This window comes from Pseudomonas sp. GW821-FHT12A04, from assembly GCF_058807755.1.
This window is the reverse complement of sequence record NZ_JBXAQZ010000016.1, coordinates 57,672-113,940: the sequence shown is the minus strand read 5'-3', so window position 1 is coordinate 113,940 and position 56,269 is coordinate 57,672. Positions and strand designations below refer to the sequence as shown.

Annotated in this window: 56 protein-coding genes and 3 pseudogenes (2 of these 59 only partly in view); 32 read left to right on the top strand and 27 right to left on the bottom strand. The window is 55.7% G+C overall.

Annotated elements, in window-relative coordinates:
- The 12 genes from traD to AC1RS8_RS23855 form a co-directional block, all read right to left on the bottom strand.
- Positions 1-1,144, bottom strand: the 5' portion of a protein-coding gene (gene traD / locus AC1RS8_RS23910) for a type IV conjugative transfer system coupling protein TraD (protein ID WP_493163774.1). The gene continues 983 nt to the left of window position 1, outside the view; 1,144 of the gene's 2,127 nt are visible here — the first part of the coding sequence; its start codon is at positions 1,142-1,144; its stop codon lies beyond the left edge, outside the window.
- A 9-nt stretch (positions 1,145-1,153) separates the two neighbouring features.
- Positions 1,154-1,573 (bottom strand): integrating conjugative element protein, encoded by a 420-nt coding sequence (locus AC1RS8_RS23905; protein ID WP_493163772.1) that lies wholly within the window; start codon positions 1,571-1,573, stop codon positions 1,154-1,156.
- Positions 1,570-2,124 (bottom strand): lysozyme family protein, encoded by a 555-nt coding sequence (locus tag AC1RS8_RS23900; protein WP_493163770.1) that lies wholly within the window; start codon positions 2,122-2,124, stop codon positions 1,570-1,572. Before AC1RS8_RS23900 ends, AC1RS8_RS23905 begins: the two co-directional genes overlap by 4 nt.
- On the bottom strand, positions 2,106-2,825 hold the full coding sequence (locus tag AC1RS8_RS23895; protein ID WP_493163768.1) for a TIGR03759 family integrating conjugative element protein: 720 nt from the start codon (positions 2,823-2,825) through the stop codon (positions 2,106-2,108). The genes AC1RS8_RS23900 and AC1RS8_RS23895 overlap by 19 nt, the downstream gene beginning before the upstream one ends.
- 10 nt (positions 2,826-2,835) lie before the next feature.
- Positions 2,836-3,504, bottom strand: a complete 669-nt coding sequence (locus AC1RS8_RS23890; RefSeq protein ID WP_493163766.1) for a hypothetical protein — start codon at positions 3,502-3,504, stop codon at positions 2,836-2,838.
- Positions 3,501-4,010 carry a PFGI-1 class ICE element type IV pilus protein PilL2 gene (gene pilL2, locus AC1RS8_RS23885; RefSeq protein ID WP_150752595.1) on the bottom strand — a complete coding sequence of 170 codons (510 nt, stop codon included), beginning with the start codon at positions 4,008-4,010 and terminating at the stop codon, positions 3,501-3,503. Before pilL2 ends, AC1RS8_RS23890 begins: the two co-directional genes overlap by 4 nt.
- Before the next feature lie 478 nt (positions 4,011-4,488).
- Positions 4,489-4,650, bottom strand: a complete 162-nt coding sequence (locus AC1RS8_RS23880; RefSeq protein WP_493163763.1) for a hypothetical protein — start codon at positions 4,648-4,650, stop codon at positions 4,489-4,491.
- A gap of 270 nt (positions 4,651-4,920) precedes the next feature.
- Positions 4,921-5,415 carry a JAB domain-containing protein gene (locus tag AC1RS8_RS23875; RefSeq protein WP_493163761.1) on the bottom strand — a complete coding sequence of 165 codons (495 nt, stop codon included), beginning with the start codon at positions 5,413-5,415 and terminating at the stop codon, positions 4,921-4,923.
- Between the two features lie 66 nt (positions 5,416-5,481).
- Entirely contained in the window at positions 5,482-5,739 is a 258-nt protein-coding gene (locus AC1RS8_RS23870; protein ID WP_493163759.1) for a hypothetical protein, read from the bottom strand.
- Positions 5,740-5,804: 65 nt separating this feature from the next.
- Positions 5,805-6,332, bottom strand: a complete 528-nt coding sequence (locus AC1RS8_RS23865) for an STY4534 family ICE replication protein (RefSeq protein WP_493163757.1) — start codon at positions 6,330-6,332, stop codon at positions 5,805-5,807.
- Between the two features lie 755 nt (positions 6,333-7,087).
- Positions 7,088-9,064 carry a DNA topoisomerase III gene (locus tag AC1RS8_RS23860; RefSeq protein WP_493163755.1) on the bottom strand — a complete coding sequence of 659 codons (1,977 nt, stop codon included), beginning with the start codon at positions 9,062-9,064 and terminating at the stop codon, positions 7,088-7,090.
- A 109-nt stretch (positions 9,065-9,173) separates the two neighbouring features.
- Complete coding sequence (locus AC1RS8_RS23855; protein WP_493163753.1) at positions 9,174-9,524, bottom strand: helix-turn-helix domain-containing protein; 351 nt, start codon at positions 9,522-9,524, stop codon at positions 9,174-9,176.
- Positions 9,525-9,665: 141 nt separating this feature from the next.
- Between AC1RS8_RS23855 and AC1RS8_RS23850 the strand changes: the two genes are divergently transcribed.
- A complete protein-coding gene (locus AC1RS8_RS23850; RefSeq protein ID WP_493163751.1) occupies positions 9,666-9,893 on the top strand; it encodes a hypothetical protein in 228 nt (75 codons plus the stop codon).
- Between the two features lie 92 nt (positions 9,894-9,985).
- Here AC1RS8_RS23850 and AC1RS8_RS23845 read toward each other — a convergent pair whose 3' ends face one another.
- The 10 genes and pseudogenes from AC1RS8_RS23845 to AC1RS8_RS23800 all read right to left on the bottom strand — a co-directional run.
- On the bottom strand, positions 9,986-10,414 hold the full coding sequence (locus AC1RS8_RS23845; RefSeq protein WP_069557627.1) for a single-stranded DNA-binding protein: 429 nt from the start codon (positions 10,412-10,414) through the stop codon (positions 9,986-9,988).
- A gap of 5 nt (positions 10,415-10,419) precedes the next feature.
- Positions 10,420-10,920: a DUF3158 family protein gene (locus AC1RS8_RS23840; RefSeq protein ID WP_248687276.1), complete on the bottom strand. Its 501-nt coding sequence runs from the start codon at positions 10,918-10,920 to the stop codon at positions 10,420-10,422.
- A complete protein-coding gene (locus tag AC1RS8_RS23835; RefSeq protein WP_493163749.1) occupies positions 10,917-11,672 on the bottom strand; it encodes a PFL_4669 family integrating conjugative element protein in 756 nt (251 codons plus the stop codon). The genes AC1RS8_RS23840 and AC1RS8_RS23835 overlap by 4 nt, the downstream gene beginning before the upstream one ends.
- Positions 11,673-11,822: 150 nt before the next feature.
- The gene (locus tag AC1RS8_RS23830; protein WP_493163747.1) at positions 11,823-13,028 is read right to left on the bottom strand and encodes an STY4528 family pathogenicity island replication protein; all 1,206 of its coding nucleotides are present in this window, start codon (positions 13,026-13,028) and stop codon (positions 11,823-11,825) included.
- A complete protein-coding gene (locus AC1RS8_RS23825; RefSeq protein WP_248687273.1) occupies positions 13,022-13,573 on the bottom strand; it encodes a DUF2857 domain-containing protein in 552 nt (183 codons plus the stop codon). Before AC1RS8_RS23825 ends, AC1RS8_RS23830 begins: the two co-directional genes overlap by 7 nt.
- Positions 13,574-13,589: 16 nt before the next feature.
- A complete protein-coding gene (locus AC1RS8_RS23820; RefSeq protein WP_493163744.1) occupies positions 13,590-15,128 on the bottom strand; it encodes a ParB family protein in 1,539 nt (512 codons plus the stop codon).
- 12 nt (positions 15,129-15,140) lie between these two features.
- A complete protein-coding gene (locus tag AC1RS8_RS23815; RefSeq protein ID WP_493163742.1) occupies positions 15,141-16,022 on the bottom strand; it encodes a ParA family protein in 882 nt (293 codons plus the stop codon).
- 4 nt (positions 16,023-16,026) lie between these two features.
- Positions 16,027-16,242: an AlpA family transcriptional regulator gene (locus AC1RS8_RS23810; protein ID WP_248687270.1), complete on the bottom strand. Its 216-nt coding sequence runs from the start codon at positions 16,240-16,242 to the stop codon at positions 16,027-16,029.
- Between the two features lie 113 nt (positions 16,243-16,355).
- Positions 16,356-17,093, bottom strand: a complete 738-nt coding sequence (locus AC1RS8_RS23805) for a hypothetical protein (protein WP_493163740.1) — start codon at positions 17,091-17,093, stop codon at positions 16,356-16,358.
- An 897-nt stretch (positions 17,094-17,990) separates the two neighbouring features.
- Positions 17,991-18,760: pseudogene (locus tag AC1RS8_RS23800) on the bottom strand (transposase); the annotation flags it as partial.
- 119 nt (positions 18,761-18,879) lie between these two features.
- Here AC1RS8_RS23800 and AC1RS8_RS23795 point away from each other — a divergent pair.
- From AC1RS8_RS23795 to AC1RS8_RS23745, 11 genes and pseudogenes are all read left to right on the top strand, one after another.
- Positions 18,880-19,860: a LysR substrate-binding domain-containing protein gene (locus AC1RS8_RS23795; protein ID WP_201783881.1), complete on the top strand. Its 981-nt coding sequence runs from the start codon at positions 18,880-18,882 to the stop codon at positions 19,858-19,860.
- A 681-nt stretch (positions 19,861-20,541) separates the two neighbouring features.
- Positions 20,542-21,918 carry an aspartate aminotransferase family protein gene (locus AC1RS8_RS23790; protein ID WP_458372956.1) on the top strand — a complete coding sequence of 459 codons (1,377 nt, stop codon included), beginning with the start codon at positions 20,542-20,544 and terminating at the stop codon, positions 21,916-21,918.
- Between the two features lie 492 nt (positions 21,919-22,410).
- Positions 22,411-23,238 (top strand): helix-turn-helix domain-containing protein, encoded by an 828-nt coding sequence (locus AC1RS8_RS23785; RefSeq protein ID WP_056723403.1) that lies wholly within the window; start codon positions 22,411-22,413, stop codon positions 23,236-23,238.
- A 222-nt stretch (positions 23,239-23,460) separates the two neighbouring features.
- The gene (locus tag AC1RS8_RS23780) at positions 23,461-25,005 is read left to right on the top strand and encodes an ABC transporter substrate-binding protein (protein WP_458372708.1); all 1,545 of its coding nucleotides are present in this window, start codon (positions 23,461-23,463) and stop codon (positions 25,003-25,005) included.
- 178 nt (positions 25,006-25,183) lie between these two features.
- Positions 25,184-26,200 carry an ABC transporter permease gene (locus AC1RS8_RS23775; protein WP_095152373.1) on the top strand — a complete coding sequence of 339 codons (1,017 nt, stop codon included), beginning with the start codon at positions 25,184-25,186 and terminating at the stop codon, positions 26,198-26,200.
- Positions 26,197-27,081, top strand: coding sequence for an ABC transporter permease (locus AC1RS8_RS23770; RefSeq protein ID WP_095152372.1), 885 nt, complete (start codon positions 26,197-26,199; stop codon positions 27,079-27,081). Before AC1RS8_RS23775 ends, AC1RS8_RS23770 begins: the two co-directional genes overlap by 4 nt.
- Positions 27,081-28,112, top strand: coding sequence for an ABC transporter ATP-binding protein (locus AC1RS8_RS23765; protein ID WP_095152371.1), 1,032 nt, complete (start codon positions 27,081-27,083; stop codon positions 28,110-28,112). The genes AC1RS8_RS23770 and AC1RS8_RS23765 overlap by 1 nt, the downstream gene beginning before the upstream one ends.
- 24 nt (positions 28,113-28,136) lie before the next feature.
- A complete protein-coding gene (locus AC1RS8_RS23760; protein ID WP_095152370.1) occupies positions 28,137-29,093 on the top strand; it encodes an ABC transporter ATP-binding protein in 957 nt (318 codons plus the stop codon).
- Between the two features lie 6 nt (positions 29,094-29,099).
- Positions 29,100-30,338 (top strand): serine hydrolase domain-containing protein, encoded by a 1,239-nt coding sequence (locus AC1RS8_RS23755; protein ID WP_095152369.1) that lies wholly within the window; start codon positions 29,100-29,102, stop codon positions 30,336-30,338.
- A gap of 247 nt (positions 30,339-30,585) precedes the next feature.
- A complete protein-coding gene (locus AC1RS8_RS23750; protein WP_095152368.1) occupies positions 30,586-31,767 on the top strand; it encodes a hypothetical protein in 1,182 nt (393 codons plus the stop codon).
- 232 nt (positions 31,768-31,999) lie between these two features.
- A pseudogene (locus AC1RS8_RS23745) lies at positions 32,000-32,107 on the top strand (LysR family transcriptional regulator); the annotation flags it as partial.
- A gap of 53 nt (positions 32,108-32,160) precedes the next feature.
- Here AC1RS8_RS23745 and AC1RS8_RS23740 read toward each other — a convergent pair.
- A complete protein-coding gene (locus AC1RS8_RS23740) occupies positions 32,161-32,796 on the bottom strand; it encodes a LysE family translocator (RefSeq protein ID WP_095153005.1) in 636 nt (211 codons plus the stop codon).
- Between the two features lie 136 nt (positions 32,797-32,932).
- Positions 32,933-33,550, bottom strand: coding sequence for a helix-turn-helix domain-containing protein (locus tag AC1RS8_RS23735; RefSeq protein WP_090454468.1), 618 nt, complete (start codon positions 33,548-33,550; stop codon positions 32,933-32,935).
- A 45-nt stretch (positions 33,551-33,595) separates the two neighbouring features.
- Here AC1RS8_RS23735 and AC1RS8_RS23730 point away from each other — a divergent pair, with 45 nt between their 5' ends.
- The 3 genes from AC1RS8_RS23730 to AC1RS8_RS23720 all read left to right on the top strand — a co-directional run bounded on the left by AC1RS8_RS23730 (position 33,596) and on the right by AC1RS8_RS23720 (position 36,219).
- Positions 33,596-34,291 (top strand): B3/B4 domain-containing protein, encoded by a 696-nt coding sequence (locus AC1RS8_RS23730; protein WP_095153004.1) that lies wholly within the window; start codon positions 33,596-33,598, stop codon positions 34,289-34,291.
- A 244-nt stretch (positions 34,292-34,535) separates the two neighbouring features.
- Positions 34,536-35,429, top strand: a complete 894-nt coding sequence (locus tag AC1RS8_RS23725; RefSeq protein WP_095153003.1) for a dihydrodipicolinate synthase family protein — start codon at positions 34,536-34,538, stop codon at positions 35,427-35,429.
- A 151-nt stretch (positions 35,430-35,580) separates the two neighbouring features.
- Positions 35,581-36,219, top strand: coding sequence for an FMN-binding negative transcriptional regulator (locus tag AC1RS8_RS23720; RefSeq protein WP_090454472.1), 639 nt, complete (start codon positions 35,581-35,583; stop codon positions 36,217-36,219).
- A gap of 358 nt (positions 36,220-36,577) precedes the next feature.
- Here the strand turns inward: AC1RS8_RS23720 and AC1RS8_RS23715 are convergent, their stop codons facing one another.
- Complete coding sequence (locus AC1RS8_RS23715; RefSeq protein ID WP_095153002.1) at positions 36,578-37,060, bottom strand: DinB family protein; 483 nt, start codon at positions 37,058-37,060, stop codon at positions 36,578-36,580.
- Positions 37,061-37,441: 381 nt separating this feature from the next.
- Between AC1RS8_RS23715 and thrC the strand changes: the two genes are divergently transcribed.
- From thrC to AC1RS8_RS23635, 16 genes and pseudogenes are all read left to right on the top strand, one after another.
- A complete protein-coding gene (thrC, locus tag AC1RS8_RS23710) occupies positions 37,442-38,845 on the top strand; it encodes a threonine synthase (protein ID WP_095153011.1) in 1,404 nt (467 codons plus the stop codon).
- 14 nt (positions 38,846-38,859) lie between these two features.
- The gene (locus AC1RS8_RS23705) at positions 38,860-39,297 is read left to right on the top strand and encodes an Lrp/AsnC family transcriptional regulator (protein ID WP_218497838.1); all 438 of its coding nucleotides are present in this window, start codon (positions 38,860-38,862) and stop codon (positions 39,295-39,297) included.
- Between the two features lie 131 nt (positions 39,298-39,428).
- Positions 39,429-40,478 (top strand): homoserine dehydrogenase, encoded by a 1,050-nt coding sequence (locus AC1RS8_RS23700; RefSeq protein WP_458372954.1) that lies wholly within the window; start codon positions 39,429-39,431, stop codon positions 40,476-40,478.
- 2 nt (positions 40,479-40,480) lie between these two features.
- Positions 40,481-41,899 carry an aldehyde dehydrogenase family protein gene (locus tag AC1RS8_RS23695; protein WP_458372953.1) on the top strand — a complete coding sequence of 473 codons (1,419 nt, stop codon included), beginning with the start codon at positions 40,481-40,483 and terminating at the stop codon, positions 41,897-41,899.
- Positions 41,900-41,998: 99 nt separating this feature from the next.
- The gene (locus tag AC1RS8_RS23690) at positions 41,999-43,537 is read left to right on the top strand and encodes an amino acid permease (protein WP_218497840.1); all 1,539 of its coding nucleotides are present in this window, start codon (positions 41,999-42,001) and stop codon (positions 43,535-43,537) included.
- Between the two features lie 34 nt (positions 43,538-43,571).
- The gene (locus tag AC1RS8_RS23685) at positions 43,572-44,774 is read left to right on the top strand and encodes a trans-sulfuration enzyme family protein (protein WP_024777145.1); all 1,203 of its coding nucleotides are present in this window, start codon (positions 43,572-43,574) and stop codon (positions 44,772-44,774) included.
- Between the two features lie 208 nt (positions 44,775-44,982).
- Positions 44,983-45,300 (top strand): DMT family transporter, encoded by a 318-nt coding sequence (locus AC1RS8_RS23680; RefSeq protein WP_223531874.1) that lies wholly within the window; start codon positions 44,983-44,985, stop codon positions 45,298-45,300.
- A 444-nt stretch (positions 45,301-45,744) separates the two neighbouring features.
- Positions 45,745-46,527, top strand: a complete 783-nt coding sequence (locus tag AC1RS8_RS23675; protein WP_218497842.1) for a transporter substrate-binding domain-containing protein — start codon at positions 45,745-45,747, stop codon at positions 46,525-46,527.
- A 57-nt stretch (positions 46,528-46,584) separates the two neighbouring features.
- Positions 46,585-47,313 (top strand): ABC transporter permease, encoded by a 729-nt coding sequence (locus tag AC1RS8_RS23670; protein ID WP_064676932.1) that lies wholly within the window; start codon positions 46,585-46,587, stop codon positions 47,311-47,313.
- Entirely contained in the window at positions 47,310-48,020 is a 711-nt protein-coding gene (locus AC1RS8_RS23665; RefSeq protein ID WP_458372952.1) for an ABC transporter permease, read from the top strand. The genes AC1RS8_RS23670 and AC1RS8_RS23665 overlap by 4 nt, the downstream gene beginning before the upstream one ends.
- Positions 48,021-48,123: 103 nt before the next feature.
- Entirely contained in the window at positions 48,124-48,885 is a 762-nt protein-coding gene (locus tag AC1RS8_RS23660) for an ABC transporter ATP-binding protein (RefSeq protein ID WP_024777150.1), read from the top strand.
- Positions 48,886-48,897: 12 nt separating this feature from the next.
- On the top strand, positions 48,898-49,395 hold the full coding sequence (locus tag AC1RS8_RS23655; RefSeq protein ID WP_458372951.1) for an Lrp/AsnC family transcriptional regulator: 498 nt from the start codon (positions 48,898-48,900) through the stop codon (positions 49,393-49,395).
- A 115-nt stretch (positions 49,396-49,510) separates the two neighbouring features.
- Positions 49,511-50,542, top strand: a pseudogene (locus AC1RS8_RS23650) (HAMP domain-containing protein); the annotation flags it as partial.
- Positions 50,543-50,614: 72 nt separating this feature from the next.
- Complete coding sequence (locus tag AC1RS8_RS23645; protein ID WP_411740885.1) at positions 50,615-51,400, top strand: methyl-accepting chemotaxis protein; 786 nt, start codon at positions 50,615-50,617, stop codon at positions 51,398-51,400.
- Positions 51,401-51,738: 338 nt separating this feature from the next.
- Positions 51,739-51,957: a sigma factor gene (locus AC1RS8_RS23640; RefSeq protein ID WP_218497847.1), complete on the top strand. Its 219-nt coding sequence runs from the start codon at positions 51,739-51,741 to the stop codon at positions 51,955-51,957.
- Positions 51,958-52,070: 113 nt separating this feature from the next.
- Positions 52,071-53,249, top strand: coding sequence for a M20 aminoacylase family protein (locus AC1RS8_RS23635; protein ID WP_218497848.1), 1,179 nt, complete (start codon positions 52,071-52,073; stop codon positions 53,247-53,249).
- Positions 53,250-53,473: 224 nt separating this feature from the next.
- Here the strand turns inward: AC1RS8_RS23635 and AC1RS8_RS23630 are convergent, their stop codons facing one another.
- On the bottom strand, positions 53,474-54,367 hold the full coding sequence (locus AC1RS8_RS23630) for a LysR family transcriptional regulator (protein ID WP_218497849.1): 894 nt from the start codon (positions 54,365-54,367) through the stop codon (positions 53,474-53,476).
- Positions 54,368-54,477: 110 nt separating this feature from the next.
- Here AC1RS8_RS23630 and AC1RS8_RS23625 point away from each other — a divergent pair, with 110 nt between their 5' ends.
- A complete protein-coding gene (locus AC1RS8_RS23625) occupies positions 54,478-54,900 on the top strand; it encodes a DoxX family protein (protein ID WP_458372950.1) in 423 nt (140 codons plus the stop codon).
- A gap of 168 nt (positions 54,901-55,068) precedes the next feature.
- On the opposite strand, the gene alr is transcribed toward AC1RS8_RS23625, so the two are convergent.
- Positions 55,069-56,269: the 3' portion of an alanine racemase gene (alr, locus tag AC1RS8_RS23620; RefSeq protein ID WP_223531880.1), read on the bottom strand. 29 nt of this gene lie beyond the right edge of the window; only the last 1,201 of its 1,230 coding nucleotides appear in the window; its start codon lies off the right edge, out of view — the gene reads right to left on this strand; its stop codon occupies positions 55,069-55,071.

Here is a 56,269-nt window from a genome sequence, read left to right as displayed (position 1 = left end):
TTGCAGCCAGGTACTGCTCGATGGCGACCACGCGCTTTTCCCGGCCGATCATATGCCGCGGCACATTCTTCTCGTTGAGGCGACCCTCGATTTGCACGATCGCTTCCCAGGCCTGCGCGTCGTGGTGGGCGAAAAAATGTTGGGCGTATTCGATGAACAGTGCGTCGATGTTCACCACATGGCGCTGGATCTGCAGGTAGTCCGGACGCCGGCCCAGTTCGATCAGAGCCCGGGCAATGATGTTCACAAAACGCCAAGCGAACTCGCGAAACGCTGCGGAGTTGCCTTCGCCGCTTAACTGTCCGGCGATACGGGTAGCAACTTCCGAGATGCGACCGAAGCGGCCGATGGCGTTGTAGCGTGCGGAGATTTCCGGCCACCCGAGGTGAAAGACGTAGAATTCGTGCTCGCGGCCGGCGCGCAGTGCCTCCACGTACATGCGCTTAAGGAGGTCGGCGTCGCCCTTGGGGTCGAAGACAATCACCACCTCTTGGGTTGGACGGTGGATGTCCTGGGTAATATAGACCTCCGCCAGGCGCGTCTTGCCGACCCGGGTGGTGCCCAGTACCAAGGTGTGCCCAACACGCTCACTCAGCGGCAAGGTGGCTTCCTGCTCACTCGGCTCGACGCCGTGCAGCAGCGGCGAGCCCCCAACCGGTGGCAGCGGGCGTACCGGATTGAGTGGATTGTCCCAGGCGGTGAGGCGGGGCAACAGCGAGAGCCCTGAAGGCGCCTTTTCCAGCAGACATTCCAGGCGCCTGGCCCACTGATAGGCAACCGACTGGTTCACATAGCAGGCCAGAGCCGGGTCCTGAGCCTCGAGCAGGCGCTGGGTATGCAGGCGACTCCAGCGAAAGCCACGCCCCATGAACAGACGCTTGCGGCTCACCGGAATCTGTCGACTGGTCAGCGAGTAGCGCGGCAGGCGACGAATGTTGCGCCGATAGCGCAGAACGATCCGGGCCTCGTTAAGCCGTTTGAGTCCGAGGGCGATGTAGGCCAGGGCCATGACCATACCCACATCGGGCGACAGCGCCACCGCCCAGGGCGAGTGCAGGCACAGGACGCCGGCACCGGCGCAGATGCCCACTGTGTACAGCTCCACTGCAGGGCGCAGCAGGGATTCCATCGCATGTTCGCCCATGATCCTCCCTCACTGTTCCAAGCCGGTGGGCGTGATGAGCACTGGGTAGTGTTCCAGCTCCAGCCGCTCGGCGATGTCGTCGCCACTCACCGGCCAGATGTTCAGTCCAGGGGCTGCTGCCTGGATGCGGCGCAACGTCTGGGCGTCGGCGACCTCGACAGCTAGCCCGCTGGCGCCCAGGTCCTGCAGGGCCTGCGCATGCTGCGACAACCAGGCCAGGGAGGCTGGATCCTGCCCGACCAGGAACAGCGGCGTTATGCCTGGCAGGTCCAACTTTCTAGGCGGCACTGCTCCCAGCGTGAGGCGCGCGCTGTGCACCGGCAGCATCCAATTCAGCGCGCGTGGATCGAGGGGCTTGGTGGGAGACGCGATCACGGTTAGCGACAGCCACGTACAGATGGCCAGTGCCACCAAGCGCGAGAAGCTCATGGCTGTGACCCTCCGCGAAGGAACGCGATCGCTTGGATGCGCTGCCAGTGCCGACTGAACTGTGTGCGGTAGCGCGCCGCGGGCGCGCCGCCGGCTGGACGGTGATAGCGACCAGCAGCCACGACCCAGTCACCCACATCGGCATAGTACGCACGCAGCAGCTCGGCGGTGACGGCCAAGTTTGCCCGTGGATCGAGTGCATTGCAGGCGCTGGGGTAGCGGTCCGGGTGGTAGCCCAGGTTGGTCTGTCCCAGACCGACATCGATGCGCTTGGGGTCATGACGTGTGAGTTCTAGCCTGAGCGCAGCACAGGCCTCATCGCGACTGGCAAAACGCTGCGGTGTGCCCGCGACATTTAAGGTCCAAGGCCAGGGCATGAGACGACCGTGTAGCGGGGTGCCGCTCTCCTGCAGGGCGATGGCGAACAGCACCGAGGCGGGGATGCCGGCCCGCGCGGCGGCCAACTGGTACGCGGGCGGAGGTAGAGCGTCCGCCTGGACCACGGTCGCGCCGGTCAAGGCCAGCGCGAGGATCAGTCGATGCGCTGCCATTTTCCATCCACCTGCTGAAAGCGCACCGGCAACGGTCGGGTGGCGCCTAGGGCGAACCATCGGCCGCGGTCGTGGTTTAGGGTGACCTGGCCGCTGCTAACCTGGGCTGGAGTAATGCCTGCGTCATGCGCCCAGTTTCGGAGATTCGCGTCGTCACCCTGGCTGCCCACCAGGTACACGTCCAGGCGGGCACCGGCACGGAGCCACTGCTGGGTATTGCTCGCGCAGGCCGGGCAGCGTTCTTCCACGAACAGGGCATAGCGGGTGTTGCTTGCCATAGCGGACTCATCGGCCAGACCCTGTACCGGCAGTATTCCGGGGAACAGTCGTGCCCAGGCGGCGGTGTAGGCTTTCTGGTAAGCCAGCTCGCGTTCTGCGCGTTTGGCTTCGAGGCGAACCTGCAGTTCGGCGTAGCGTTGCCGCTCCTGCTCAGAGTCGGCCTCCACGCCCAGGGTGGTGAGAGGGTCGAGCTGCGGCGACCAGTAGTGGCGGGGCCCGGCCTGCAGTTGCTCGAACTTGGTCCATTCGTCATCCGTTAGCCCCCAAACTTTGGCCTGCTTCGCGACCGAAGGCTGCCGATCCAGCGGCGCCTGCTCGCTGTACTGCTGGTCTGAGCCGAGCATGTTCGGTGCACTCCATCTTGGCTCTGCCAGCAGGCAGGTGGGGAGCAGGATCAGCGAGAGGACGGAGAGTCGAAGCATAAGCACCTCTTCACGGCAGGGGCAGTGTGCGATCGCCATGGCCGGGGACGTGGAACACGACCTCGTCCTCGCGGATCGTGCGCAGCTGCCAACCGTTCAGGCTGTCGCCGGGCTGCAGCAGGTGCACGGTCGACAGCGAGTGGGCACCGGTGGGCAGGGTAGCAACGAACCTCACCACGCCTCGGGTCTCGATACCCAGCAGCGTCAACGGAGGCGCCGGGGCTTTGGCCTTGGCTTTCTGGCCCACGGGCGCCGCCGGTCGTGTGTCGGCCGCTGGCACGGAGGCTCGTGCCGACAGGGTCTCAAGCGCAATTTCTGTCCTGCCAAGCCTCTGTTCCAGTGCACTGAAGTCGGCGCTGCTTGCCCCACTCGGTGCCGCTTGAACGGCCTTAAGCGACGCGGCCATCTCATCCAACTGCTGGCTGAGCGTCGTCTGCGCCGAAGCGTGCTGACCTTGCGCGTCTCCCAGCGCCGCCACCTGCGGTTGCAGTGTCGCGAGGGTATTGCCGAGCGCATCGACGTCGCGCCGCAACGCGGGAGCCGGGTCGGCAGGGGCACTGCGGGCTGCGGCCTGGAGTTCGGCCAATTGCTGGTGTTGGTTGTACGTTTCGCCAGCAAGCACGGCGGCGCCCAGGCACAGGCCGCCGATCAACAGAGCCTGAAAGCGGTGGACTTTCATGGCGCGATCTCCGATGTCGAGAGTGGCGGTTGGGGCTGTGGCGAGCGAAGGGTATAGCAGACGGTCCGGTCGACCGGGTCGATGTTGATCCTCCAGGCCGGTCCGCCGATGATGGTCAAGGCGTCCAGCAGCGAAATCGGTCCGAGTTGGTGGTGCACGGCGGGCAGGGGGCGGCTGAACAACCGATCCACCGCTGCGCTGTCGGGGCAGAGTGAGTAGCCCGACCGTTGCAGCACGTGTCGCAGTGCCTCACCGACATTCGCGTGCAGAGCAGGAGCGATCTGCACGTTGATGAGCTGATACAACGGTTGGCGCTGCTCCAGGGTCGGCTGTGTATTAGCCAGGGTGTATCGGTCCTGGCGGACCCATAAAGGTAGCGTGGGTTTCTGCTTCTGCAGTGAGGCCGGCGATATTGATGGCGCTGCTGGGGCGGGCGCCGGTGGCGACGTGTTGCAGCCGGCCAACGCGATCATCAGTCCGAGGGTGGAGAGTGTGGGGGTATGCATGTCCGGGTCTCGACAGAAGTTGACGATACCTTGGTGAAAGTGCGAGCCGCGCTCCTACCGAAAAACCGAATCTGGCCTTCCGGATTACCGTGAAGCACTCATGAAAAAGGCGCCCTGTGGGGCGCCTTGGGTCAGTCTTCAGTGAATACGGGCAACTCCGGGAGTGGCGCTGCGTCGGGGTCAAAGATCAGCAAGCGGGTGTCGGCGTGACCTGCCAGCAGCAACAGCTGTACAACACGGGCGGGACATCGTCATCGCGCATGCGGGTGCTGACTTCGCTGGCGCTGCAGCCGCAGTGCCCTTCGGCCTCCATGCTCCAGGGGGTCGAGTACAGCTTGCACCCCACGGCATGGCTGCTGCTGAGTTCGAAGCACTCGAAGAAGCCTGTCGGTGAAGGGTGCCAAGCTCGCTCTTGCAGGTACTCGAATTCCGTCGTTGGCAGGTGGGCAGAGCTGATCTCCCAACTGCGGCTGTAGTGTCACGTGGAAAAGGACAACAATTCGATCAGGGTCCGTGCTGCCTCTTCGCTGGGGAGGTCACCAAGATGCATCGGGCATCCAAGGTGATGGCCGATGGTCTGGTAGATCACGCTACTCCCCAGGCCGGCGTCCGGGCAGCGCATGCGGAAAAATCTGGGCACGCTTCGGCCGTCGGTGATGACCGCGCAGTTGTCATCAAACAGGCAGGGTTGGAAATTGATGGCCTCATTGGGCAGTTGGATTTGCGCCCGGTGCAGAGGGCGGTAGCAGGGTGGACAATTGTCGGCCTAGCTGATTTGGACGACGCGTTCGTAGCTCAGGTCGCGGAAACCGCGAAGGAAGGGATTGCGAAAGGATGGGGGCATGATGGTTCTCCAGAGGCGCAGAGGCCACCCCGAACTGGCGGTGACCTCCTGGGCAGGGATGGGCTGTCAGATCCAGTCATTTTCGGCGAGCGAAAGCGGGGTGCCTTCGCCGATGATGGTGTGGTCCAGGACGCGCACCTCAACCAGGGCCAAGGCCTCGGTCAGGCGTCCTGTGAGCACCCGGTCGGCGGAGCTCGGTTCCGGGCAACCGGAAGGGTGGTTATGACTGAAGATCACGGCGGCGGCGTTGTGCTCCAGCGCCTTGATCACGACCTCGCGTGGATAGACGGAGGCGCCGTCGATGCTGCCGGTGAACAGTTCGTCAAAGCTCAGCACGCGATGGCGTGAGTCCAGGCAAAGCAGCGCGAACACCTCGTGTTGGTAAGGGGCGAGCCGCAGTTTCAGGTAGGCTGCAGCGTCGGAGGGGGTCAACAGCAGTTCGCCGCGCTGGAAGTAACGTTGATCCAGCAACTGCAGGGCTTCGGTGATCAGTGCATCCTCATGGGCGCGTTGGGCCAATGCCGGGTCGAGCGCGTCGACCAGGTTCAGGGCAGTGTTCATGGGCAATTTCTCGTGGGAGATGGAGCGCCCCCTGGGGGACTGCCCCAGGCTGGTGAAGTGCATGATTCACAGACGCGTGAAGCGATGACGCGCACCGTGTAGCGGGCTTTGGCATCCCTCGCACGCTCGGGTGGAAAAGGACTCGATGCCGGCGCCGGTCTGCGGATCGAAATCGGCGCTCAGTGGCATCAGGGCCTGCAGTTCGGTGCGCAGGTGCACGATACGTTGCTCGATTTCAGCCTCGCTGTAGTACAGCGAAAGAGCGCTGAAATCGTCATACGCGACCGCTTGCAGGCATTCCTCGCAGAGCCAGAAACTTTCCATGACGGCCTCCGACGTGGGTGGATAACAGGCGCGTGGGAGCGCCTGTTGGTGGCGGTCAATGTGCCTCAGGCAGGCTGACCTGCTGCGGTGGAATTGCGCGCGGGGGCAGAGGCGGGTTGGTGCTGTTCGACGACGGTGTCGGCTTGGTCCGATTCCGCTGCAGCGTCGATAGCGGCAGGGGAGTCGGTGCGAGCAGGTGCTCGGTAGCTGAACTGGCCATCGACCTTGATCCACTCGATGAAGATCAGCCGGCCTTTGAGGCTGGCACCGGGTTGGCCTTTACGCTCGCCTTTTTCGTAAAGAAAGGGGTCAACCCAAAGGTCGCCAATGCGAAACGCGATCAGGACCTTACGTTCAGCACGCACGTCTTCCAGGTGTTCACGGATCAGCCGTTCGGCTTCACCGCTGGCGACCTTGCAGTCGAAGCGGGTGTACTCGACGTCGTCCGAGGCCCCGTGCAAGGCGGCAATGTCACAGGCCATGAACGGTTGCCCGCGACGTACAGGGACTTCGCGAACGCGGTTCAAGTAACCAATGCCTTGGGTGTGCAGGTTGAAGTAAGTGGTGGGAGCATTATTGCTTGCAGTCGTCATGGTGGAACTCCTGTTCAGCAGAAGCGCGGATATCCACCGGCCCTGGCGGCTGGTGAGTTCCGCAAGGGGGAGGTGCAAAGAAAGCGTGGTCGGTAGAAGGGCGCTCATCACCGACAGGTGATCGTGCGAGCTGCCGAGCGCTGATCGCACTGAGGGAGAACCACCCGAAGCGGGCGTAGCCTTGAAGGTTCCGGCTACCTGAACGCTGTCAGCGACAGCGGTGTGCAGTTCATCTATAAAACGGCGCCAACCGCCCGTCAACAGTGGATTGGGGGCGGCTTGGGCGGGCGGAAGTGGGTGGCACTCAGTGGATTCTGGGTGACGAAAAAATAGCCCGACGGTCATCAGGCTAGGAAGAGCTAGACCACCCTTGACCCGGTAACGTGACACCGGAGTCCATCGCAAAACCTCCGCTGTCGATCCACCTGGATCAACCGACCCTTGTCGTGGCCTGGGCCGAAATCAACTGGCGCGCATCCGCGCACAAAAGGTGCCCAGTGTTTCGCCGGCGGGCACCGGTGCTGAGCATCGTCGCCGAAGCGGATGACCCCTGAGACCTGACACAAGCCGCACGGGTCATCCACCTTGGGGACCTGAAACGCTGGGGAGAAATCTGAAGAAAAAGTGAAATGTGGCTCCGAACTCTTCGAGTCTGACCGAGCTGCCCGGAGCGAATCGGTCTGGGTACGCCAAGCGGCGACGGACCTGATCACTACACCAGTGCTGCCGTACGCCGTCAAGTCACACATGCCCGCTCAGAAGGCGCCTGGCTGCTTGGTGCACTTGGGTTTGGCGACCGGCTTGGTGCCCTTGCACTCCGGATAGCGGGTGCACGACCAGAAGCTGCCGGTGCGGCCTTTGCGTTGGCGCATGGCGCTGCGGCACACGGGACAGCGCGGGCCTTTGGTAGCTGGTGGCTGCAAGGTGAGCGAGGCGTGGCCACGCACCAGCCGGGTCAGCCATTCCGCCTGCCTGGCGAGAAAGGTTTCGACGCTCAGCTGTCCCGTCTCAATACGATCAAGCGCCTGCTCCCAGAGTGCGGTCAGCGCCGGATCGGCGACCTCCGCTGGCACGGCCTCGATCAAGGTGTGTGCCGCCGCCGAGGCGACCAGGCTGCGTTTTTTCTTGGTCAGGTACCCGTGATCGATCAGGCCCTGGATGATCGCCGCTCGGGTGGCCTCGGTCCCGAGGCCGCAGCTGTCCTTGAGTTTCTGTTTGAGTCGTGAGTCCTCCACCTGGTTGGCGATGGTTTTCATGGCTTTGACCAGTGTGCCTTCCGTGTAGGGCTTGGGGGGCTGCGTGCGCTGCGCGTTGATCGTGGTGTCGGTCAATGCCACCGCTGCCGATTCGCGCAGTGTGGGCAAGCGTTGGGTTTGCTCTACAGGTTCGTTGCCATCGGCCTCGTCGATCACCGCCTTCCAGCCGCGTGCCAGGATTTGCTTGCCGCGCGCCAGCAACTGATCTTCGTAACTGTGCAACACCACCTGGGTTTTCAGGTACTCATGGTCGGGCAGAAATTGTGCGAGGTAACGGGCGCGAATCAGCGTGTAAACCGCTCGCTCGCGCTCAGAGAGCTGGGTCAGGTCTAGCGTCACAGCAGTGGGGATGATGCCGTGGTGGGCGGTGATCTTGCTGCTGTTCCAGGCCCGCGAGCGTCGGCTGGGGTCAGCCTCCTTCAGCCATTGTCCGAGTGACGGTGCGGCCGCCGCCAGGGCGTGGAGTACGCGCGGCACCTCATCCAGCATGCTTTCCGGCAGGTAGCCGCAGTCGGTGCGTGGGTAGGTCGTTGCCTTGTGGGTTTCATACAGGGCTTGGGCCACCACCAAGGTTTCCTGGGCACCGAGGCCAAGCTTGGCCGAGCAGATCTCCTGCAGCGTGCCCAGATCGAACGACAGCGGAGGGCCTTCACGCACGCGCTCGACCTCGATACGGCGGATCTGGGCAGTCTCCTGCTGGCACAAGCGTAGCGCCGCGCTCTGTGCGACCGCTTCGTCAATGCAGTGACCGGCTTCGTCACAGGCTGCAGTCGGTGGTTGCCAGCGCGCCTGAAAGAGAGTGCCGCCGGCCTCCAGCTGCGCATCGACGGTCCAGAACGGCTGAGGCTCAAAGCCCGCTATCGCCCGATCTCTCTGGACTACCAGGCGCAGCGTCGGCGTTTGCACACGCCCCACCGGCAGCAGGCCGTCGAAGCCGGCGCGGCGCCCGAGCAGGGTGAAGAGCCGGCTGAGGTTAATACCCACCAGCCAGTCCGCGCGTGAGCGTGCCAAGGCGCAGTGGTACAGCGGCAAGGTCTGTTCACCCGGGCGCAGCGTGCCCAATGCACGGCGAATTGAGGCATCGTCGAGGGCGGAGAGCCACAGGCGCAGAGTCGGTCCTTGGTACTGACAGCGCTCAAGGATTTCCCGGGCGATCATCTCGCCTTCACGGTCGGCGTCCGTGGCGATGATCACCTCGGAGCAGGAACGCAGCAGTTGCTGGATGACCTTCAGCTGGCTAGCGACTTTGGGTTTGACCACCAACTGCCAGTGGCCAGGGATGATCGGCAGGTCCTCCAGCGACCAACGTTTGTAATTACCATAAGCCTCCGGTGGTGCTGTCTCCAGCAGATGGCCCACGCACCAGGTGACGGTGACCCCCTGGCCTTGGAAACAGCCGTCGTGACGCCGGGTGGCCTGCAGCACGCGGGCGATATCGCGGGCTTGAGATGGTTTTTCGCAAATAAACAGCCGCATACGTCGGCCCTCTCGGTGAGGTACCGATAGGGTGGCGGTGTGGCATGGGAGAGCCAGCGAAAACCTGAATGCGCCGAGGTCATATCGGCGGTTCAATGGAGGTTAAAGGTTACTTCCTTTGCGCGAGGTGAGTGGCCAGCGTTTGCAGAAACTCCAAGGCAAATTTTTTATCTGCTTCACCAAGCTCCTTGATCAGCGATGCAATCCTCTGGCCCTGGCCCTGGTCCTGGGGGCGAGGACTGATGGCTAGCAGCAGCTCATCGGCGGGACAGCCGTACATATCGGCCAATTGCAGCAGCTTGTTGACGGTCAGTTCGACCACGCCACGTTCAAAGCGCGAGACGGCCTCGGCGCCGATGTCCAGACGCTCACCAACTTGCTCTTGGGTCAAACCACGTGCGCGGCGATATTTCGCCAACTCGCGACCGATGTGTTGTGGGCTAGGCTCTTTGACTGGCAACGGGGGCGCTCTCCAATTCGACCCATATGGTTGACCAGCAACCCAAATATATGAACGCCTCAGAAGGTTGACTAGCAACCCTATGAGGCGTATCACCTAAATTAAGTGTGATAACCCGCCCGTCAAAACGGAGCTTACGACTTGGACGGATCTAACGAGCGTGAGGCAGATGCGTTAGCGATCAAGGCCTATGAGTTGTTCATGGCGACCCACCTGGAACCAGGCAATTTGAGGGCGCGCGCGAGGTTGATCGCATGGGTTCAGGAGAGCCAGGCGCACTGGCGGGCATTCCTTGCGCTGGACCAGTACTTGGCTGAGGTGGCGCAGTTGCTGGATGCTGATGAACGGGGAGAGGCCCGGCGGCATTAAACCACCTGGAGTATCCAGCGTTGCGCGCCGAACGGGCAGCGAGCCCTCAGGGGTATCTCGCTGCAGGCCGTATTCCTCTGAGGACCACTCGGTTAACCGGTCTTGCGTGGAGTCTTCTTGCTAGCCCCCTTGCGTCCGGAGCCGCTGCTCTCATTGGCCTTTTCGCGCATGGACACCGAGGCCAGACGGTGGGGCAGGATGCCAATGCGTCGGGCCTCTACCTTGAACGTCACCCGCGCATTGTCCTCGCTGTCCTCCCATTCATCCTTGACCGTCCGGCCCTCGACCAGGATACGCATGCCTTTCTGGTACAGGGTGCTCCAGTGCTCGGCGTCCCGGTGCCAGAGCTCGACGGGGGCCCAGTAGCCGCCGCGATCCTCGTAGCCGCCCTCGCGCGGTACCGGATTGTCGAAATAGACATTCAGCCGCAACAGGCGTCGCGGTTCATCCGGGGGGTTGTTGAACTCCTGGAACTCCGGGGCGCTGCCGATGTTGCCTTCACCAACAAAGAACGTGCTCATGCTTGCTACTCCTCGGTGGGGGAACGGGATAGATCGAAGATGGTCTCGGCGGCGTGCAGCTTGCTGACGCCGGTTTCGGCCTGGCGATACAGCGACTGCAGGCTACTCATCTGCAGGTTCAGGGTGACGCGGTTGACCTCCAACTGGTACAGCGCCTCCCGCAGCGAAGGCGCCAGATGCGGAAGTGCCATCGCCTGCTGCCACACCTGTACCCCCATGCGCAGGAAGTCCGGGCTGCGCCAGCGCAGGAAATCGGTTCCGGAGGCGCTGTGTTGGACGACCAATCGCAGGTCCAGGAGCGAGAAGGGTGGCTGCGCCATGATGGTCAGCATCACCCCCATCAATCCGGCGACCCGGGTGCGCAGGCGCAGGATCGTCTCGGCGAATTGCTGCAGTTCCCCCTTACCCTTAAAAGGTTTTAAAAGGCCTTTTAGGGAGGCACCTTGTTCGAACTCGCGATAGGCATCCGCTGACAAACGCCGGACGATCGCTTCGGCCAAGGTCATGCTTTACCCCCTTCGGATGCAATCTCCTGCGCGGGCTGAGCCTCTGTCTCTGCCTGATCTGGCTCATCGCGAATCGGGGCCGTGGAACCGCGTGCAATGGGTGGGGCAAATTGGGAGCGGCGGCTGCCCTCGAGAATGTTTCGCGGTGGGGTGCCGAACTTGTCGATCGCCTCGCGGGCACGGGCGTTATTGGCGGCCATGTCATCCCGGCTGACCCCGGCCAGGCGGTAACGCTGCGCCAAACCGAACAGGCTGCGCAGCAGATGGGCGCCACGATCGATCCAGACCTCCATGTCGCTGCGGCCGATCAAGGCGGTGTGATGGGCGAGCAGCACACGGCGTACCAAGGTGTCGTAGTCGGTCAGCAGGTAGACCGCGAGAAAGCCGAGTTGGCTGCCGATGAACAGCGGCAGAGTGACGGGATGGATGTTGAGGTTGTCGCCGACATCGACTTGAGTGGGCAGGTCGCGTTCCACCTGGCTAATCTGGCTGGTCAATGTGAGCATTTCGGCCTTGGCCTGCAGCAGTTTGTCTTCCAGCTGGAGCATGAACCAGTCGGCGAATGGGTCGTCCTGGCTGCTCGCGTGCTTGAGCAGGTTGGTGACGCTGATGTAGCCGGCCATGCCCATGATAGGGTGCACACCTTCGCGGGCCATGCGGCCTTGCCACAGCCGCGCGGCATGATGGGTGTGCAGAGTGAGGGTGATGCTGCTGCGCAGAGAACCCAGGTTGAGCTGATAGTGATCGACCATCGCCAGTACCTCGCCGTCGGAATGACGCAGACAATGGGCTGTTCAGTGAGGCGCGGCGCGGATCAACGCGAAGGTGGTCAGCTCGTATTTACAGGCAGTGGATTTCCCTGGATTTGATGGCACCGGCATTGATTCCGCTAGCGTCCAGTATTAAGACATTGCGCCTATGCCGCGACAGCGTTGCTTCAGTTCCTCCAGGCACGCCAAGGCGAGTGGAGAGGCCGTGCGTTCGCCGCTGCGTCGTGGGCGCTCGCAGGGTGGTTCCGCTTTCGGGGCGCGGTGGGGCGTGTTCACTAGCATAGTCGTCTCGGCACGAGCCGCCCACAAAGTAAATTCGCCTTGGCATGCGCGCTTGATCAAGCCCATCAGGTAGGCAACCGGTTTGCGGATCTCGCCGCGGGCGCACCGCACCGCCGCTTCATTGATCACTGCTTGTTGCTGTTCAGGTTCGAGCTGGCGCATCGCCTGGGAGGCCATGCGACGTTCGGTTGGGCTTAGTGGTAGGTCTTCCGGCCATCGGACTTGGCCGAACTCCACCTGCGCCAGTACCGTACTTTTTTTGCTTTGGTCTTTCTGTACTGTACGGCCGGCGTCGGCATTCCGAACCACAGCCGAAATCGGTGCGTTTTCGCAGGGTTCGGAATCCGTGGACGATGCGTCTTCGGTCCGAACCTGGTGGCTTTGTCCAACTTCGGCATTGTCCGCCCCCTCGCGGGTTAGAGGCAGGCATTGTTGCTGAGCTGGTAAAGCAGCAGCGGCGAGTTTTTCTTTATCGACCGTCGCCACTTGTGGATCTGCGTGAATTTCCTCAATCACATGCTGCGCCACATCACGCACGCCCTTGGTGGCGTGGCTGAGGTTCTGCTGGAGCAACGCTGCGTAGCCGGCGTCGAGCTCAAGCTGTTCGGCGGGCGTCAACGGGTCGCCGTGCAGCACATAGACGCAACCGCGCAGGCAGCCCTGGGCATCGCGGGATCGATCGACCAGGCTGAGCCAGCGGGTGGTACGGAGTACGTTAAGCGCCCGAGCGATGGTCTCGCGCGACGCCTGCATGCCGCAGGGGCTGGTGGCGAGGTAGGGCTGCAGGTCCTGGTAGCGGGGCGTTTTTACCTGACGTTCAGTGATCAGCCAGCGCAACACCTGCCAGGTGTTGCGTTCCAGCGGCGTTAGCCGGCGATCAAGCAGCAACGCTTGGGGCAACGGATCATTGTCGCCAAAGTAAATGGTCCGTAGCGGTGCCTCCTTAGCGGAGGCAGCCATTTGCGCCTGTGCCGCCTGCCACTCCATACGACGCCGCAGCGCGTCGTAGCACTGGCGCACCACATCCTGCCAGTCGACCTGATAGAAGTTCAGCATGGCGTACCTCCGTACAGTTCGATCTGTTGCCAGATCAGGGTCAGGCTGATGTGTTGTTCCTCCGCCAGCATCATCATCGCGTCCAACGGATCGTTATCCGGATCGTTTTTCCGCAGTTGGCTCCAGCGGTTCCACACGGCATGCTCTTGCGCTTCGCTAAGCTGAATCGGCCGACCGCGGTGAGTCTCGATTTTAAGCACGCGACGACGCAGCGCAGTTTCCGAATGGTCCAGGCCAAAGCAGCGGTACATGATGCTGGAGCTCGCCCCCAACTTGAGCGCCCGATTGATCAACCGCTCGTTTTGTTCATCCCGTTCGGCCTGAGCGATGAGGCGTCGGAGCACAGCCGTGTCGACTTTGACCTCCACCCAGGCGATGGACGAGTGCGCCAGGTGGGATAAGGTGGTCGGTGGTAGCGACTGCAGGACCTCGATGTCTTCATCGGCCAGCCCCAAGGCTTTGCACCGCTGTAGACGCCCATGGCGCAGCTCGTGCAGCACCTGATTCAACATGGCATGGTTCAACAAATTAAAGGTGGTGGTCATGAGGCAGTTCCTCACGTTAGCGAGTGGACGACAGCGTCAGATCGATCAACCGCCGGGCGTGGCGGATCAGCGAGAATAGATGCTCCAGCTGATCATCGGGGAGCCGCTCCAGGCCAACCGTCAGGGAGGGGCGTTCGGCAAATGGCAGGTCATAGGCACCGATCAGCAGCTGACCAAAAAGCGCGGCCGGCAACTGCTGACGTTGTTCCCAGGCCACGTCATCTTGTAAACGCAGCAGGGCCGAGAGCAAAAGCTGAATGCCGGTATATCGTGGGCTGAGCAGTTCGCCGTATTCCAGTGACAGCGTGAAGCCCAGGCCGTCAGCTTGCGGCCTGACCATTGCACTGGCGTCGGCATATTTGGCTAGATCGGTCGCCAGCGTGGCGCAGGTTTCGCGCAAGCCGTTGATGTCATTCTGTGACGTAACGCGTGGTGAAACCGGGCTCACCGGTGACTGAACGTCATCGATGCCATGCTGCTGCTTCACAGCCGGCTGTTTGTCACTCAGCGCCTGGCGAATGTGGGAGAGGCGGGGCTCTTGCGCCGTCGAAGGGGCGTCGCCACTTCGCCGTTGGTCGGGCTTAGACAATTCGCTAAATGTTTCTGAGGCGTCCACGATTTCTGATGACGGACGTGGAGGATCGTTTTCCAAGCGTTGAGGCACAGGCTGAGCATTGTTTGCTGCGTCAGGCGACACACGCTGCTCTTGGTGCATTTCAAGGGCCAGCAGGCGGGGCGTCTGGTTCAGGATCATGGCCATTTTGGCGATCAGTTCGTCCTGCAGCTCACTCCAATCCAGCTCGGGTTTTTCACCTTCGAATGTCGACAACACCTCTAACCACAGCATCGCGAATTGTTGGGCATCACCGAAATACTGGTTCCAGGTCGACTCCGCTCGGCGCCGCAGCGTGATCAGCCGCTCGATGACGGGTTTGCCGAGACCTGCATAAAGGACCTGCGGAATGGCAGGTAGCAGATGCTCGAGCGCATCGAACATACGGCTGATATGCGATTGCGAGACAGGGTATCCACCTTGGCTCAAGCGCGCGGAGAGCTCGCGTTGGCTCAGGGGGGCACTAGGCTCCTGAAACATGTCCTTGAGTTTCGCTACCGCGAGGGCCCTCTCGATGAACGTGAGCTGACCGTGCAAATCGCTTTCGGCCAAGTGCCCAAGCAAGGCATGTGACTCGGATTGCCAGGGACGGAACAGGCAGTGGATACGAAAGAAATGCTCTTCGCGGGTTTCCTGCCAGAGTTCACCGAGGATGCTCAAACGGGTGTTGCCGCCGTTGCGGATGATGAAGTGCTGCTCATTCGGCCGACGGGTGATGGAGGGTGGTTGGTCCAAACCGCGTTCGCGGATCGAGGCTTTGAGCTCGTCATACAGCGGATTGCGAATGACCCGCGGATTGAGCTCGTAGGGACGCAGTTGCTCGAGGCTGACGACCATCGGTGTGTCGCCGACGGGAGCGGCCGTGACCTCACGGTCCGACTTCTGCGGGAAATGGGCCTGCTGCAGTTGACGTGTGATTTCTTCGGAGGTCGGCGGCTTCATTACATCCTCCGATCAGTCGCGACGAATAATGCGACGGTCGGCCGCTGACGTTTGACTAGGCACGTTTCCACCTGTCGGGGCGCTCAGCTGATCGATCCACTCCGGAAACAACTCCAGAGCCAGCGCGCGCATGACCTCAGCGGCGCAAGGGCTATGGCTACCGGGGGGTGGTGTAAAATCGACGCGGTGCACGGGCAACCCCAGTGAGGCCGCATTGAGGTAAGCCACTCGATCAGGAATTACTGTCGCGCAGAGGCTGACATGAGGATCGGCCTTAAACAAATCTTGGAGGCTCTCCATGATCAAGCGGGTATCGCGGCGATTGGTGTTGACCTGATTGAGCAACAGCTTCACCGACGGCAACGCGACACCTAGGTAGCGGTACGGCTCCAGCTCCTCAAAAAGCCCGAGCGTACCGCGGCGCAGCTCGCGCGCTGCCAGCATTTCTGGCGGGACTGGGCACAGGGCGCAATCGGAAGCGAGGAAAGCCATCTCCACCACCACGCTGCGCGCGCCTTGGGTATCGACGATGAGCACATCGTAACGATCCTGAAAGTCTGGCAGCAGATTGCGCAGTCGCAGGCGACCATCGGCCGCATGCAACAGCAAGGTGCTGATATGCCCGGCGCGGTCGTTGGACACGATCAAGTCAAGGTGTTGAATCGCGGTGGCGCTGATCACCTGCTCGGGAGCCGTGAGCCGCTGCGAGATGAGTTCGTAACTGCCGGCCTCACGAGTTTCGCGTAAAGCATAGTAGCTGGACAGCGTCGGTTGGCTGTCCAGGTCCAGCAGCAGCACCCGCAATCCTGAGTCGGCGAGCAATCCACCAATATTGGCGGCGACGGTGGTCTTGCCGGCGCCACCCTTGGTCGAGATCAACGAAAGAACTTTCATGCCGCTAGACCCCTGTCGACAAGCGATCCTGTACCCATTGCTCAATCTCCAGTGAGTCCCAACCGACGGCACGCGTGCCGATGCGGTGGCATTTCGGGAACAGTCCGGCTTTCATCAAGTTGTAGATGTGTGAGCGTTTAAATCCGGTTTTTTGTTCGACCTCTTCACGACGCATGATGTGGCGTTCGGCAAACAGCGGGACAGGGCTGATAGGTTGCATGGTGTCACTCCATAGCGCCATGTGGCGCGTGGTGGGATGTGACAGTCAGTGAAGCCCGGCAGAGAAGAGAAATCATTGCCAGGCAATGGCACCCATTGCCTGGCAATTCGGTTTTAGGCCTGTAGGGCTTTGGCCAAATTACGGCGAGCTTCGGCAAATTTCCGATCAAGGGTGCGTTTGCTCAGTCCAGGGACACCAGGGAATTGTGTAGTAATGGCCTCGACAACCGCAGCCTGGTTTTTATAGATCGACTGCAGGCGGCCGCTTTTGGACTTGCCCAGCGCGACCTCCAGCAGTGCGCCGATGATTGTGTAGTGCACGAAAGCGGATGCCTCGGAGGGGACCTCAAATGTGCCAAGCTGTGCTGATAGCTTGTGATGGTTGAGGGCGTGAGCCTTCGCCTCATCGACAATTGCCGAGTGCTCCTGACGTAGTTTTTCAATCTCGCGGGCGCCGGCGTCTCGCTCCGCTTGCAGGGCCAGATGTGCGGTCACGCTGACGCATTCGGAATGGTCGATATTCTGGGAAAACAGGAACGCTGGCTTTTCTTCCGGGCAGTTGCGCGCAAACCAAACCCGCAGATCAGAATGGCGGATGGACCAATAGACACGTTCAACCTGATCGATAGAGGTAATGGGTCGTCCAAGGTAGGTCGCTGATAACTCGCCACAGACGATGGCGTCGTAGATGCGTTCGGCGTAGGCATGGAGAAAGGGCCATTGCGGAAAATGCTTGAGCAGACTACCGGGGTGAGAAAGATCTACCTGCAGAATTTCGCCTTGATGGTCGGCGAGGTTGCACCAGAGGATCGCGGCATCGATAGGGTGATAGGAGCTTCTGATCGAGACCATGGTAAAAGCCTCCTGCTAAATTCGTCCTAGAATCGCTGGCGCGGGCAATCCTTCTAGGCCTCTCCGAGCGAGCCAGATTCCAAACCTCAATTGGATCCAATTATGGAGACAGCTCTACATGGAGATAGTTCGCTGCACGAGACGCGGTTGCAACAGGTTTTGACGTAGTGCAGGGGGCAGCGCCGATCATTGAACAGGCAGTTGACTTACGCGCATTGTAAACTCCGGCTTGAGCGCCTCGATCACATTGAGCATCTTGGTGTTGGCACTGATGCGATTTTGACCCTGCCTTTACTGGGTCAGATCTCTGTGAGCGGCAACAGGCTTGAAACGGTTGTGTCCGGTGAAGGCGTATGAGGATTGGCTGACGTTCAGTCAATTACAGGCGAGGCCGGTTTGCCGTTTGTTTGGAGGCCCTGTCGATGACGGGAACCTATGACTCGTAGAGCCAAATTTTTGACAAATAGTATGTAGCACCCAATTGCCTGCGGATTCTAAGGATCAATCACCGCACGCCAAAACAACCAATTTCAGTTTTTGGTCCGGTGCTGTTTCGGTGCAGCGAACCATTGTAAATTGCGCAAAGGCTATCGCTCGTAACAGCTCGGTGAGTATCGCACGGACGCAAACTCAACGCCTTTAGGTCTGGTTACGGCATCCTCCGTCGTTCACCCACTTATATCCGGCCGTCAGCCGAGCCCTCCAAATAGAGCAATGGCAAAGGGCTGCGTTCGGCTGATTCTGTTGAAAAAAGTCGGATTTTCATCTCGCCTGAACTCAAGCACGACCACCACCGGAGAACCTACTCACCACATTGAGTGGTTTCTCGGCACTTCGTTGACCTTTGTTGCTTTGTTATTGGGATAATTTGAGGTTTTTGGCTTAGTGCAGGCGCATCTATCCTGTGACTGGTGGCCCGTGAGATGTCAATTTTGCCGGCCGTCGTAGGCTCTGCACCGTAGCGCCAGCGTGAACTCATCGGTCGCGCCACTCATGCCACGTAGTTTCAGGCGATCCAGTATCAGTATGCGCTAGAGGGTGGACAAACATCATTTCGAACCTCTTACGTTCGTGGCGAGAACGCACGTATTACGCCCTCGCTGCGATGCGCCGATCCACATCACGAGCGGCTTCATGGAAGCTGCGAGCTTGGGAAACAACACTTGGCTTTCATCGGACAAGCTACGCAGTCGGTCTGCCAGGATCGGAAGATGATGGTGTTGGCTTTGGTGAGGTGCAAACGCTCGTTCTTGGAGGCTCGCCATTCGCTGCGTAATAAGTTGCCGGCATGGCAGCGGTATTCCTCGGCCTCTTCATTCCAGTGAAAATCGTAACTCGAAAAGCTATCGTTCTTGCGATCAGTTTTGTCCCACACTGGCACATTCGGCTCGATGTCTTTTTCCTCCACCACCCAAGCCAGCATCTGCGCAGTACCGTAAGCGATGTCGCCAATGAGGCGTTCCGGCTTGATGTCGAACTGCGCTTCGACCCGATCGATCATCTTCTTGGTGCTCTCGACTTATGGTTCGATCAGCCGGTGTGGGTTCCACATCCACGATGACGCCGTGCTCGGTATCGATCGGATAGTTCGTGGAATAGGCGTAGAACGCCGAGCGACCTGAAGCTGCGGTTCAGCGGGCTTGAGGATCCGTCAGCGATAGGCGCTTTGTCATAGACCTCTGTGCGTCTCTTCGGGAACGAGCCCCGGATTTCATTTCGCGCAGGAGGGGTTTTCGGCATTATGACGTTTAAACTTGTGGAAACACTAACTTTCAAGGAGGCACGCTTGCGCAAAACCAAATCGCCAGAAGAGGAGCTAGAAAGTGGCGCCAAGCGCGGACGTCTACCGCCGCTTTCGATGGTCCGCGCCTTTGAGGCAGTGAGCCGGCTCGGCTCGATGCGTAAGGCTGCGGATGATCTCAATGTCGGCCATACGGTCGTTTCCCGCCATGTGCGAAATCTTGAATCCTGGCTTGGCACGCGACTTGTGGATGCTGGACCACGAGGCATTCGGCTGACTACGGAAGGCAGGCTTTTTGCCGAGACTGTGGGAATGGCTTTCGACATGATCGCCAAGTCGACGGCGGAATTGCGTCCGGCGGTAAGCCGCTCGGTTTTACGAATCTGGTGTGTCCCTGGTCTCGCGACGCGCTGGCTGGCGCCGCGTTTTAACCAACTCCAACTTGCGCTGCCCGGTATTGATTTCGTTATGCGCGCGACCGATCTAGAGCCCGATTTCGCGCATTACGACGCCGATGTCGATATCCGTTATTTGGATGAGCCGAAGGGGAATGTGCGCTGGATTTTGCTGGAAAGGCCGCGGATTTTCCCGGTCGCTAGCCCGGACTGGATTAGCAAGAACGCACCCATCCGCTCTCTTGACGATCTTGTGAGTCAGCCGTTGATACATGAGGAAAGCCGCGATCAATGGCGACAATGGTTCCATCAGGCTGGATATGGGCATGAAGTAGTGTTGAACGGGCCGCGGCTCTGGTCAGCCAATCTTACGGTCGACGCGGCCCTAACAGGGCAGGGAATCGCACTCGCGACACGCCTAATTGCCGCCGATGATCTGCGCACCGGGCGACTGGTCGAGTTGCTTGGTACCGATGTTCGGCTCGGAGGCTATTATTTAGTTGGACCGCGTGAGCGTTGGAATGAAGTGACATTGGCGCGTTTCCGCGCTTGGATGCAGCAGTCTATCGCGGAGACGACGGGTGGCCAGTCAGCTGGTGTGATAAGTCAACACGATTGCGCTGAAGAATAATTTAGCCGTCAGGTAAAAGTTCGGTTTGATGCTTGAGTAGATCCAGGTCGAATAGCCTCAAACTGATCTTCCGCTCAACACATGCGCGCATGTTCCTCCTGCCATTGACGCTGGCTCGTCAAAGTTTCCTCCATTCACACAAGTATCTCCCAGTTGTTGTCGCAACCGCGCTCATTCACCAACATGCTATGCACGCGCCCATCACAAACTACCCCGTTACGAATGACTGGCGAATGACCTTCGACAATCGACTTGGGGGGGGCGCTGTCCGCTAGTTTCGCTGTTAGTGGCAAAGACTTACCGTTTATGGCGATTTGCTCTGGATAACGATCCGTTCGGAATGTACGAAGCTCATGGGGAGGAATGCCTCCGTACTAGCTATGGAGTGGTGACATGAAGTCACCACTGAGGAAGTAATAAAGTGCCTGTCTGAGCAGGAGAAACTGTATCAAACTCAGCTCTCAAATGAGTGGGTGCGGGCTGAATATCAAAAACAGCGAAGGAGAAAGCACGTTAGAGCACAGCGATTCTCATGCCATAACCGCGATATAACCAAGTGCCGCAAGCTAGTCTGGAACGACTATGTTCCGGACTAATTTCCCAGCCAAAACTTAAATCCAGACCCCGCCAAGTTGCTATTAAGGTGAGCGGGGGTCGTCACTTTCTTTCTTGGAGACACCGATGTCCAATGCCACTGACACACTATACGCGAGGGATATAGCCCATCACCTTCATAGCTATACCGATGCGCGGATGCACGAAGGTGTCGGTCCATTGGCAATTGAGCGCGGGGATGGGGTTTTCGTCTATGACACCGAGGGGCGTCGCTATATCGAAGCCATGTCGGGCCTGTGGAGTGCGGCACTTGGCTTCAGCGAGGTGCGACTGGTCGAGGCAGCCATGACGCAGATGCGTAAGCTACCTTTCTACCACACCTTTACTCACAAAACGCATCAGCCTGCCGTGGATCTCGCGGAGAAGCTCATCTCGCTGGCGCCGGTGCCGATGAGCAAGGTTTTCTTTACCAACTCCGGTTCTGAGGCCAACGACACGGTGGTGAAAATGGTTCGTTACTACAATAACGCCCGTGGCCTGCCGCTGAAGAAAAAGGTGATATCCCGCATTGGAGCCTACCATGGCGTGACTATCGCTGCGGCGAGCCTAACTGGCTTGCCGAATAATCATCGTGCTTTCGACCTGCCGATGATGGACATAGCGCATGCAATGTGCCCGCATCACTATCGTTTCGGCGAACCCGGCGAGTCGGAGGAGGTATTTTCGGATCGTCTTGCAAAAGGGCTCGAAACTCTCATCCAACGCGAAGGGCCCGATACAGTTGCTGCGTTCATCGGCGAACCTTTGATGGCGGCCGGTGGGGTTATTGTTCCTCCGCGCGGCTATTGGCAAAAGATCCAGGCGGTTTGCCGCAAGTACGACATTTTGTTGGTAGCAGACGAGGTCGTCTGTGGATTTGGCCGCACTGGCAACATGTTTGGCTCGACTACGTTCGGCATCGAGCCAGACATTATGGTGCTGTCTAAACAGTTGACCTCGTCATATCAACCGCTTGCAGCAGTGTTGATCAACGAACGGATTTATCAGGAGATCGCGGGGCAAAGTTCGACCATCGGGACCTTTGGACACGGCTTCACCGCGAGCGGGCACCCAGTGGCTGCGGCAGTGGCGCTGGAGAACATCAAGTTGATTGAAGAGCGGCACCTGGTAGAACACGCGGCCGAAATGGGCGCGCGACTGCGAGCTGGCCTTTCGCAATATGCTGACCACCCGTTAATTGGGGAAATCCGAGGTGTCGGCTTCATTGCCGCCGTTGAGCTGGTCGCAGATAAATCGGAGAAAACCCGGTTCGAGCCGCTTCGCCGAGTCGGTAGTTATTTCAATGCTCGCTGCCAAGAGCACGGCATGATTGTCCGCAACATTGGCGACAGCATTGCGTTCTGCCCACCCCTGGTCACTACAGCGGAAGAAGTCGACCTTATCATCAACTGTTTCAGCAAGGCGTTGGAGGATACGCAGCGGTGGCTGGCGCAGGGGCATTGAGTACGGGTACGGCTCGACTTTGATAGGTTTGGCGTCGTATCGCGGACTCTCCTGTGAGAGCAGGTAGCGGGGCTGCTAAATGGCTTACAGGCAAGCCCGTTGTAGTATTCACGGAAATGCCACGACATATATATGTTAGAGCCCTGATTATTCGGGGCTTTTTCGTTGGTGCCTGCCCCGGCCTCGCCGCCGGTGGTGTTAATGAAGACCACAGCGGTGACACCTTGGGTAACAATAGGCGCGAATTACAAATATGCAGCCGATGTGAATTCTGCCGATGGGTCAGGAATCGCTGGATAAGCTTCTGTATTTGTTGAATATTTCCTCACCTAGTCGCTATGGTCGGGCTCAATGCTCGCGTCGATCACGGGTTGGCAATACCGAGCTTCTGCGCCACTTTGAGGCACTGTCTTGCACGGAGCTTTTGAAGCCGTGACCCCAAGCGACGATTAGTTCAGCATGTTGTCAATTCTGGCGTTAGGAATACTCTTTATGGTCAGTTCCAGTTCATCCCAGTCGATGCAAGACTTCAGTCAAAACTTGCGCCTTCTCTGCGGATATTATAAGTCGGTGGCTAAGGTGTGCCGCTCCCTTGATATCAACCGCCAGCAGTTCAACAAATACTTGGGGGCGCAAGCGACTCCCTCGTCCTTTACCCTGCGCAAGATCTGCACTTTTTTTGGGGTGGATGAGGAGGAAATATTCTCCGAGCATGAATCCTTCCGCGCTCTGCTCAACAGGCAACGCACGGCGCGAGAGCCGGACAGTGCGGTACCAGCCGATTTTTTCCCGAGCTCCGCGCAGGAGTTGTCGAAGTACCAGGGTTACTACTTTGTCTATTTGATGTCGCCTGCCGCGCCGGGGGAGGTGATCAAGTCGATTACCCGCTTGACCCGCTCCGGCGAAAAGATCCTGAGTAAAACCTACGAGCGGATGAGGCTGGGCGATGACCAACTGAATAGTTTCGGCATCAATAAATATCGTGGGTTCTGCTTTGCCTCATCGGATCTGATTTACATCGTCGAGCGCGAGTACCTCTCGTCCCGGGGCTATATCTGGTCAGCGCTTTATCCCTCGTACCGCAGTCGTTTCCGTTTTCTCAACGGCTTGGTACTCGGCGTGTCGGGTGACAATTTCCGCCGTCCTTTTGGTGCCCATATTGTATTTGAGCACCTAGGCGAATCGATCGACCTGCGTAACGCTCTCACCAGTTGCAGCTGTTTTCCGATTGATGCCCCTGAGATTCCCGACGAGGTGAGGTCGCGGCTGCTGGTACATCCATCAGAAGGTGAGTTCAACCTCGTCCCTCCGCTGTTTTAATCTTTTTTTAAACTTGACGCTAGGTGACGCTTTGGGGCGTCACTTGGCGTTTTTTTCTTCGTGCTCGCGAAATTGAGCTGGCCGTGCGGCAGATCGATAATGCCATACACCACTCAAATGTCAGTTTCGTTAACGGCCAATCACATTATTCATTCCGGTTGAATGAGTGCCTGTTTCTACAAGTGATCCGCTGCGCCCGCCATAAAAATAAGAGGAACACCTATGAAATTCAAAAGAACATTGATGGCGGGGTTGATGGCGCTGTCCATTACTGCGCCATTGACCAGTGGTTTGGTGTATGCGGCAAACAATACCTTGGTTGTCGCTGATCGAGCCTCTTTCAAGGATTGGGATCCAGCCTCCGCCTTTTCGGAGGAAGTGCGGGTACTGGGCAATATCTACGAGACACTAGTGGTGTATAACGCGCCAGGCAGTGCTGAGGAGTTTTCCCCCGGGCTTGCCACGTCCTGGGAAAGCAGCGACAACGGCAAAACCTGGACCTTCAAGCTGCGGCACGGCGTTAAATTTCATGACGGTTCGGCCTTTAATGCCGCAGCGGTCAAAAAGTCCATTGATTACGTCAAGGAGCTGAAGCAGGGCGCTGCATTTGTATGGAACGGTCTGGACGCCGTCGAGGCCCTCGCTGACGATACGGTAGTGCTCAAGTTTAAGAGTCCTACTCCGGCCAATCTGATCGCGGCAGGTCAGTATGCCGCTTACATAATTGCCCCGGCGGCGGTAGAGAAAGGTCATGACTGGATGATGGCCCCCAACGCCATCGGTACCGGTCCCTACAAACTTGGGCAGGTCGAACAGGGCCAGCAAGTGGTGCTTGAGCGATTCGATGGCTACTGGGGAGGTTGGAAAGAAGGGCAATTTGATCGGGTCATCGTGAAGGTCGTGTCCGAAGCTGCCACTCGTACCCAGATGATCAAAAATGGCGAGGCCGGTGTCGCTTGGGATATCCCTCTTGATCAGCTCAAGGTGTTGGGAGAGAACCCCTCCATCAAGGTGAGCACCGCGCCTTCGTGGAAGAACTTTCAATTTTTGATCAATACCCAGAAGTACCCTACGAACAACCTGGCATTTCGTCAGGCGCTGCAGTACCTCTGGGACTATGAAAGTGTCACCAAAGATATTTTGCATGGCTACGGCAGCGTTCCCAAGGGGCCTTTGCCCACCAGTATCTGGGGGCATGCCAGCGTGCCTATGGCCTCTTACGATCTGGATAAAGCCCGACAATTGTTGGAAGCCTCCGGTGTACCTAAGCAGGACTGGAAGGTCTCGATGCAGTACATCAGTGGCATCTATGCAAACGCTGCTGAACTATTCCAGGCCACGGCTTCTCAGGTTGGCGTTGAGGTGGAGTTACTCCCCGGCGAGTGGGGTGTGATCTGGGATAAGGCAAAGAAGCTGGATACCGCTCCCAACATGCAGTCTATGGCTTGGTGGCCGACGTATCCGACACCCAGCGATTGGCTTTTCAGTGAGTTCCATACAGAAAAAACCACGCTATTCAATCTGTCTCACTACAGCAACCCAAACTTTGATCAGTTGATCGAAGAGGCGTCGGCGTTAGAGGGCAGTGATCGGGCCAAGTCCACTGAAAAGTACGTGCAGGCCCAGCAGATACTGGCCAAGGACGCTCCTGCGATCTGGTACGCCGACGTGCAGCAGATACGTGTCTCCCGCAAAGACATCAAGGGTATGGAAAAGAGCCTGAATCCTGCTTATGAGGCGATTCTCTACTACAACCTGAATCGCTGAATGCTGAGTCGTCTTTGATGAAGTGGTACGTGTAATACCTGATTTGCCATGTAAATCGATAACCAGGCAGTTAGTTAATTTGCCTGGTTATTCCCTCAAGGGTTAATTCGCTTTTGGGGGTTTTTAGTAGGGCGTAAGAAGTCAGGGTCAAGTTTTTTAGCCACAAGGGGTATTCCAAATGGCGAAGTATATAGCTCAGCGATTGATAGTGATGTTCTTCATTCTTTTGGGAGTGTTGACCATCACCTTCGTTCTGAGCCGAGCTCTTCCGGGTTCCCCGGTAGAAATGATGCTGGGAAACCACCCCACGGTGGAGCAGATTGCCGTCGCACGGGAAAAACTGGGGTTGGATAAGCCTCTGCCGATCCAATACTTCAATTACATCGGTGATCTTCTCCGAGGTGATTTTGGCACTAGTCTGCGCACCGGGCGGCCGGTGGTGGAGGAAGTGGTCAGGCGGGTTGGTGCGACTTTTGAACTGACATTCCTGGCAATGTTCTGGGTGGTGGTGCTAGGGGTGCCGATCGGTGTCATCTCAGCGGCGCGGCAAAACTCAGTGGTCGACAATGCGGCACGAGCGGGGTCCATCGCCGGGACGGCGTTTCCAGTTTTCATCCTGGCCATGGGCTTGCAGTTACTGTTCTACGGCAAGCTCAACTGGCTGCCACTACAAGGACGTATCGATGCTTCCATTCTTCTCGATAGCCCTTTTGAGCGTGTAACAGGCTTTTACCTGATTGACACGCTGCTGGCCGGTAATTTCGTAGCACTGTGGAGCGCCATCAAACACCTGACGCTACCCGTGCTCACCCTGGTCATCGTGACCTTGGCCACTGTCACCCGGATCACCCGAAACATGATGGTGGAGGTGCTATCCGAGGAGTACATCCGTACGGCCGTTTCTTACGGTGTACCCAAGTGGCGTATCCATTACGCCTATGCCCTGAAGGCGACAATGATTCCGCTCCTGACAGTGGTGGGCCTGACCTTCGGTTACCTGCTCGGTGGTGCGGTAGTTGTTGAGTTCATTTTCGATTGGCCTGGCCTGGGCGGCTTCGTGGTGTTTTCGATTGCCCAGAATGATTTCCCCGCTGTGATGGGCGCCACCTTGGTGCTGGCCACGACGTATCTGTCGATCAACCTGATCGTTGATCTCTTGTATCACCTTGTTGATCCGAGGTTGCGAGTCCAATGAGTATCCAAGACGTATCCCTGTCCATGCCCTCGCGAGCCCCATCATGGCGTATCAAGGCCCTGGCGTTTGCCAGCGACAACAAGTTGTTTGTATTCGGCGCGCTGTTATTGCTGCTGATCATCCTGGCGGCAGTCTTCGCCCCTTGGCTTGCACCTTATGAGCCGAACAAGATTGTCTTTTCCCAGAAATTGCTGGCACCCAACTGGGCACACTGGATGGGCACCGACGAGTTTGGTCGCGACATTCTTTCACGGGTGCTTTATGGCGCACGCACGTCGCTGATCATCGGAGTGAGCGTGACTCTGATTGCGATGCTGATCGGGATTCCGATTGGGCTTGTTTCCGGTTACTTCGGTGGTCGAGTCGATACGCTGCTGATGCGTTTATCAGATGTGTTCCTGGCCTTTCCGCCGCTGTTGTTGCCGATCGCTATCACCGCTGCGCTGGGATCGGGATTGGCCAACGCCATGTTAGCGCTCGCTGTCTCCTGGTTTCCCTGGTACGCGAGGATCATGCGCGGTGCGGTAGTACGGGTTCGGTCAGAAACCTATATCCATGCCGCCCGTTCCATGGGTGTCAGTCACTGCCGTATTTTGCTTCGCCATGTACTGCCCAATGCCACCACGCCTGTGATCGTGCAGGGCTCCATGGACTTTGGTTACACCATTCTCGCCGCTGCCTCGCTGAGCTTTATCGGGCTGGGGGCCAAGCCGCCCATGATCGAATGGGGGCTGATGGCCGCGGCGTCGCGCTCGCAGTTACTTGAGAATCCCTGGACGGTGCTGTTTCCCGGAGTGGCAATTTTTGTCCTGGTGCTGGCCGTCAACCTGGTGGGTGACGGGCTGCGCGATGTGCTCGATCCAAAGAAGGGGACGCGCTGATGATCGACGAATCCTTGCAATATTCTGCTTTCGAGCGTCTCGCCGCTTCGAATAACGACGCAGCTCAAGACCTGGTGCTGGAAGTGGAAGGGCTGACGGTGTCTTTCCCTGGTTTGTTCAAGACCGTAAAGGCCGTACGCGGCATCGACCTTAAGGTAAGGCGCGGTGAGATCCTCGGGTTGGTGGGGGAGTCGGGCTCGGGCAAGTCTATGACGGCCATGTCTTGCCTTGGATTGATGCCTGAAGCCGCTCGGCTGGAAGGCAGTGTCAGGGTCGCCGGACAACAGGTCAACGGCGCCTCGGCATCGCAGCTGGCGGCTTTGCGTGGCGGTGGTGCGGCGATGATCTTCCAGAATCCGATGAAGGCGCTCAACCCGTTCTTCACCATCGGGCGGCAGATGTTCGACGTCATCGGCTGCCATCGGCAACTGAGTAAGGCACAAATCCGCGCCGAGGCGCTGAGCTCGTTGGAAGCGGTGAGCATGCCCGACCCCCCTCTGGCGCTAGCCAAGTACCCGCACCAGATGTCTGGCGGTCAGTTGCAGCGAGTGGTGATTGCCATGGCGCTGGCCTGTCGGCCGAAACTGCTGATCGCCGATGAGCCGACCACGGCGCTGGACGTCACCGTGCAGGCGCAGATCATCGCTCTGCTGCGCAAGCTGGCACGGGAGCAGGACCTGGCGATTCTGTTTATCACCCATAACCTGGGGGTAGTGGCTTCGCTCTGTGACCGGGTGGCGGTGATGTATGCCGGCGAAGTGGTGGAGAGCGGTCCAGTGGGCGAGGTGTTCAAGCGACCTGCACACCCCTACACCCTTAAGTTGATGGGCACCGTGCCCAAGTTGGGGCAGGGACCCCAAGCCCTGGGCTTCATCCCAGGGCAGGTGCCGAACATGGCGGCTCCCCCGGCTGGCTGTGCCTTCAACCCACGTTGTGAACGCGCCACCGGACGCTGCAATCACGCTGCGCCGAGGGTTGTCATCGGCAAGGAGCACTGGGCAGCTTGCCACAACATATTGGTCAAGGTGTGAGGCTTCTGTGAAAGGTAAACGGCTATGAATAACAACAAGCAGCCCGCACTGTTGAGCGTCAATCAGTTGCACAAGACCTACGCCAGCCGCGATGGCCTGGTGACGGCCATTGACCACATCAGCCTGGAGGTGCAGGTCGGTGAGACGGTCGCGCTGGTGGGGGAATCCGGTTGTGGCAAAAGTACGGTGGCCGCGACCTTGCTCGGTCTGCTGCCAGCCGATAGTGGGCAAATTCTGGTTGAAGGTCGGCCGCTGCCCACTGATGCCAGGGCGCGGGGCAGGAGCTTGAGTATGGTGTTCCAGAACCCGTACGCCTCGCTGAACCCGAAAATGACGATCAAGGCGATTGTTGCCGAGCCGCTGAAGGTTGCCTTTGGTCTGCGCGGTAGCGCCTTGCACGCGCGCATTCTCACGCTGTTGGGAAATGTGGGGATGGGCGAGGAGCACATGGAGCGCTATCCCCATGAATTCTCCGGTGGTCAGTTGCAGCGCATCGCTATCGCTCGGGCCCTGGCGCTGGAGTCGAAACTGCTGATCCTCGATGAGCCTACGGCGGCGCTCGACGTTTCGGTCCAGGCCCAAGTGCTGCAACTGCTCAAGACGCTGCAGAACGACAATGGCCTGAGCTACCTGTTTATCAGCCACGACCTTGCGACGGTCGAGTATCTGGCGCAGCAAGTACTGGTGATGTACTTGGGGCGCATCGTCGAGGCCGGGCCTGTGGAGCAGGTGTTTGGCCGACCGCGTCATCCCTACACGCGTGCGCTGCTCAATTCCGTGCCCTCCATCGACCCGGAGCGCCGTGACGAGTTGCAAATCCTGAGTGGCGAGATCCCCAGCCCCTTGAACCGGCCTGCCGGATGCCACTTCGCGCCCCGTTGCCCGCAGGCCAGTGAGCGCTGCCGCCGAGAAGTGCCGGCCGAGACCCAGGATAACCGCCACCGCTTTTCTTGCCACCACCCTCTGAACGATGAGAGCTGAACCCCTATGTACAATAAAAAAGATATGACCGCTCCCGGCATTGGTTATCAGGACCTAAGTTTGATGCAGGGCTATCCGCCGTCCCGGGAAAAGCAAGTTGGCCTGCATAATTGGGACAGTCCGCCCTATAACCGCTGGTCGTTCCAGCACATGAGCCAGTTGTTTCCGGTGGCCGCTATTCATCGCAGTCCTGGACCGGTCACTGAACTCGAGCGCAACGAACGCTCACTGGACGACGTACGTTTCCAGCGGGTCGACGGCGGACAAACCGATCTGGCGACCTTCCTGACCGATAGCTACACCGATGGTTTTTTGGTGCTTCATCAAGGCAAGGTGGTTTCGGAGCAGTATTTCAACGGTATGCAGCCGCACACGTTGCATCTGTTGCAATCGGTATCCAAGACCGTCGTCGGTAGCCTGGTCGGCAGGTTGATCGGCCAGGGCCAAATCGATCCCCAAGCGCGTGTCAGTGACTATGTGCCCGAGCTTTTGGCAAGCGGCTATGGCGACGCCCGGGTACAGGATCTGCTGGATATGCGCACGGGAGTGAGATTCAGAGAGGACTACACCGATCCGGATGCTGAATTCATCCAGTTGGATATCGCCTCGGGTTGGCGTGAACGGGGAGAGCGGGAGTCACCTGACAGCATTTATGGTTTGTTGAAGTCGCTGAGTAAGGACCGTGAACATGGCCAGTTCTTTGAGTATCGCTCAGTGGATACCGACGTGCTGGCCTGGGTCTGTGAGCGGGCCTGCGGCGAGCGGCTCCCTGTTTTATTGAGCCGGGAGATCTGGTCAAGACTGGGGGCAGAGCAAGACGCGAATATCACCCTCGATTGCGTTGGAACTGCATTGGCCGATGGCGGGATGAGCGCCACGCTGCGTGATCTGGCGCGCTTTGCCCAGATGTATCTGCAGGGTGGACATTTCAACGGTCAACAGATTGTTCCAGAGGAGTTTGTGCGTGCATGCGGCCGTGGTTCCACACCGGCTTTTGAAGTCCTCTATGGCTTCTATGTCAAACACTTTCCTGACGCCGCCTATAGCAATCAGTGCTGGGTGCTGGACAGTGAACAGGGTACCTATTCGGCGCGCGGAGTATTTGGGCAGAGTATCTATTGGGATCCGGCTTCTGAAGTGACAATCGTAAAGCTTTCCAGTTGGCCGGACTTTATCAATGCAGAGTGGACGTTGAATACCTTCCGTGCTTGTGCCGCTGTGGTTGAAGAACTGCAACGCAGCTGACGCGGGAGTGTGAATGACCGCGGCTTGTCAGGCACCTCCCAGCCTTGGTGAAGAGGTGCGGTGTGCAGGCTCGGCATAGCTACACCCAGACCCGGCTGGCCGCCGGCGGCTGACCCTCCCGGCCCTCACTTGGACGCTGTTTGCAGCCTTCGTTCTGGTGGGCCCTACCCCTTTCATCCAGACCGCGCTTTTGCCGTGGCCGGGATGAGTGTTGCCAACAATAAAATAAATAAGAGACGGAGCGACCATGAACTTGAACACCACCCGGGCCTTGCGCTCATTGACCCCGCTGGCGCTGTTGGGGGCCCTTTCCACCCCTGCGATGGCGATCCAGGTCACCGACAACCTCGATCTCGGCGGTGCCGTCCGGGCGCGTTGGGACTATGACCCGGATCGCGACATCCAGAAGTTCAACTTCGACACCGCGATCCTCAGCGCCAAGTACAACTCAGATACCTGGATCGGCGAGGCCCAATACCGTTTCTACGGTCGAGCCTACCCTTACGAGTACACAGAGAATGTCGGTGACGTCCAGTTCGCCGAATTGGCGTGGATCGGCTACAAGTTCAACCCCGACCAGCAGGTTCAAGTCGGCCTGAACCAGCTGCCGTTCGGTTTGCAGCCGTACTTCGGCAGCACGTTCTACCAAACCCTGGGCAGCGTCATAGGACTGGAAGACGTGGAAGAAGTCGGCGCCAAGTACATCCAGCAAAGCGGCGACTGGAATATTCAGGCCGGTTACTACCTGCGCCCCGCTTGGCAGGGTAAAGGCACTAGCAATGGTGAAACCTACTCCACCGTGGTCTCCGAAGCGGACAGCTATGTCATCGACGGTAGCAACAACCAGGAACGCAACACAGTGGTCCTTCGGGTGGCCAAGGCGCTGGACCTGGGACCGTGGAAGTCCGAAGTCGGGATCTCCGGCCTGACCTCGTCCCTGGAGAACCGCGACACCAACAACGATGGCCGGCGCAATGCCATGGCGGTGCACTACATCGGCAAGAACGGCCCATGGGGCGTACAACTGCAAGCCGCGCGACAGCAGATGTCCCCGCGCAACCCCGGCACCGATGAACTGGTGACTTTCGGCAGTTACGACGCCACCTTCAACGTCGCCAGTCGCGGCAACTTGTACGTGGCGGATGTAAGCTATGACGTCAGCGGCAAGTATCTGTTCGATCAGATCAGCGGTGTGAAGCTGTACGCCAACTACAGCGCCTTCGATAAATCTGCGGACGATTTCAAGACCTCGCAACGGATGATTTTCGGCACCTCGTTCTCCCTCAGCAAACTATGGATCGCCACGGAATGGTTGTACGGCAAGAATGATCCGGTCATCGGTGGCGGCAGCCTCACCCAGAGTCTGGGGGCTGGTGGTAGTAACCAGTGGGAAAACCAGTTGTACATGAACATCGGGTATTACTTCTGATCCGGATTTTTTGGCAACAGCCCTAATGTCCTTTTCGCGAGCGGGCTCGCTCCCACAGGTTTAGCGCATAATCTGTGGGAGCGAGCCCGCTCGCGAATTCGTCAGTCCAAACAACACGTGCATCAGCCCATCCACTGATAGTCAGATAGACCCTACAGAACAATCACTACCCCAAGAAAAACAATAAACCTGCTCCACGTAACAACTGAGGCTGGTGCGGAGTCATCCTTTCATGCGTCAAATGCCCTCGCTCAACATGCTGCGAGTCTTTGAAGAAGTCGCACGGAATCGCAGTTTCAGCCAGTCGGCGCTGGGTCTGAACGTTACCCAAGGCGCGGTCAAGTGGCTTACACAATCAATAGACTCTACATGCATAAACAGCCCAGATCCGGGCTAGGAGTGGGAGAACATCAGCTTTACTCCAGCCGCTCCGAAAACTAGCGCAAGGGTACCTTCGATCCATCGGCGTGCTCGGCGATATCCCCAAATCATGGGCGCGGTGGAGAAGATGATCGCATAGCCACAGAAGATAGTGACGCTAAGCACGGCGCAACCGGCCAGAATAATCCCGACCGTTTTTGGCGAAGCGTGCGGACCCAAGCCAAGGGTCATGGTAGCGATCCAGCCGAGCAGCGCCTTAGGGTTTGTGAGATGCATGAACAAGCCGCGCTGATAAAGACTGAAGCCCGAGACTTTTGGCGCGGCAGCTATCTCTTTCTCGAGTCGCTCATTGGACGTTAGAGCAGAGCGGCCTGCTTTGATGGCAAGGAAGAGCAGGTAAGCACCGCCAACCGTTTTTAAGACACCCAGCGCCTGCGCATACTGCGCCAGGACGGCTGAGACGCCCGTGGCTGCCATCGATCCCCAGAAAATCGAACCACTGATCACACCTGCCGCTAGCAGGAGCGCAGGCTGCCTGCCTTGGTGCATCGCGACGCCCATTATTCGCATGTTGCTCGGTCCAGGACTCGCCGCTCCAACAATATAGGCCGTGAATACGAGGAAGAGATGGTGGTAATCAAATGACATTAAAAGCCCCTTAACGAAGTTCTATGCCAGTCAGCGGCTCCGTTATTAGGAGCCCTATGACGGGGCGATGATGGCCGACCATAAGAGCCAACCCGGCGGACTCCTCTGTAAGCTTCAGCGCGATGCTGTCTGAACGTTAAATTTCACGCCCGGATTGGTGGATCTCCGTTACAGACATGGTGAATATCAGTTTTGATTTGCCTTTATTCGAGTAGACATGAGGTACATCTGTTTTTGCTACGGCTGAGCAACCCGCAGAAACGCTCAGTTCGGTATCTCCTACTATGAAGTGGAGTGTCCCTTTCTCCACGTGAAGTAGCTCAGTTGTGCCGTGAGGGTGCCCTGAGGAGGCAAAGTTTTCGCCGGGAAACATTTCCCAGCGCCAAAGCTCAATCATGTTCGGACCACTGGTTCCAGCCAGGAGCCGAGCCGTCCCTCCCATGTTTCCTGTCCAGAGTGTGGGAATATCCTTGCTCTCGATGAGGTGGGCAGATGGGGCGTCGGACACGTTTACGACATCAGCAACTGAAAGGCCCAAAGCAGCAGCGATTTTGCACAGGATCGCGATGCTTGGGTTAGCCGTGCATTTCTCTATCTCGACCACCATGCCCTTGCTGACACCGGAGCGACGGGAAAGCTCGTCGAGAGTGATTTTCCGCTTCTTCCGTTCCTGTTTGAGCCTACGGGAAACTGCCTCGCTAACGGTTTGAACGTCGGCCCCGGTGTTGGTCGGTATATTGACTATTTTGGTCATTGGTCGCTAGTATGAAGTGAAATTTAGGATTAAAGGGATTCTCTGATGCTGTCCGTACTGCCGTCAATCGACCAAGACGTAATCAATTTGGCACCTGAGTTCAGAGCGCTCAGCATTGTGGTCGAAGCTGCACCAATCGCCAATCCAGATATTGGCAAGGACGCTTTGGCTCGAGCCTGTCAATCAGTCACGGCGGGTGGTGCACTGTGGGCAGACGCTCACCTGACCGCTTGGGCGGATCTCTTCCGAAAATTCGGTGCCAAGCCGCAGCGCACCCCTTGCTCAGCTGAAGCTCTTCGCAAACGGGCCCTGCGTGACGGCAGTCTGCCGAGTATCGATCCAGTGGTTGATCTCTATAACGCCATCAGCATTGAATACGCAGTTCCGGTCGGCGGTGAGAACGTCGAAGCCTATGTGGGCTCGCCGCGACTCGCTGTTGCTGATGGATCGGAACCTTTCGACACCATGAAAGAAGGCGCTCCAGCCCACGAATATCCTGATTCTGGCGAGGTTGTTTGGCGGGACGATAAAGGGGTGACTTGCCGTCGTTGGAATTGGCGACAGGGTGTCAGAACACGGCTCAGTGCAGACGCGAAGCACATGTGGTTCATTCTGGAAAGTCTGCCGACAATGCCGCTCGAGGCATTGACTGAAGCGGGTGACAAGCTGATAGAAGGCCTGCAACTGATGATGCCAGGCGCTCAGATTGAGAGTGTGCTTATCGGTCCAGGTGCCAATTAGTACATAAGCGAGAGGGTACGGGCTGCTTGTGTGGATGCATACGGGGTTATGTCCAATCTCGCCTCGCACGCAGCCTTTTTATCGGTGGCATTCATGCCCCCCCCCACATCACCTTGAAAAAGCCTGCAGCTGAATCGAAGAAATCTCCATGGCGCATGGTGTCGATTATTGAGCGATGTATGCTTCGGAGTCCGTCCATCCTGTGGTGATCTAATTGCAGAATCACACAATGGAGTCCTGAACTATGTTTACCGGTCTTAGTGCATTTCCTTTGACGCCAATGAATGAGCAGGGTGTGGATGAAGGAGCATTTGCTCGCCTTGTGGAGCAACTGGTGGCTGCAAAAGTGGATTCTATCGGTGCGCTCGGATCTACAGGAAGCTATGCGTACCTTTCTCGGATTGAACGCTCACGAGTTACGCAGTTGGCAGTAGAGGCAGCCGGGAATGTTCCCGTCATGGTAAGTATTGGGTCGCTGCGGACGCGTGATGTGCTGTTGCTGGCAGAGGATGCGCAGAAGGTGGGAGTCAAGGCATTGTTGCTGCCACCCGTTTCCTATCAGAAGCTAACAGCTGAAGATGTTTTTTCCCTGTACGAAACGGTCACCGCCAATATCTCCGTCCCGCTATGCGTCTATGACAACCCCGGCACCACCCATTTCGAATTTACTGATGAGCTTCACGGGCGCATTGCCCACCTGCCGAATGTGCACTCGATCAAGATCCCTGGCGTTCCTGAAGCACCAGATCAGGCCAAGGCACGAGTCGATCGCCTTCGGGCACTGATTCCGGAGCACGTAACGATCGGGGTAAGCGGGGATGTATTTGCTGCTACTGGATTGAACGCAGGCTGTCAGGTCTGGTACTCCGTCATTGGGGGCTTGTTCCCGAAAACAGCCCTGGCAATCACGCGTGCTGCGTTGTCGGGTAACGCCAAAGAAGCGACTCGCCTTTCCGAATCTTTGAAGCCTCTATGGGCCCTCTTTACACAATTTGGGGGAAGCTTGCGCGTTGTTGCAACGGCGGCCGAGCTTCGTGGATTCACCCACTCTCCGAGCTTGCCATTGCCACTCAGAACCATCAGTGGAGCAGGGCGTCAGCAAATTGCTGCGGTGATCGACGAGCTCGAACTGAGCTGAGCAGTAAGTGCTGCGAATGCATCCGAAACGCCAAGCTGCATCTTTACAATGATACAGCTCAGCAGGCGCGGTAGGGCCGATGTTTAGTCGGCTTTGACCGGCGCAGTGGCCCTAATGTTGAGCGAGCAGATCAGTTATAGGAGCAAAGTAAATGTACATCCCCCCTCAGTTTGAAGAGTCTCGTGTTGGCGTTTTGCAAGAAGTCATTATGCGAAATCCGCTTGGGTCACTTGTCACTTGTTCGGGTGATGGGATTGACGCCAATCACTTACCTTTTGAACTTGTACTCCGCAGCGGAGCGCTTGGGGTGCTGCAGGCGCATGTGGCGCGGAATAACCCCCTATGGCATGAAGTCGCCCAGGGCAGTGAGGTGTTGGTGATATTTCGAGCTCAAGATGCGTATATATCGCCGCAATGGTATCCGAGCAAACAGGATTTCCATCAGCAAGTCCCCACTTGGAACTACCGGGTCGTGCACGCATTTGGTCGTGTGACGTTTCACGATGATGCACAGTACGTGCGTCGTGTCGTAGCAAAGCTGACCAAGTCTCATGAAGCAACTCAGCCCACACCTTGGAAAATGACCGATAGTCCCAAGGAGTACATAGATGCCATGCTGAAAAAAATTGTAGGGGTCGAGATCGAAATCACGAGGCTGGTGGGGAAATTCAAGCTCGGTCAGGATGAGGAAGCCCGTGATATCCGAGGTGCTGGCGATGCTTTGGTCTCGCGTAATGAGCGAGGAATTGGATTAGCCATGCTTGAGTGCGCTGATAATAAAGACATTTAGCATCTTCCTTCCCACTTACAAAAAGGCGCCTACTGAAATAAAGGAGCATTTTAATTCGTGACACGCTCCTCATAAAAATCGTAGGCACTTATGAATTTTCTTTGCAGTGAGGACGCCTCAGCAGAAGGTGGCTTGCTGAGGCATTTTTTTGAGATCGCTGCTTCGGGCCGGCAGGCCGGCTTACTCAGTTTGAATCACACCGAAGCCTCGTTCGACATTTGAGCGGAATTGTCTCAGGTTCCTTTTATGCATCCAGCGCTCGTCATATTGGGGGCAACTGGTGCTTGATCGGGTATGCAGAACATCGAAAGATTTCCTATTACGTATCATCGCCATACATGGGCCGGCCCATCAGTGCCTAGAGCTTCAAAAACGTTGTGAAATGGTCCTTGTGATCCAGCAGGAGCTCACGAGGCAAGATAGTCGCCACACTTCCTCGATGCTGCAATCCGTGTGATAGCACGTGTACAAGAACCTGCTCTTTCGTCATGTTGCCTGGTTTTCCATCCTTGAAAATAAACTCAACCGGATCAGACAGTTCGATTGCAGTGATCGACTGGGTGTAGTTCACAAACCATTGATTCGCTGAAGAAAAGCACTCTTCCAGTCGACCTAGGTCTTGTTTCTGTTCGGTCAGGATGGAGTCAAATTCATCCGGTTTTCCCTGCAGTCTGGCAATGAACAGTTGGTCAACAATATTGATATGGGCTAGCCAGTAGAGTGCTTCCTCCATTTCGGTTGGAAATTTTTTTGCCGCGGGGGCTTTCAAGCACTTGAACAGTTCCTCCTCAGACCATGCCTTGTATTTGTAAAGCGAATGAAGAAGGTTCGTGGCACTCATGGCGTTCTCCTGGATTTCTAATTTTCTGGCTGCCCTGGACCTTCTGATGGGAATGCGGATAGGGCTCCTTCCCGCAGGGGGATAGCCGTGCACGGTCGGATAGATGGGATAGTCACTATATTGACTTTTTTAGTCAATAGTTGGTAGCTTGAACGGCAAGCGACGAAAGTGGCCGTGTGGTAGCTGAGTGATGGGTGATTGGCCTGGCGCGGGTGATGTGCGACCCCTCACCATCTGCGTTTGCAGATGACGATGATCTCGCTCAACGCTTCAGAAGAAGGCCTCACATTTCACAGGAAAGGCTCACTGCAGCACTGAATTTCAGCAGGGCGCCGCCTTACGGGTGGAAGGCTCAGAAAAGGCGAGAGGGTGTCTCAAATCATGAAGTACGTCAGCACACGGACGCCTGGTAAAGAATTCGAGTTCAGCGAGGTCCTCATGGGGGCGTACGCACCGGATGGTGGGCTTTTCGTTCCTAGCAAGGTTCCTCGCTTCAAAAGCGATGATCTCCTGAAGCTTGAATGGCTACCATTTCACGAACTGGCACGTCATGTGATCGAGCCGTTCCTAGGTGACTATATCCCTCAAAATGAACTGTCTCGAATTCTTGAGGAGACATTTTACGGTTTTAAAAGTAACGCCGTTGCGCCGCTCTATCAGACGGCTACCAATGAGTGGGTATTAGAACTATTCCATGGTCCGGCAGGGGTCTATCAAGACTTCGGTCTCCAATTGATGTCTCGTCTGGTTGAATACTCTTTACTAAGGTCCGGAAAGAAAGCGCTTGTCGTTGGCTGCACTGGTGGAGACACCGGTGTCGCGGCCATCAAAGCCTTCAATGGCATGGAAGGTGTGACTGTGATTGTTCTGCATCCTTCCAGAGGAATAACAGATGAACATCGGCGTCGCTTATTAGGCGCTGCCGAAGAAAATGTTGTAAATATCTTGGTTGAGGGTGATTACGCCGATTGTCATCAGCTGTGCGAAAAATTTCACAGAGGCATTAACGAAACAGGTCAACAATTAATATCTTTCAATTCGGTGAATTGGGTGAGGGTGCTGGCGCATCTGTCCTTCTACTTCTACTCGTCGCTTCAATTAGGTGCGCCTAAAAGAGAGGTGGCGTTCAGTGTGCCTACCGGAAATTTTGGTGCTCTCTATGCAGGCTATATTGCAAGGGAAATGGGGTTGCCCATCAGGCAGCTAATTGTAGCAACGAATACCAACGCGGGTTTGCATGACTTTCTTCAGTCTAACCTCTATAGGCGTAATGAGATTCGTATTACCAACACGCCTTGCATGAATGTGTCGTTAGCCTCTAATTTCGAGCGGCTGCAATGGAGCATTCTCAATAGGTGCAGTGATAAAGTGGCTAGAAATATGGAGCTACTAGAGACGGATGGCCAAATTCAACTGGAACAGGATGAGTGGTTAGAGGCGCGAAAGCTATTTGATTCTTTGGCGGTAGAGGATGCAGAGGCATTTTCCTGTATTCATGAAGTCTTTGTTAAAAGTGGTTACTTGATCAGTCCTAATACCGCGATTGGATTACGAGCTGCGCGAATTAACAGGCGTAGCTTACTGACACCAATGATCTGCTTGGCCACGACGCATCCTTCAAGCTCTGCCTCAGTTCTGGCTGAAGCCGATGTTCAATCTCCAATGAGTGTGGTGAGTGCTCACCCCTTCTCTAATGACGAATGCATTTCAATTTCCAATGATGTTGGCATCCTTACGGAACTCATCAAGACGATATCCCAAGACACGAAGTCTCGCTCGCTATAATCCTGGAGTTAGAGATGAAGCGCGTTTTAGATAAGACGGATGAAAAAATACTGGAAGAGCTTACTCGTAATGCTCGACTTGCGCATAACGACATTGCCATGAAAGTTAATTTGTCTAGGAATGCTGTCAGGCTCAGGATTGAACGGTTGGAGCGGGACGGATATATCAGGGGTTATACCATAATCAAAGGTGGGCCACCTTCCGAGGTTGCGCCAATTAATGCTCTTATTTTTGTGTATCGAAAAGACCGAATGCGTGGTGCTGAAGTAGTGCGTTCAATTGTCTCAATGCCTGAGGTCGTGTCCTGCAATGTAATGAGTGGTGACCTGGATATCGTAGTGACAGTTGAAGCGGCAAGTTCGGATTGTATTCATCGGGTCTGGAGCGACATATCCACGTTGCCAGGAGTTCTGAATACGGTTACGTCTTTTGTATTGTCTTGCACGAAGTAGGTTGCTAGGAAATCAAAACGCTCTCTCCTGCGAGCATTTTGCTCGCAACAATGATCGGTTTGCCATATTCGTATGAGCACTGCTGCAGTTTAGTATTTCAGTACCGAAAACATAACAATGAGGCCCATGTCGTGACTGAATATAAAATTGCTTTGCTTGGTTTTGGTGGTGTAAACCGTGCGTTGACGCAGCTCATTGCAGATAAGAACGAGCACTGGGCTAATGAATTTGGTTTTAAGCTAAAAATTGTTGGTGTCAGTGATCTTTACTTTGGCTCCATCATCAACAAGAACGGGTTGGATGCCCACGAATTGGCCGCAGTTGCTGCTGTAAAAGGGGGGTTTAGAACATTGCCAGCGGGCAGTGCTGAGCCTGCAAATGAGACGGTTATCCGTTTCTCGGGGGCCGATCTTATCGCCGAGGCGACGTTCACCAACCCTGTAGACGGAGAGCCAGCTACGACTTTCTGTCGCTGGGCTCTGGAAAAAGGTATCAGTGTGGTCACCACCAACAAAGGGCCGGTGGCGTTGCACGCTGAAAGCCTGAAAGCATTGGCCAGAAGCACCGGTGCCCAATTCGAGTTTGAAGGCTCGGTAATGAGCGGCACCCCCGTCATTCGTCTGGCTAAAGAGTCGCTGGCCGGCTCGGAAATCAGCGGGTTTAAGGGCATCTTGAATGGTACGTCCAATTTCGTACTTTCTAGCATGGAAGAAGGTCTCGACTTCTCTGATGCAGTCGCCAAGGCTCAGGAACTCGGTTACGCAGAAGCTGACCCCACTGCAGACGTGGAAGGGCATGATGTTCGTCTTAAAGTAGTCATTTTGGCGAATGAGCTTCTGGGGGCGAAGTTGACTCCGAGCGATGTCCTTTGCAAAGGCATCTCGGGGATCACGTCAAAAGATATCGCCGAAGCAACGAAAGCCAATGCCCGGTGGAAACTAATTGGCAGCGCGGAAAAAATGAGCAATGGCTCCATCACTGCATCTGTTAGTCCTCAATTGTTGCCTCAGGGGGACGCACTGGCCGGTGTGAGTGGTGCAACGAATGCAATTACATTTAATACAAATGTTCTGGGCCCGGTAACGGTTGTCGGAGCGGGTGCAGGTCGGTTTGAAACAGCATTCGCCTTACTCTCGGATATCGTCAGCATTCACAAGAACAAAACTAAGATAGGTAAGTGATCATGAATAGCTTGAGTCTTTCGCTCGCTGTTGATTATAAAACCATAACAGTTTTGAGTCCGTATGATGGCGCTGCAGTTGGAGAGGTGACGGACATACCCGCTTCATTTGCCACTGCGATCATTGATACGGCGAAGCTTGGTGCGCTGATTGCCAAAGAACTTCCAAGGCACGAACGTGCTCGCATACTGGAAAAAACCGCTGCTTTGGTTGAGAGCGACAAGGAGGCGTTTGCCAGTCTGATTGTTGCCGAGTCGGGAAAAACGATCAAGCAGGCGAGAAAGGAGGTTTTACGCTGCGTCAATACGCTGAAACTGTCCGCTGAGGAGGCCAAGCGTAATGCTGGCGAAGTGATTCCGTTTGACTCCTATGTAGGATCTGAGTCCCGTCAGGGATGGTTTACTCGGGAGCCTTTGGGGGTAATTGTTGCAATTACCCCATACAACGACCCACTCAACTTGGTCGCTCACAAGTTGGGGCCTGCGATCGCTGGCGGTAATGCTGTTGTACTCAAACCCTCTGAGCTCTCTCCGTTATCTGCCATTAAGCTGGTGGCTTGCCTGAACGCTGCGGGTCTCCCTCCTGCGGTCGTGTCCATTGCAACTGGGGGGGCTGCGCTGGGCAAGGCACTGGTCGCTCATCGAGCGGTACGTATGGTTTCCTTCACGGGCGGTTTTGTTACCGGTGAGCAGATCTCTCGCAATGCAGGCCTTAAAAAACTGGCGATGGATTTGGGGGGCAATGCCCCGGTTATCGTCATGGGCGATTGTGATCTGAATGAAGCCGTTGAGTCCTGTGTATCAGGCGCTTTTTGGGCGGCCGGGCAAAATTGTATCGGTACCCAACGAATTCTTGTTGAAGAGACAATATATGAGGAGTTCAAAAAGAAATTCGTTGTGAAGACAAGTGCTTTAGTCGTGGGAAATCCTGCTGACGAAAGCACGGATGTTGGGCCAATGATTACTGAAGCTGCTGCAAAACGCACTGAAGAAGTAGTTGTCGAGGCAATGGATAAAGGGGCTAACCTGTTATTTGGTAATATACGCCAAGGCTCGCTTTACTCTCCGACGGTCCTGGAGAATGTTAGCCAAAGCTGTAAAGTTTGGTGTGAGGAAGTATTTAGTCCGGTTGTCATTCTTCAACGCGTGGCCTCGCTTGATGAGGCGCTGACACTGGCTAATGAACCAGAATACAGTTTGCATGCGGGTATTTTCACCAGCAATTTGAATGTCGCCATGAAAGCAGCTAAACGACTCGAAGCCGGCGGCGTCATGATTAATGACTCATCTGACTATCGTTTTGATGCAATGCCATTTGGTGGTTCAAAATACGGCAGCATGGGGCGTGAAGGTGTGCGTTTCGCGTATGAAGATATGACGCAACCAAAAGTGATCTGCTTAAACGGTGTTGGCGGAAGTTGATTAAAGGATCGATGTGAATCCCTAGGATTAAATCGGGTCCTCGGCAAGGCTCTTCTGGTCGGTAGAGCCTTGCCCAATACAACAATAAAAGGTAACAAAATGAGTGTGAATGATCTTAATCCCACACGCGTGCCATCGTCTGGTGTAACTCGAAAGAGAGACTTCAGCGCAGAAGATGCGGGCTATCAAAAGGTGCTCAAGCCTCGCCAGGTTCAGATGATTGCCATAGGGGGGGCAATCGGAAGTGGTCTATTCATGGGCGCAGGCGCACGACTCGCCGAAGCCGGACCCTCGCTTGTGTTTGTCTATGCAATCTGTGGCTTTTTTGCGTGGTTCATCATTCGGGCTATGGGCGAACTGGTGATGTATCGCCCATCCTCGGGCTCGTTCGTCTCCTATGCTCGAGAGTTCTACGGTGAGAAATGGGCTTTTGCCGTGGGATGGATGTACTGGACTGACTGGGTAATGGTTGCCATTGCAGATCTCACAGCGACAGCGCTCTACCTGAATTTCTTCAAAGCTTATGTCCCTTTCATGGGCGACATCCCTCAATGGTCCTTGGCACTGGGAGCATTGGGTTTTGTTACTGCGATTAACCTTGTCTCGGTAAAAATTTTTGGTGAACTCGAATTCTGGTTTGCCCTGATCAAGGTGGCTGCATTAACGACCTTCCTTGGGATCGGCATTTACATGGTGCTGTTCGGCACTCCGCTGCCAGGCCATGAGGTTGGATTCAAACTGATTTCTGACAATGGCGGTTGGTTCCCATCAGGCCTCTTGCCCGCCGTAATCATGATCCAGGGGGTGATATTTGCGTATGGCAGTGTGGAGTTGGTTGGTACTGCAGCTGGCGAAGCCCAAGACGTCGCTACAGTCATGCCGAAAGCCATTCGGGCAGTTGTTTTCCGCATTATTGTTTTTTACGTTGGTTCTGTATTGCTGTTGGCAATGCTGCTCCCCCACACAGCGTACTCGGCGGGGGTAAGCCCGTTTGTGACTTTCTTCGGCTCGCTGGGGATCAAGGGTGCAGACGCGATTATGAACATGGTCTTGATTACCGCGGCCGTGTCTTCTCTGAACGCTGGCATTTACTCCACTGGCCGGGTGCTTCGCTCGCTGGCAATCAACGGATCAGCCCCTAGCTTCCTGGCCAAGATGAACCGTCAAGGTGTTCCGTTCGCTGGCATCATGCTGACGACCGTTGCTTCACTAATTGGTGTCGTACTTAACGCCATTGTTCCGGGGGAAGCCTTTGAAATCGCGCTGACACTCACTGCCGTTATGTTGATCGGTTCGTGGTCAACAATCGTCCTGTGTCAGATCAAGCTCTTCAAATACTCCCAGCAAGGTGATCTGGAGCGTCCGGGGTTTCGAATGCCGTTTGCGCCTTACAGTGGTTACGCGACTTTGGGGTTCTTCGGTTTGGTTCTGGTTCTTATCGCATTCGATTATCCCGTAGGTACGTACTCGATTGCTTCGCTGCCGTTTTATGCCACCGCCCTTGTTGTTGGTTGGTACATGGTTCGTGGCCGTGTTCGTGCAATTGAGAGTGGTGAATTAGTCTTTGACGAAAATCAAGAATTGGTCCGAGCAGATCAGACCAACCGTCCTTCTTTCACTCACCTTCAGAATCAATGACACCCAACAAAAAATAACTTTGGAGGAAATAGACATGCGTCCTGACAAAAAGAATCTGTCCACACTTTCGGCGGCTACACTCGCAGTTCATGGTGGTAACGTAACCGACACCACTACTGGTGCTGTTCGCACTCCGCTGGTAATGGCTAACTCTTATCTCTTGCCTGAAGATCCGGCCACGATGGACTGGTCTAGCCCAGACGGCCTTGTGTACACGCGGAACCAGGGGCATAACCAGGTATGCCTTGAAAAGAAACTTGCTGCACTCGAAGGCTGCGAGGCTGCGGTTGTATTTGCTACCGGCGTAGCCGCTTTGCATTCAGTGTTTTTCTCTTTCTTGAAAAGCGGTGACCACGTCATTGTCAGTGATATTACGTATCAGGCTGTATGGCGTCTTTTCGCGGAGCTTTTGCCTGAGCGTTATGGCATTGAAGCCACATTTGTCGACGTAGGTGACCTAGAGGCTGTTCGCCAAGCGATCCGCCCTAATACCAAACTGATCCATACCGAGACGATTGCTAATCCAACCACTAAGGTTGCAGATATCGCTGCGCTGGCTGAAATTGCCCATGCACACGGGGCACTGATTTCCGTCGATGCTACTTTCACTCCACCTCCGTTTTTCCGTGCCAGTCAGCACGGGGTCGACCTGGTCGTCCACTCTCTGACGAAGTATATCAATGGTCATGGTGATGCCATGGGCGGGGTGGTTATCGGTTCCACTCAGATGATTACCAAGATCAAGAATGACGCTCTTGTTGACCTCGGCGCGACCATCTCTCCATTTAACGCCTGGATGATAATGCGCGGTTCAGTCACGCTGCCTCTGCGACTGAAACAACTTCTAAATACGGCTGAAAAATTGGCTGAGTTTCTCAATTCGGATGATCGTATAGCCTATATCTACTATCCGGGGCTTCCGTCCCACCCGCAGCATGAACTAGCCCGTCGGCAATTTGCAGGCAAGGGATATGGGGCGATGATGGCTTTTGCAGTAAAGGGCGATCCGGATACTCAGAATCGGTTCGTTTCGAATCTGCGCATCATCACTTCTGCAGTATCCCTCGGGCACGATGAGTCCCTCATCGTTCATGTGGGTGCGGAAGGCCGAGGCGGCTTTGACAAGTACCCTGAAGAGTTCCGTACCTACGGTCACCTTCGGTTTTCGGTGGGGCTCGAAGATCCGGACGATTTGATCAAAGATATTTCCCTGGCCTTGGACGAGACATTCAAATGATCTGAACGCAAAAAATTGGTGGCACCTTTAGCGTTGGATGTACGGCATTGCTCAAAATATGGTCTGGTCGGTAACCCTCCTTTGCCCCCGTACCAGCGGGGGCTTTTTTAAGAGCCCGATCCATTGTTTTTATTTTCAGGGGCGCGGCCCCAATACTTGTAGGTTGTATTCGTCTTGGTCGTGACGGATCTTTCAATGGAGGCTTATCATGGCTTGGATATGTTTAATATTTGCAGGGGTACTTGAAGTTGTTTGGGCTTTCTCCATGAAGCAATCTGAAGGTATGACCAAGCTTGGGCCGACTGTTGTTACCTTGGTCATGCTAATGGCAAGTTTTGCGCTCCTATCATTTTCCATGAGAAGTCTACCGCTTGGTACTGCTTATACAATTTGGACTGGCATTGGTGCTGTTGGCGCGTTTGCAGTGGGTATCATTTTTCTAGGGGAACCTGCCAGCCTTATGCGAGTTGTCGCAGCTGTCTTAATTGTCAGCGGTCTTGTAATGATGAAGCTGGCTTCAGCTTGATTTTTTCTGTTTCGGTTAGCAAATAAATGATAAGAGTTGGAGTGACGCCTCAGCATTTCCTGAGGGGGTTCATGCGCTGATTTTTTGTTTACCTTTGCAAAACAGGTTTTCAGTCAAGCAGATTGCTCTCTGTTACGAGCGGTTTGCTCATAACATTGATCTGTTTGCCATATTTGGATGAGCGAGCCATCGGCGTACTATCAGTGTCCAGTACCAGGACATGAGGTCTTGATTATGAGTGAGTATAAAATTGCTTAGGAGGTGTATAGCTAAATTTCTATTGCTGTTGATTGCGTAACGCTTGCCACAGCTCTTAAATGGGTGTGCAGTAATGCAACTATTGCGGGGGTTTATATCCGAAATGTAGTTGCCGAAAGAAGAATCGTTAAAGTCGTCAAATCGTTCACTGCCCTTAATCAAACTACAACATCTAGGGATTCTCATATGATTTCGCTTCGAAAGCTCTTCGTGTTAGCACTTTTCCCACTTTGCGCAAATGTCGCTCTGGCCAAGGAGTACAAAGAACTGCGTTTTGGCGTTGATGCTTCTTACGCACCATTCGAATCTAAAGCCGCAGATGGTAGTCTTACGGGGTTTGATATCGATCTGGGTAATGCAATCTGTGCCAAATTGAAGGTCAAATGTACGTGGGTCGAGAGCGATTTCGACGGCACGATTCCTGGCCTGAAGGCCAACAAATTCGATGGCATTCTCTCTTCCATGACGGTGACCCCAGCTCGCGAGAAAGTCATTGACTTCTCAAATGAGCTGTTCTCCGGCGCAACCTCTTATGTGTTCAAGAAAAACTCTGGTCTGAGCGAAGAGGTTACTTCCCTTAAGGGCAAGACCGTAGGCTATTTGCAAGGAAGTATCCAGGAAGCCTATGCCAAAGCGGTTCTGGATAAGGCAGGTGTCAAAACTCAGGCCTATCAGAACCAGGATCAGGTTTACTACGACCTGGTTTCCGGTCGCCTCGATGCGGCGATCCAGGACATGCTGCAAGCTCAGCTGGGTTTTTTGAATTCCCCCCAAGGCACTGGTTATGAAGTCAGCAAGCCCGTTGACAGCGAGTTACTGCCAGCCAAAACAGCTATTGGTATCTCTAAAGGTAACAAAGACCTCAAGGCCTTTTTGGATAAGGGCATCCAAGCGTTACACGATGACGGTACCTATGACTTAATCCAGAAAAAACACTTCGGTGATCTGAATCTCTATAGCGGCAAGTAAGGCCCGGGTGCCCGTCCTTGGGGCGGGCGCTTTATTATCGCGATAGGTTCCTGAATTATGTTCGAAATACTGTTGCAGGCCCTCGGGCTCTCCACATACAGCATGAAAGGGTTCGGTCCTCTGTTGCTGGAGGGCGCCTGGATGACCGTCAAGTTGTCAATACTCTCGCTGCTGTTGAGCGTGCTGCTTGGTCTTATCGGGGCCAGTGCCAAACTTTCCAGTGTCAAACTCCTGCGAATCCCAGCACAGCTCTACACTACCCTGATTCGCGGGGTGCCGGACCTAGTGCTGATGCTACTGATCTTTTACAGCCTGCAAACCTGGTTGACCGGGATCACGCAGGCACTGGATTGGGAATACATAGAGATCAATCCGTTTGTTGCCGGGATCATCACGCTGGGGTTTATCTACGGGGCCTATTTCACTGAGACTTTTCGCGGGGCGATGCTAGCCGTGCCCCGTGGACAGGTGGAAGCGGCCACCGCCTATGGCTTAAGTCGCACTCAGCGCTTTCGCTTTGTGGTCTTCCCGCAAATGATGCGTTTTGCTTTACCGGGTATTGGTAATAACTGGATGGTCATCCTCAAAGCCACTGCACTGGTGTCGATCATAGGCCTTGCTGACTTGGTAAAGGCAGCCCAGGACGCTGGTAAAAGCACCTATCAATTGTTCTATTTTCTGGTCTTGGCAGCGCTTATTTATTTGGTGATTACCAGTACTTCAAACTATGTCTTGCGTTGGTTGGAACGGCGTTATGCGGCAGGTTCCCGGGAGGCTGTACGATGATCGAACTCTTGCAGGATTACTGGAAGCCTTTTCTCTATAGCGACGGCCACCAGATCACGGGGCTAGCCATGACTTTGTGGTTGCTCAGTGCCTCAATCTTCATCGGATTTTTGGTGTCGGTCCCGTTATCCATTGCCCGGGTTTCATCCAAGTGTTACCTACGCTGGCCCGTACAGTTCTACACCTACCTGTTTCGGGGAACGCCGCTCTATATCCAGTTGCTGATTTGCTACACCGGGATCTACAGCCTGGCTGCAGTTCGTGCACAACCGGTGCTCGATGCATTTTTTCGCGACGCGATGAACTGCACCATCCTTGCGTTTGCGCTGAACACCTGCGCTTACACCACGGAGATTTTCGCCGGAGCAATTCGCAACATGGCCCATGGCGAAGTCGAAGCTGCGAAGGCCTATGGCCTGACAGGTTGGAAGCTCAATGCCTACGTGATCATGCCATCGGCGCTACGTCGCTCGTTGCCGTACTACAGCAACGAAGTAATTCTGATGCTGCATTCGACCACCGTGGCCTTCACTGCAACTGTCCCGGACATTCTGAAAGTTGCTCGCGACGCCAACTCGGCGACCTTTCTGACCTTTCATTCGTTCGGTATTACTGCGCTGATTTACTTGGTGGTTACCTTCGCGCTTGTCGGACTATTCCGCATCGCCGAGCGCCGTTGGTTGGCTTTCCTTGGTCCGGCTCATTAGGGCTTGGTACTCCATATGGCCGCTCATTAGGCCTCGGGCTTTGTCGCCGGCTGTCACAGCTGCACAGCGACGCCACATTTTCCCTTAGAGGATGATTGCGCACATGTACAAATTGACTGTTGAAGAACTGCACAAGAGTTACGGTAACCACGAAGTACTCAAGGGCGTATCTCTGAAAGCCAAAACTGGTGATGTGATCAGTTTGATCGGCGCCAGTGGGTCAGGCAAAAGTACCTTCCTGCGCTGCATCAACTTTCTCGAAACACCCAATGACGGAGCCATGAGCCTGGACGGCAAGCAGATTCGCATGGTCAAAAACCATCATGGCATGCAGGTGGCCGATGCCGCTGAGTTGCAAAGGCTGCGCACCCGTCTAGCCATGGTCTTCCAGCACTTCAATCTGTGGGGCCACATGACCGTTCTGGAAAACATCACGATGGCCCCGCGCCGGGTGCTGGGTGTCAGCAAAAAAGATGCCGAAGATCGTGCCCGACGTTATCTGGACAAGGTGGGGCTGCCAGCGCGCGTTGCGGAGCAGTTTCCAGCATTTCTCTCTGGCGGTCAGCAACAGCGAGTGGCGATTGCACGAGCATTAGCGATGGAGCCGGAAGTTCTGCTGTTCGACGAACCGACGTCGGCGCTGGATCCTGAACTGGTGGGCGAAGTACTAAAGGTGATTCAGGGCCTGGCCGAAGAAGGCCGGACCATGATCATGGTGACCCACGAAATGAGCTTTGCCCGCAAGGTGTCGAGCCAGTTACTGTTTCTGCATCAAGGCCGAGTCGAGGAGCAGGGTGGGGCAGAGATTCTGGATAACCCGCGCAGCGAGCGCCTTCAACAATTTCTGTCTAATGGACTGAAGTGAATAGAGTTAACAATGAAAAGGAAGGAAAAAAATCCCGATTTTTCACGAACATTGGGGCGTATTGATGAGGCTATCATTGACGTATTACGCCATGACGGGCGCATCACGTACCAGAAACTAGCAACACTTGTGCACCTGACCGCAAGCCCTTGCCAGGAACGCGTACGCAAGTTGGAGAGGCTAGGGGTGATTCGCGGTTATGGTGCGTTCATCGATGTGCAAAAGGTCTCACCGGGATTGTCACTACAGGTATTGGTCGCTATATCGAGCCAGAATCGGCGCACTGCACAAAAAGCCTTCGAAGCATGTGTAGATAGCTGTTCTCAGGTCTTGGAATGCCATCTTATCAGTGGTCCGTTCGACTACAGCCTGCGTATGCACTGTACAGATATGAAGCACTATCGTGCGCTTACGGAAGTTTGGTTGGAGAATGAGGAGCTGTGTATCGACAAACTGGTTGCCTACCCTGAATTGGCTGTTGTTAAACATTCGTCCACACACCACGACTAGCGGTGTAGTGTAAAAGATACGGGCTACGCATGAGATGAACTGGCGCAGGTCTTAAAGGCCTGCGGTTGGAGTTAAATAATAAAAACAGAAATTTTTAATCTCGGGTAAATTTCCAATGACTGTCCACTTAAGGTTCAGCCACAAAGTTCTGCTCGCCGCATCGCTCGTAGTCATTGCAGCATTCTCATTATTCACACTGTACAACGATTATTTTCAGCGTGACGCTATACATACAAACCTCGAAAGCCACCTTGAGGGGATGAGCAAAATTGCTGCAAGCAATGTCCAAGCTTGGCTGTCTGGACGTGTTTTGCTGATAGACACCGTCGCTCAGACTGTTGCCAACGACAATACGCCGGACAGTGTGGTGCGCCTGCTGGAACAGAAGACGCTGCTTTCAACGTTTAACTTCACCTATCTTGGGGGTATCGACGGCAGCTTTGCGATGCGACCAAAAGACGAATTGCCCGCCGATTATGACCCGCGTACCCGGCCTTGGTACAAGGATGCGATGGCAGCTGGTGGTACGACTTTGACTGAGCCGTACCTGGATGCATCCACTGGCCAGTTGATGATGACCATCGCTACTCCGGTTCACCATGGAAACCAACCTCTCGGTGTGGTCGGTGGTGACCTGACTTTGGATACCCTGGCGAAAATTGTCAGTTCGCTCGATCTGGGCGGCATCGGTTATGCCTTCCTGGTCAGTGCCGACGGCAAGATACTTGCTCACCCGGATAAAGACTTGGAGATGAAAAATCTTATCGATATCTATCCGCAAGACACACCCGCTATCAGCACCCATTTCAGTGAGACTGAGCAGGCGGGTGTTCCTTATATTCTGATGTTCTCGCCGATCAAGGGGCTGCCCTCGGTCAACTGGTATATCGGTTTGTCCATCGACAAGAAAAAAGCCTACCAGGCGTTAGGCGATTTCCGTGCTTCAGCTATTTTCGCCACTCTGATTGCCGTGCTAATCACGTTGCTTCTACTGGGCATGCTAATCCGCGTACTGATGCAACCTCTGAGGTTAATGGGCAAAGCCATGCGCGATATAGCCCAGGGGGAGGGGGACCTGACCCGACGTTTGGCCGTGCATTCTCAAGATGAGTTTGGAGAATTGGCCAGCGACTTCAACCTTTTCGTGGAGCGAATCCAACATTCAATACGCGAAGTCTCATCAGCGACCGAACAAGTCAACGAAGTGGCAAAGCGAGTGATGTTTGCCTCCAGCTCATCCATAGCAAATTCCGACGAACAGGCCAATCGCACCAACAGCATTGCAGCAGCGATCAACGAGCTGGGTGCAGCCGCTCAGGAAATCGCGTGTAATGCCGGTGATGCCTCACTTCAGGCGTCAGATGCACGCCTTCAGGCTGAGGGTGGCCGGCAAGTGGTAGCTCAGACGATCAACGCCATGAACGAGTTGTCAGGAAAAATTCGTGCATCCTGCAGCAACATAGAGACGCTTAATGGTAAGACGGTGAGCATTGGTCGGATCCTTGAAGTGATCAAGGGCATTTCCGAACAGACCAACCTACTAGCGCTCAACGCCGCTATCGAGGCTGCGCGGGCGGGCGAGGCAGGTCGCGGTTTCGCTGTGGTGGCGGATGAAGTACGCAGTCTTGCCTACCGCACTCAGATATCGGCACAAGAAATTCATACGATGATTGAGGAGCTTCAGGTCGGCGCTCGTGAGGCGGTTTGCACCATGAGCGAAAGCGAGCGCTATAGCCATGAAGGTGTGGTTATCGCCAACCAGGCTGGCGAGCGACTAGGGAGCGTTACTCAGCGTATTGGCGAAATTGATGGCATAAATCAGTCTGTAGCCACTGCTACTGAAGAGCAGACCGCTGTAATCGACTCGTTGAATATGGACATCACCGAGATCAAATCCCTCAACCAAGAAGGCGTGGAGAATCTCCAGGCCACCTTGCTCGCCTGTGATGACCTTGAGCAACAAGCCAGCCGACTCAAACATCTGGTGGATAGCTTCCGTACTTAAGTTGAATACATCGAACGCTGTTGATTATTAATAGTTTTTCCTGCTCAGTGGGAACCCCGAGTTCTTGATACTGAGGGCCCATTGAGCAAACTGAATCGCATCGCGTTTCGGATGTATCTCCTTGCCTTAAACGAGGCCAACTCAAAAAGCTATGAGCAAATCGAACTACTTCGAGGCATTAAAATTCAATCACTCGATCAACAATATCCGACCTTTACGTGACCCGGGTTAACGATGGAACGAACTACACATAATGCTGCCTTTCTCAATCGGGTGATTCACCTACAAGCATCGTTCCTCGCAGGCCTGGGCGGAAACGAAAAGCCTATCTCACGTTTTTGTCGGAGCTAAGTGTTCATGCGCGTGAATTTCTGCGTAATAGACTTCAGTGTCAACCAAGTGATATCGAGGACTTGCTACAAGAAACATTCTTGGCCGTGTATAGCAGGCGCGAAACGTACCTCCCAGATCAACCAGCGACGGCTCAGGTATTTGCCATTGTGCGCTACAAACTCGCTCGAGGTGGGCGCGTCATGATGCGTTTCACGACTCGCTAGACAATACAGCTGCCTGCCAGTGATTGAGCAGAGTTTGCAGCACTTAACGTTGATGAGCTTTATATCCTCGCACTTTGCAGGCGAGCCTCCCTTACATGAAACAGGTGAAGTCCATGACCGTTCGACCCATGCTGCCGGGTATCCGTGCCATTGAAGCTGAAATGATTGAGTTGCGCCGTCAGCTTCATGCTTATCCGGAGCTCAGCCTTAAGGAGTTCAAAACCTCAGATCTGGTTGCTGCCAAGCTCGAGTCGTGGGGGTTTGAGGTGCATCGTGGTTTTGGGGGGACTGGTGTTGTAGGGCGTTTTCAGCAAGGTTGTGGAAGTAAGGTCATTGGTATTCGGGCAGATATGGATGCACTGCCGATTCAGGAGCAGACCGGATTGCCTTATGCGAGCCAGCATCCAGGCGCCATGCATGCCTGTGGTCATGACGGCCATACTGCAATGCTGCTGGCTGCCGCGCAGCACCTAGCCAACAGCCGGCAGTTCGACGGTACGCTGGTGGTCATCTTTCAGCCCGCCGAAGAAAGCGATGGGGGCGCGCAGAAAATGCTGGATGATGGTCTCCTGGAGCGATTTCCCTGTAATGCGTTGTTCGGTATGCACAACATGCCTGGGTTGCCAGTAGGGAAGTTGGGTTTTCGGGCCGGACCGTTCATGGCCTCCACCGATACGGTTGAAATTCGAATTGATGGTACGGGCGGGCATGGCGGAATGCCACATAAAGCCATTGACCCCATACTTACTGGAGGGGCAATTGTCATGGCACTGCAGAGTATTGTGTCGCGCAATACGGATCCTCTGGAGACGGCGGTGATCACTGTGGGCTCCTTTCATTCTGGTGAGGCGCCCAATGTCATTCCGGGGCATGCAGTACTCCAACTATGTGTGCGCGCCTTGAAGCCTAACGTTCGTGCCGACCTTCTCAAGCGGATTGTCCAGGTTGCCCAAGCTCAAGCGCTTAGCTTCGGTGCCAGTGTCAGTGTGGAGGTTGATAGGGAAGAATCATTGCCACCCTTGATCAATGATCCTCAGCTTACTGCGTTTGCCCGACAGGTCGCTGTTGATTGGTTGGGTGAAGAGGGGGTGATTCAAGACATGGCACCTATTGCTGCCAGTGAAGATTTTGCAGTGATGCTTGAGCATTGTCCTGGCAGCTATCTCTTTATCGGTAATGGTGATGGGGAAGGGGGGTGCATGGTGCATAACCCTGGGTACGACTTCAACGATGACTGCCTGGGGACGGGGGCTAGTTACTGGGTTCGGTTAGTTGAACAATTTCTGGTTTGAGCTGGTTGAGATCAGGTGCAGTACTTACCCGATCCAGTAGCATTTGTGAGTGAGAGACAGGAGCAGCACAGTCACCAGCGCAATGATCGCGGCACTGGTGAAAACCAGGGATTGCCTCCCCGGCAAGCCCCCCATGAATAAAGAAAGTAACTGTCCGGAAAAAATCGCAATTGAACGGTACGCAAGGTTACGTTCCATCTGAAATACGTCACTCTGCTCAACGGTCATGTGGTTGTCGGTCCAGGCCAGGAACGTTGAAGTGCTTCATTCAAAAAGCGGGTGAAGGCTTGCACCCGAGCGGTATGTCTCAGGTCCTGATGGGTGAGGACCCACAGTCCCGTTTTGAGGGCGTTGAGTCCTACGAACGGGACCCGCTCTAGCCCGGGGGTTGAATCTCCCAAATAGCAGGGAAGTGCGGCTATTCCCAAGCCTCCCAGCGCTGCTTGCCTAAGGGTGACCAAAGAGTCGGCCTTGAAAACAATGGACGTTGCAGGAACGCTGGCACGCAGCCATTTTGCAATATCCATTTGACCAAGTGCGAGATCCGGGGCAAGCCATCGATTGAAGTGCGCTGGATCAACGCTCCCATGACGCTGAGAAAATCCCCTGGCAGCGTAAACGGCAAACCCGACATCGGCGATACGCCTACCGATCAATGCGTCGGGAGGACTGTCACTGGTTCGTATTGCTACATCTGCATGCCGTTGGGCCAGATCGCTGATGAAATTGCCGGTGGTGACTTCAAGTGATATCTCGGGATGGAGTTCACTGAATCCTCCAAGTGCCTCCGGTAAAATGGATGCCATTAAAGTATCGCAGGTGGTAATGCGGAGTATGCCCTCCAATCGCAGATCCTTGCCTTCGAGTTTGCGGGACAGTTCGCTGACGGCGATATTCATGATTTGTGCTGTCTGCAGTAATTCTTCTCCGGCGTCAGTCATTGTGTAGCCGGTCGAGAGGCGATCAAATAGTCGAAATGCATGAAGTTTTTCGAAGGCATTGATACGCCTCAGCACGGTGGTGTGATTAAGATGAAGTGCGCGTCCGGCGGCGGCAAAAGACTTGTGTTCGGCAACGGCAAGTATCAGGCGCAGATCGTCCCAGTCCCAAGTGTGCATATATGCAGTCCGTAATAGTTAAATTGCAGATTGTAGGGTTGCTGATTACTCGCAACAATATATTCGGAAGGCAGCGCAACGTGCGCTGTCAGTGTTATTTTGGAAGTTGTATGGACGATTTTAAAGGTATCTCCTATGGTGTTTTATTGCTTCGCCTGACAGCTGGTATTGCGTTGCTTGCGCACTCTCTGTATTTAAAGGTTTTCGTTTTTACAATGTCAGGTACTTCAAGTTTTTTTGAGTCGATTGGCTTGCCGGCTGTGTTGGCGTGGCTGGTTCTCGGAGTTGAGGTCACCACGGGTGCAATGCTGGTGCTGGGCTTTAAAACTCGCTATGCGGCCTTGGCGGCCATTCCTGTTTTATTGGGTGCCACCTGGGCGCACTCGGGTAATGGCTGGCTGTTCAGCAGTACCGGCGGGGGCTGGGAGTACCCGGCATTCTGGACGGCGGTGCTGATTGCTATCGCGCTGTGTGGCGATGGTGCTTATGCCCTAACGCCGCAGCGTGCATCGGATAAAAATGCCGCCAGCTGAAAGACGGAACAGACGTCCTGAAAAAACCATGACCGCTGCCCAGGCCGAAGCTCCGTTGCCAACTGAACTCTGGTGCGGTTTTTGGCCAACTGGCGGATCAGTGCAACTGCGCAATGAAAAGCCACCCTGATGAGGTGGCTTTTCATCACATGCTATGGGCCTCTTGCTTTAGTCGACCAGTATTCGAATGTTTGAGGTGCCCCACATGGTGTAAACATCGGCGAGCAGTGCACCGTTATTGATGTCTTCCAATTCAGCTTGTGTAATCTCGGCATCGCCTTGTTTGCCATAGAGCGTTACGGTATCGCCGGGCTTGACGTTTTTTATGTCGGTCACATCTACCATAACTGTGTTCATCGAGATTTTTCCGACCGTGGGCACTTTCACGCCATTGATAACGACAAAAGACTTGTTGGTAAACACTCGGCGGTAGCCATCTGAGTAACCTACTGGGATGTTGGCGAGCCTGGAGTCTCGAGTCAGTGTGAGGGTGCGGTCATAACCCACTGTGTTTCCGGCAGGATAGGTGTTGACCGCAGCAACCTTACTTTTAAGTGACATGACGCGTTTCAGCTCGGCGCGGCCGATCAAATCGCCGTAAAGTGCTCCGCCCACGCGCACCATGTCCAAGTGGGTTGCCGGGACGTCAAGCGTTGCGAACGAGTTGGCACAATGAACGGTAATTTCGTCACGGTTCAAGTGTGCTGTCTTGATGATCCAGTCCTGCTCCGACATGAACTTGTCATAGGCCTCCATGACGAAGGCCTTATCCTCGACGGCGAAGTGCGTCATGATCCCGGTGACCTTCAGTCCCTTCATTGAGGTGATTTCTAGCACGTCTTTTTTGCCCTGCTCGGTGGCAAGCTCCAAGCCATTCCTACTCATGGCGCCCGCATTGGTAACGAGATGAATTTTGATGGGCTTGCCATTGTGTTCTGCCAGCGTGCTGATGGCTTGGGCTACCTGTGCATTGCCGATAAGCTCTTCAATGTCATAAGGCAATGCGCTGACGATTTCTCCCTCCGTGGCTTGCCGAACGCGAATTATTTTTCCTGTGTAGCCCTCTTTTCTGGCAATTCGCGCTTCTTCATTACTCGCAATGCCGATGCAATTAATGCCCGCTTCCATGATCGTCGGAATCAATAATGCGATGCCGTGGCCATAAGCATCTGCTTTCATCACGGCGCACAAGCTACTGCCTTTCGATAATCTGCTTTTTACGAATTCTATATTTTGCTTGAAAGCAGATTTATTGATCTCTAACCAGGCGTTTGTTTGGGATATTGTTGCATTTACGTCCTGCTTGAAGTTGTACTCCTGTAGCAGCGGTGCAGCGACAGCCTGAGTGCCAAGTGCAATGAAACCTACT

What these genes read in the sequence shown, in the direction of transcription:
- AC1RS8_RS23760 (WP_095152370.1), top strand. Translation starts at nt 28,137, where the DNA reads ATGAATAACAACAAGCAGCCCGCACTGTTGAGCGTCAATCAGTTGCAC.
- AC1RS8_RS23865 (WP_493163757.1), bottom strand. Translation starts at nt 6,332, where the DNA reads ATGACGACTGCAAGCAATAATGCTCCCACCACTTACTTCAACCTGCAC.
- AC1RS8_RS23690 (WP_218497840.1), top strand. Translation starts at nt 41,999, where the DNA reads ATGAGTGTGAATGATCTTAATCCCACACGCGTGCCATCGTCTGGTGTA.
- AC1RS8_RS23715 (WP_095153002.1), bottom strand. Translation starts at nt 37,060, where the DNA reads ATGAGTGCCACGAACCTTCTTCATTCGCTTTACAAATACAAGGCATGG.
- AC1RS8_RS23830 (WP_493163747.1), bottom strand. Translation starts at nt 13,028, where the DNA reads ATGCTGAACTTCTATCAGGTCGACTGGCAGGATGTGGTGCGCCAGTGC.
- AC1RS8_RS23655 (WP_458372951.1), top strand. Translation starts at nt 48,898, where the DNA reads ATGAAAAGGAAGGAAAAAAATCCCGATTTTTCACGAACATTGGGGCGT.
- AC1RS8_RS23840 (WP_248687276.1), bottom strand. Translation starts at nt 10,920, where the DNA reads ATGACCTTGGCCGAAGCGATCGTCCGGCGTTTGTCAGCGGATGCCTAT.
- AC1RS8_RS23860 (WP_493163755.1), bottom strand. Translation starts at nt 9,064, where the DNA reads ATGCGGCTGTTTATTTGCGAAAAACCATCTCAAGCCCGCGATATCGCC.
- AC1RS8_RS23815 (WP_493163742.1), bottom strand. Translation starts at nt 16,022, where the DNA reads ATGAAAGTTCTTTCGTTGATCTCGACCAAGGGTGGCGCCGGCAAGACC.
- AC1RS8_RS23835 (WP_493163749.1), bottom strand. Translation starts at nt 11,672, where the DNA reads ATGGTCGATCACTATCAGCTCAACCTGGGTTCTCTGCGCAGCAGCATC.
- AC1RS8_RS23680 (WP_223531874.1), top strand. Translation starts at nt 44,983, where the DNA reads ATGGCTTGGATATGTTTAATATTTGCAGGGGTACTTGAAGTTGTTTGG.
- AC1RS8_RS23630 (WP_218497849.1), bottom strand. Translation starts at nt 54,367, where the DNA reads ATGCACACTTGGGACTGGGACGATCTGCGCCTGATACTTGCCGTTGCC.
- AC1RS8_RS23645 (WP_411740885.1), top strand. Translation starts at nt 50,615, where the DNA reads ATGTTTGCCTCCAGCTCATCCATAGCAAATTCCGACGAACAGGCCAAT.
- AC1RS8_RS23895 (WP_493163768.1), bottom strand. Translation starts at nt 2,825, where the DNA reads ATGCTTCGACTCTCCGTCCTCTCGCTGATCCTGCTCCCCACCTGCCTG.
- pilL2 (WP_150752595.1), bottom strand. Translation starts at nt 4,010, where the DNA reads ATGCATACCCCCACACTCTCCACCCTCGGACTGATGATCGCGTTGGCC.
- AC1RS8_RS23695 (WP_458372953.1), top strand. Translation starts at nt 40,481, where the DNA reads ATGAATAGCTTGAGTCTTTCGCTCGCTGTTGATTATAAAACCATAACA.
- AC1RS8_RS23825 (WP_248687273.1), bottom strand. Translation starts at nt 13,573, where the DNA reads ATGACCACCACCTTTAATTTGTTGAACCATGCCATGTTGAATCAGGTG.
- AC1RS8_RS23625 (WP_458372950.1), top strand. Translation starts at nt 54,478, where the DNA reads ATGGACGATTTTAAAGGTATCTCCTATGGTGTTTTATTGCTTCGCCTG.
- AC1RS8_RS23765 (WP_095152371.1), top strand. Translation starts at nt 27,081, where the DNA reads ATGATCGACGAATCCTTGCAATATTCTGCTTTCGAGCGTCTCGCCGCT.
- AC1RS8_RS23790 (WP_458372956.1), top strand. Translation starts at nt 20,542, where the DNA reads ATGTCCAATGCCACTGACACACTATACGCGAGGGATATAGCCCATCAC.
- AC1RS8_RS23685 (WP_024777145.1), top strand. Translation starts at nt 43,572, where the DNA reads ATGCGTCCTGACAAAAAGAATCTGTCCACACTTTCGGCGGCTACACTC.
- AC1RS8_RS23775 (WP_095152373.1), top strand. Translation starts at nt 25,184, where the DNA reads ATGGCGAAGTATATAGCTCAGCGATTGATAGTGATGTTCTTCATTCTT.
- AC1RS8_RS23720 (WP_090454472.1), top strand. Translation starts at nt 35,581, where the DNA reads ATGTACATCCCCCCTCAGTTTGAAGAGTCTCGTGTTGGCGTTTTGCAA.
- AC1RS8_RS23660 (WP_024777150.1), top strand. Translation starts at nt 48,124, where the DNA reads ATGTACAAATTGACTGTTGAAGAACTGCACAAGAGTTACGGTAACCAC.
- AC1RS8_RS23670 (WP_064676932.1), top strand. Translation starts at nt 46,585, where the DNA reads ATGTTCGAAATACTGTTGCAGGCCCTCGGGCTCTCCACATACAGCATG.
- AC1RS8_RS23675 (WP_218497842.1), top strand. Translation starts at nt 45,745, where the DNA reads ATGATTTCGCTTCGAAAGCTCTTCGTGTTAGCACTTTTCCCACTTTGC.
- AC1RS8_RS23875 (WP_493163761.1), bottom strand. Translation starts at nt 5,415, where the DNA reads ATGAACACTGCCCTGAACCTGGTCGACGCGCTCGACCCGGCATTGGCC.
- AC1RS8_RS23705 (WP_218497838.1), top strand. Translation starts at nt 38,860, where the DNA reads ATGAAGCGCGTTTTAGATAAGACGGATGAAAAAATACTGGAAGAGCTT.
- AC1RS8_RS23740 (WP_095153005.1), bottom strand. Translation starts at nt 32,796, where the DNA reads ATGTCATTTGATTACCACCATCTCTTCCTCGTATTCACGGCCTATATT.
- AC1RS8_RS23665 (WP_458372952.1), top strand. Translation starts at nt 47,310, where the DNA reads ATGATCGAACTCTTGCAGGATTACTGGAAGCCTTTTCTCTATAGCGAC.
- AC1RS8_RS23785 (WP_056723403.1), top strand. Translation starts at nt 22,411, where the DNA reads ATGGTCAGTTCCAGTTCATCCCAGTCGATGCAAGACTTCAGTCAAAAC.
- AC1RS8_RS23770 (WP_095152372.1), top strand. Translation starts at nt 26,197, where the DNA reads ATGAGTATCCAAGACGTATCCCTGTCCATGCCCTCGCGAGCCCCATCA.
- AC1RS8_RS23905 (WP_493163772.1), bottom strand. Translation starts at nt 1,573, where the DNA reads ATGAGCTTCTCGCGCTTGGTGGCACTGGCCATCTGTACGTGGCTGTCG.
- AC1RS8_RS23780 (WP_458372708.1), top strand. Translation starts at nt 23,461, where the DNA reads ATGAAATTCAAAAGAACATTGATGGCGGGGTTGATGGCGCTGTCCATT.
- AC1RS8_RS23890 (WP_493163766.1), bottom strand. Translation starts at nt 3,504, where the DNA reads ATGAAAGTCCACCGCTTTCAGGCTCTGTTGATCGGCGGCCTGTGCCTG.
- AC1RS8_RS23845 (WP_069557627.1), bottom strand. Translation starts at nt 10,414, where the DNA reads ATGAGCACGTTCTTTGTTGGTGAAGGCAACATCGGCAGCGCCCCGGAG.
- AC1RS8_RS23730 (WP_095153004.1), top strand. Translation starts at nt 33,596, where the DNA reads ATGCTGTCCGTACTGCCGTCAATCGACCAAGACGTAATCAATTTGGCA.
- AC1RS8_RS23750 (WP_095152368.1), top strand. Translation starts at nt 30,586, where the DNA reads ATGAACTTGAACACCACCCGGGCCTTGCGCTCATTGACCCCGCTGGCG.
- thrC (WP_095153011.1), top strand. Translation starts at nt 37,442, where the DNA reads ATGAAGTACGTCAGCACACGGACGCCTGGTAAAGAATTCGAGTTCAGC.
- AC1RS8_RS23805 (WP_493163740.1), bottom strand. Translation starts at nt 17,093, where the DNA reads ATGGTCTCGATCAGAAGCTCCTATCACCCTATCGATGCCGCGATCCTC.
- AC1RS8_RS23635 (WP_218497848.1), top strand. Translation starts at nt 52,071, where the DNA reads ATGACCGTTCGACCCATGCTGCCGGGTATCCGTGCCATTGAAGCTGAA.
- AC1RS8_RS23725 (WP_095153003.1), top strand. Translation starts at nt 34,536, where the DNA reads ATGTTTACCGGTCTTAGTGCATTTCCTTTGACGCCAATGAATGAGCAG.
- AC1RS8_RS23820 (WP_493163744.1), bottom strand. Translation starts at nt 15,128, where the DNA reads ATGAAGCCGCCGACCTCCGAAGAAATCACACGTCAACTGCAGCAGGCC.
- AC1RS8_RS23755 (WP_095152369.1), top strand. Translation starts at nt 29,100, where the DNA reads ATGTACAATAAAAAAGATATGACCGCTCCCGGCATTGGTTATCAGGAC.
- AC1RS8_RS23870 (WP_493163759.1), bottom strand. Translation starts at nt 5,739, where the DNA reads ATGGAAAGTTTCTGGCTCTGCGAGGAATGCCTGCAAGCGGTCGCGTAT.
- AC1RS8_RS23810 (WP_248687270.1), bottom strand. Translation starts at nt 16,242, where the DNA reads ATGCAACCTATCAGCCCTGTCCCGCTGTTTGCCGAACGCCACATCATG.
- AC1RS8_RS23735 (WP_090454468.1), bottom strand. Translation starts at nt 33,550, where the DNA reads ATGACCAAAATAGTCAATATACCGACCAACACCGGGGCCGACGTTCAA.
- AC1RS8_RS23900 (WP_493163770.1), bottom strand. Translation starts at nt 2,124, where the DNA reads ATGGCAGCGCATCGACTGATCCTCGCGCTGGCCTTGACCGGCGCGACC.